The organism is Stackebrandtia soli (assembly GCF_965137155.1).
Lineage (GTDB): Bacteria > Actinomycetota > Actinomycetes > Mycobacteriales > Micromonosporaceae > Stackebrandtia > Stackebrandtia soli.
This window is the reverse complement of record NZ_CBCRZX010000017.1, coordinates 1-53,452: the sequence shown is the minus strand read 5'-3', so window position 1 is coordinate 53,452 and position 53,452 is coordinate 1. Positions and strand designations below refer to the sequence as shown.

The 53,452-nt window shown below is 67.8% G+C and carries 54 protein-coding genes, 3 tRNA genes and 2 pseudogenes; 32 read left to right on the top strand and 27 right to left on the bottom strand.

The features are described 5' to 3' along the window. Positions 1–34: 34 nt before the first annotated feature. The 6 genes from rsmG to rpmH all read right to left on the bottom strand — a co-directional run bounded on the left by rsmG (position 35) and on the right by rpmH (position 2,979). Complete coding sequence (gene rsmG, locus ACM9NP_RS12165) at positions 35–658, bottom strand: 16S rRNA (guanine(527)-N(7))-methyltransferase RsmG (RefSeq protein ID WP_415646791.1); 624 nt, start codon at positions 656–658, stop codon at positions 35–37. 74 nt (positions 659–732) lie between these two features. Then, positions 733–1,248 carry a Jag family protein gene (locus ACM9NP_RS12160; protein ID WP_415646763.1) on the bottom strand — a complete coding sequence of 172 codons (516 nt, stop codon included), beginning with the start codon at positions 1,246–1,248 and terminating at the stop codon, positions 733–735. Further along, positions 1,232–2,191: a membrane protein insertase YidC gene (gene yidC / locus ACM9NP_RS12155; protein WP_415646762.1), complete on the bottom strand. Its 960-nt coding sequence runs from the start codon at positions 2,189–2,191 to the stop codon at positions 1,232–1,234. Before yidC ends, ACM9NP_RS12160 begins: the two co-directional genes overlap by 17 nt. Positions 2,192–2,213: 22 nt before the next feature. Continuing rightward, positions 2,214–2,462 (bottom strand): membrane protein insertion efficiency factor YidD, encoded by a 249-nt coding sequence (yidD, locus tag ACM9NP_RS12150; protein ID WP_415646761.1) that lies wholly within the window; start codon positions 2,460–2,462, stop codon positions 2,214–2,216. Continuing rightward, a complete protein-coding gene (rnpA, locus tag ACM9NP_RS12145; RefSeq protein WP_415646760.1) occupies positions 2,459–2,812 on the bottom strand; it encodes a ribonuclease P protein component in 354 nt (117 codons plus the stop codon). The genes yidD and rnpA overlap by 4 nt, the downstream gene beginning before the upstream one ends. Positions 2,813–2,841: 29 nt before the next feature. Continuing rightward, positions 2,842–2,979, bottom strand: coding sequence for a 50S ribosomal protein L34 (gene rpmH / locus ACM9NP_RS12140; RefSeq protein WP_415646759.1), 138 nt, complete (start codon positions 2,977–2,979; stop codon positions 2,842–2,844). Between the two features lie 372 nt (positions 2,980–3,351). Here rpmH and dnaA point away from each other — a divergent pair, with 372 nt between their 5' ends. The 11 genes and pseudogenes from dnaA (at position 3,352) to ACM9NP_RS12085 (ending at position 16,281) form a co-directional block, all read left to right on the top strand. Then, complete coding sequence (gene dnaA, locus ACM9NP_RS12135; protein ID WP_415646758.1) at positions 3,352–5,031, top strand: chromosomal replication initiator protein DnaA; 1,680 nt, start codon at positions 3,352–3,354, stop codon at positions 5,029–5,031. Between the two features lie 592 nt (positions 5,032–5,623). Beyond that, entirely contained in the window at positions 5,624–6,769 is a 1,146-nt protein-coding gene (gene dnaN / locus ACM9NP_RS12130) for a DNA polymerase III subunit beta (RefSeq protein ID WP_415646757.1), read from the top strand. Positions 6,770–6,796: 27 nt separating this feature from the next. Further along, positions 6,797–7,747, top strand: coding sequence for a phosphogluconate dehydrogenase (NAD(+)-dependent, decarboxylating) (gene gnd, locus ACM9NP_RS12125; RefSeq protein WP_415646756.1), 951 nt, complete (start codon positions 6,797–6,799; stop codon positions 7,745–7,747). Between the two features lie 141 nt (positions 7,748–7,888). Beyond that, on the top strand, positions 7,889–9,025 hold the full coding sequence (gene recF, locus ACM9NP_RS12120) for a DNA replication/repair protein RecF (protein WP_415646755.1): 1,137 nt from the start codon (positions 7,889–7,891) through the stop codon (positions 9,023–9,025). Next, positions 9,015–9,443, top strand: a complete 429-nt coding sequence (locus ACM9NP_RS12115; protein ID WP_415646754.1) for a DciA family protein — start codon at positions 9,015–9,017, stop codon at positions 9,441–9,443. The genes recF and ACM9NP_RS12115 overlap by 11 nt, the downstream gene beginning before the upstream one ends. Positions 9,444–9,647: 204 nt before the next feature. After that, on the top strand, positions 9,648–11,609 hold the full coding sequence (gene gyrB / locus ACM9NP_RS12110) for a DNA topoisomerase (ATP-hydrolyzing) subunit B (protein ID WP_415646753.1): 1,962 nt from the start codon (positions 9,648–9,650) through the stop codon (positions 11,607–11,609). 132 nt (positions 11,610–11,741) lie between these two features. Then, the gene (gyrA, locus tag ACM9NP_RS12105; RefSeq protein WP_415646790.1) at positions 11,742–14,156 is read left to right on the top strand and encodes a DNA gyrase subunit A; all 2,415 of its coding nucleotides are present in this window, start codon (positions 11,742–11,744) and stop codon (positions 14,154–14,156) included. A gap of 25 nt (positions 14,157–14,181) precedes the next feature. Beyond that, positions 14,182–14,754: pseudogene (locus ACM9NP_RS12100) on the top strand (DUF3566 domain-containing protein); the annotation flags it as partial. Between the two features lie 180 nt (positions 14,755–14,934). After that, positions 14,935–15,537: a TetR/AcrR family transcriptional regulator gene (locus ACM9NP_RS12095; protein WP_415646752.1), complete on the top strand. Its 603-nt coding sequence runs from the start codon at positions 14,935–14,937 to the stop codon at positions 15,535–15,537. A gap of 92 nt (positions 15,538–15,629) precedes the next feature. Next, positions 15,630–15,703: transfer RNA gene (locus tag ACM9NP_RS12090), tRNA-Ile, on the top strand. 209 nt (positions 15,704–15,912) lie between these two features. Further along, positions 15,913–16,281, top strand: coding sequence for a DUF4259 domain-containing protein (locus ACM9NP_RS12085; protein WP_415646751.1), 369 nt, complete (start codon positions 15,913–15,915; stop codon positions 16,279–16,281). Between the two features lie 7 nt (positions 16,282–16,288). Here the strand turns inward: ACM9NP_RS12085 and ACM9NP_RS12080 are convergent, their stop codons facing one another. After that, positions 16,289–16,693: an SgcJ/EcaC family oxidoreductase gene (locus ACM9NP_RS12080; protein WP_415646750.1), complete on the bottom strand. Its 405-nt coding sequence runs from the start codon at positions 16,691–16,693 to the stop codon at positions 16,289–16,291. Positions 16,694–16,834: 141 nt separating this feature from the next. Here ACM9NP_RS12080 and ACM9NP_RS12075 point away from each other — a divergent pair, with 141 nt between their 5' ends. Beyond that, a complete protein-coding gene (locus ACM9NP_RS12075; RefSeq protein ID WP_415646749.1) occupies positions 16,835–17,416 on the top strand; it encodes a GNAT family N-acetyltransferase in 582 nt (193 codons plus the stop codon). A gap of 2 nt (positions 17,417–17,418) precedes the next feature. On the opposite strand, the gene ACM9NP_RS12070 is transcribed toward ACM9NP_RS12075, so the two are convergent. Continuing rightward, on the bottom strand, positions 17,419–18,084 hold the full coding sequence (locus tag ACM9NP_RS12070) for an NUDIX hydrolase (protein ID WP_415646748.1): 666 nt from the start codon (positions 18,082–18,084) through the stop codon (positions 17,419–17,421). A 145-nt stretch (positions 18,085–18,229) separates the two neighbouring features. On the opposite strand from ACM9NP_RS12070, the gene ACM9NP_RS12065 reads away from it, so the two are divergent. Then, on the top strand, positions 18,230–18,610 hold the full coding sequence (locus ACM9NP_RS12065) for a hypothetical protein (RefSeq protein WP_415646747.1): 381 nt from the start codon (positions 18,230–18,232) through the stop codon (positions 18,608–18,610). Between the two features lie 82 nt (positions 18,611–18,692). On the opposite strand, the gene ACM9NP_RS12060 is transcribed toward ACM9NP_RS12065, so the two are convergent. The 6 genes from ACM9NP_RS12060 to serS form a co-directional block, all read right to left on the bottom strand. After that, complete coding sequence (locus ACM9NP_RS12060; RefSeq protein ID WP_415646746.1) at positions 18,693–20,183, bottom strand: methylmalonyl-CoA mutase family protein; 1,491 nt, start codon at positions 20,181–20,183, stop codon at positions 18,693–18,695. Beyond that, positions 20,180–21,646, bottom strand: a complete 1,467-nt coding sequence (locus tag ACM9NP_RS12055; RefSeq protein ID WP_415646745.1) for a class I adenylate-forming enzyme family protein — start codon at positions 21,644–21,646, stop codon at positions 20,180–20,182. Before ACM9NP_RS12055 ends, ACM9NP_RS12060 begins: the two co-directional genes overlap by 4 nt. Then, positions 21,643–23,013, bottom strand: a complete 1,371-nt coding sequence (locus ACM9NP_RS12050; RefSeq protein WP_415646744.1) for a CoA-binding protein — start codon at positions 23,011–23,013, stop codon at positions 21,643–21,645. The genes ACM9NP_RS12055 and ACM9NP_RS12050 overlap by 4 nt, the downstream gene beginning before the upstream one ends. A gap of 332 nt (positions 23,014–23,345) precedes the next feature. Next, positions 23,346–24,161 carry an HAD family hydrolase gene (locus tag ACM9NP_RS12045; protein ID WP_415646743.1) on the bottom strand — a complete coding sequence of 272 codons (816 nt, stop codon included), beginning with the start codon at positions 24,159–24,161 and terminating at the stop codon, positions 23,346–23,348. Next, positions 24,149–24,967 carry an HAD family hydrolase gene (locus ACM9NP_RS12040; protein WP_415646742.1) on the bottom strand — a complete coding sequence of 273 codons (819 nt, stop codon included), beginning with the start codon at positions 24,965–24,967 and terminating at the stop codon, positions 24,149–24,151. The genes ACM9NP_RS12045 and ACM9NP_RS12040 overlap by 13 nt, the downstream gene beginning before the upstream one ends. A 125-nt stretch (positions 24,968–25,092) precedes the next feature. After that, on the bottom strand, positions 25,093–26,352 hold the full coding sequence (serS, locus tag ACM9NP_RS12035) for a serine--tRNA ligase (protein ID WP_415646741.1): 1,260 nt from the start codon (positions 26,350–26,352) through the stop codon (positions 25,093–25,095). A gap of 60 nt (positions 26,353–26,412) precedes the next feature. Here serS and ACM9NP_RS12030 point away from each other — a divergent pair, with 60 nt between their 5' ends. After that, the gene (locus ACM9NP_RS12030) at positions 26,413–26,760 is read left to right on the top strand and encodes a metallopeptidase family protein (protein WP_415646789.1); all 348 of its coding nucleotides are present in this window, start codon (positions 26,413–26,415) and stop codon (positions 26,758–26,760) included. 56 nt (positions 26,761–26,816) lie between these two features. Beyond that, a complete protein-coding gene (locus tag ACM9NP_RS12025; RefSeq protein WP_415646740.1) occupies positions 26,817–27,611 on the top strand; it encodes an isocitrate lyase/PEP mutase family protein in 795 nt (264 codons plus the stop codon). A gap of 57 nt (positions 27,612–27,668) precedes the next feature. Here the strand turns inward: ACM9NP_RS12025 and ACM9NP_RS12020 are convergent, their stop codons facing one another. The 4 genes from ACM9NP_RS12020 to ACM9NP_RS12005 all read right to left on the bottom strand — a co-directional run bounded on the left by ACM9NP_RS12020 (position 27,669) and on the right by ACM9NP_RS12005 (position 30,506). Continuing rightward, positions 27,669–27,962, bottom strand: a complete 294-nt coding sequence (locus tag ACM9NP_RS12020) for a hypothetical protein (protein ID WP_415646739.1) — start codon at positions 27,960–27,962, stop codon at positions 27,669–27,671. 75 nt (positions 27,963–28,037) lie between these two features. Next, positions 28,038–28,568, bottom strand: a complete 531-nt coding sequence (locus ACM9NP_RS12015) for a dihydrofolate reductase family protein (protein WP_415646738.1) — start codon at positions 28,566–28,568, stop codon at positions 28,038–28,040. Between the two features lies 1 nt (position 28,569). Continuing rightward, the gene (locus ACM9NP_RS12010) at positions 28,570–29,547 is read right to left on the bottom strand and encodes a helix-turn-helix domain-containing protein (RefSeq protein WP_415646737.1); all 978 of its coding nucleotides are present in this window, start codon (positions 29,545–29,547) and stop codon (positions 28,570–28,572) included. Between the two features lie 419 nt (positions 29,548–29,966). Continuing rightward, the gene (locus ACM9NP_RS12005; protein ID WP_415646736.1) at positions 29,967–30,506 is read right to left on the bottom strand and encodes a YciI family protein; all 540 of its coding nucleotides are present in this window, start codon (positions 30,504–30,506) and stop codon (positions 29,967–29,969) included. On the opposite strand from ACM9NP_RS12005, the gene ACM9NP_RS12000 reads away from it, so the two are divergent. Next, entirely contained in the window at positions 30,505–30,672 is a 168-nt protein-coding gene (locus tag ACM9NP_RS12000; RefSeq protein ID WP_415646735.1) for a hypothetical protein, read from the top strand. The genes ACM9NP_RS12005 and ACM9NP_RS12000 overlap by 2 nt on opposite strands. A gap of 322 nt (positions 30,673–30,994) precedes the next feature. On the opposite strand, the gene ACM9NP_RS11995 is transcribed toward ACM9NP_RS12000, so the two are convergent. Further along, positions 30,995–31,067, bottom strand: a tRNA-Arg gene (locus ACM9NP_RS11995). 178 nt (positions 31,068–31,245) lie between these two features. Here ACM9NP_RS11995 and ACM9NP_RS11990 point away from each other — a divergent pair. Continuing rightward, complete coding sequence (locus ACM9NP_RS11990) at positions 31,246–31,713, top strand: hypothetical protein (protein ID WP_415646734.1); 468 nt, start codon at positions 31,246–31,248, stop codon at positions 31,711–31,713. Here the strand turns inward: ACM9NP_RS11990 and ACM9NP_RS11985 are convergent. Then, positions 31,700–32,377, bottom strand: a complete 678-nt coding sequence (locus ACM9NP_RS11985; protein ID WP_415646733.1) for a hypothetical protein — start codon at positions 32,375–32,377, stop codon at positions 31,700–31,702. The two genes, ACM9NP_RS11990 and ACM9NP_RS11985, sit on opposite strands and share 14 nt — an antisense overlap. 40 nt (positions 32,378–32,417) lie before the next feature. Between ACM9NP_RS11985 and ACM9NP_RS11980 the strand changes: the two genes are divergently transcribed. Beyond that, complete coding sequence (locus ACM9NP_RS11980; protein WP_415646732.1) at positions 32,418–33,263, top strand: integrase; 846 nt, start codon at positions 32,418–32,420, stop codon at positions 33,261–33,263. A gap of 12 nt (positions 33,264–33,275) precedes the next feature. Here ACM9NP_RS11980 and ACM9NP_RS11975 read toward each other — a convergent pair whose 3' ends face one another. Continuing rightward, complete coding sequence (locus ACM9NP_RS11975; RefSeq protein WP_415646731.1) at positions 33,276–34,427, bottom strand: hypothetical protein; 1,152 nt, start codon at positions 34,425–34,427, stop codon at positions 33,276–33,278. Between the two features lie 177 nt (positions 34,428–34,604). Beyond that, complete coding sequence (locus ACM9NP_RS11970) at positions 34,605–35,891, bottom strand: adenylosuccinate synthase (protein ID WP_415646730.1); 1,287 nt, start codon at positions 35,889–35,891, stop codon at positions 34,605–34,607. Between the two features lie 320 nt (positions 35,892–36,211). On the opposite strand from ACM9NP_RS11970, the gene dnaK reads away from it, so the two are divergent. The 5 genes and pseudogenes from dnaK (at position 36,212) to ACM9NP_RS11945 (ending at position 41,019) form a co-directional block, all read left to right on the top strand. Further along, positions 36,212–38,059, top strand: coding sequence for a molecular chaperone DnaK (dnaK, locus tag ACM9NP_RS11965; protein WP_415646729.1), 1,848 nt, complete (start codon positions 36,212–36,214; stop codon positions 38,057–38,059). After that, positions 38,056–38,646 (top strand): annotated as a pseudogene (grpE, locus tag ACM9NP_RS11960) (nucleotide exchange factor GrpE); the annotation flags it as partial. The gene dnaK and the pseudogene grpE, both read left to right, overlap by 4 nt. A gap of 243 nt (positions 38,647–38,889) precedes the next feature. Then, on the top strand, positions 38,890–40,080 hold the full coding sequence (dnaJ, locus tag ACM9NP_RS11955) for a molecular chaperone DnaJ (RefSeq protein ID WP_415646728.1): 1,191 nt from the start codon (positions 38,890–38,892) through the stop codon (positions 40,078–40,080). Between the two features lie 116 nt (positions 40,081–40,196). Next, complete coding sequence (locus tag ACM9NP_RS11950) at positions 40,197–40,607, top strand: heat shock protein transcriptional repressor HspR (protein ID WP_415646788.1); 411 nt, start codon at positions 40,197–40,199, stop codon at positions 40,605–40,607. Positions 40,608–40,647: 40 nt separating this feature from the next. After that, positions 40,648–41,019, top strand: a complete 372-nt coding sequence (locus tag ACM9NP_RS11945; protein ID WP_415646727.1) for a VOC family protein — start codon at positions 40,648–40,650, stop codon at positions 41,017–41,019. Between the two features lie 114 nt (positions 41,020–41,133). Here the strand turns inward: ACM9NP_RS11945 and ACM9NP_RS11940 are convergent, their stop codons facing one another. The 3 genes from ACM9NP_RS11940 to ACM9NP_RS11930 form a co-directional block, all read right to left on the bottom strand. Then, complete coding sequence (locus ACM9NP_RS11940; RefSeq protein ID WP_415646726.1) at positions 41,134–41,499, bottom strand: PH domain-containing protein; 366 nt, start codon at positions 41,497–41,499, stop codon at positions 41,134–41,136. A 76-nt stretch (positions 41,500–41,575) separates the two neighbouring features. Beyond that, positions 41,576–42,241: a response regulator gene (locus ACM9NP_RS11935; RefSeq protein ID WP_415646725.1), complete on the bottom strand. Its 666-nt coding sequence runs from the start codon at positions 42,239–42,241 to the stop codon at positions 41,576–41,578. Continuing rightward, complete coding sequence (locus tag ACM9NP_RS11930) at positions 42,238–43,401, bottom strand: sensor histidine kinase (RefSeq protein ID WP_415646724.1); 1,164 nt, start codon at positions 43,399–43,401, stop codon at positions 42,238–42,240. Before ACM9NP_RS11930 ends, ACM9NP_RS11935 begins: the two co-directional genes overlap by 4 nt. 166 nt (positions 43,402–43,567) lie before the next feature. Between ACM9NP_RS11930 and ACM9NP_RS11925 the strand changes: the two genes are divergently transcribed. Both ACM9NP_RS11925 and ACM9NP_RS11920 read left to right on the top strand, forming a co-directional pair. Continuing rightward, the gene (locus tag ACM9NP_RS11925) at positions 43,568–44,488 is read left to right on the top strand and encodes an ATP-binding cassette domain-containing protein (RefSeq protein WP_415646723.1); all 921 of its coding nucleotides are present in this window, start codon (positions 43,568–43,570) and stop codon (positions 44,486–44,488) included. Then, positions 44,469–45,233: an ABC transporter permease gene (locus ACM9NP_RS11920; protein ID WP_415646722.1), complete on the top strand. Its 765-nt coding sequence runs from the start codon at positions 44,469–44,471 to the stop codon at positions 45,231–45,233. The genes ACM9NP_RS11925 and ACM9NP_RS11920 overlap by 20 nt, the downstream gene beginning before the upstream one ends. Before the next feature lie 87 nt (positions 45,234–45,320). Here the strand turns inward: ACM9NP_RS11920 and ACM9NP_RS11915 are convergent, their stop codons facing one another. Further along, positions 45,321–45,632: a cupin domain-containing protein gene (locus ACM9NP_RS11915; protein ID WP_415646721.1), complete on the bottom strand. Its 312-nt coding sequence runs from the start codon at positions 45,630–45,632 to the stop codon at positions 45,321–45,323. Positions 45,633–45,703: 71 nt separating this feature from the next. On the opposite strand from ACM9NP_RS11915, the gene ACM9NP_RS11910 reads away from it, so the two are divergent. Both ACM9NP_RS11910 and ACM9NP_RS11905 read left to right on the top strand, forming a co-directional pair. Beyond that, entirely contained in the window at positions 45,704–46,657 is a 954-nt protein-coding gene (locus ACM9NP_RS11910) for a GlxA family transcriptional regulator (protein WP_415646720.1), read from the top strand. 107 nt (positions 46,658–46,764) lie between these two features. Further along, entirely contained in the window at positions 46,765–47,229 is a 465-nt protein-coding gene (locus ACM9NP_RS11905) for a macro domain-containing protein (RefSeq protein WP_415646719.1), read from the top strand. Between the two features lie 45 nt (positions 47,230–47,274). Here ACM9NP_RS11905 and ACM9NP_RS11900 read toward each other — a convergent pair. Then, a tRNA-Ser gene (locus tag ACM9NP_RS11900) sits at positions 47,275–47,362 on the bottom strand. Positions 47,363–47,493: 131 nt separating this feature from the next. Between ACM9NP_RS11900 and purB the strand changes: the two genes are divergently transcribed. From purB to ACM9NP_RS11875, 5 genes are all read left to right on the top strand, one after another. Then, a complete protein-coding gene (gene purB / locus ACM9NP_RS11895; protein WP_415646718.1) occupies positions 47,494–48,909 on the top strand; it encodes an adenylosuccinate lyase in 1,416 nt (471 codons plus the stop codon). A 710-nt stretch (positions 48,910–49,619) separates the two neighbouring features. Further along, the gene (purS, locus tag ACM9NP_RS11890; RefSeq protein ID WP_415646717.1) at positions 49,620–49,892 is read left to right on the top strand and encodes a phosphoribosylformylglycinamidine synthase subunit PurS; all 273 of its coding nucleotides are present in this window, start codon (positions 49,620–49,622) and stop codon (positions 49,890–49,892) included. Further along, positions 49,889–50,572 carry a phosphoribosylformylglycinamidine synthase subunit PurQ gene (purQ, locus tag ACM9NP_RS11885; protein WP_415646716.1) on the top strand — a complete coding sequence of 228 codons (684 nt, stop codon included), beginning with the start codon at positions 49,889–49,891 and terminating at the stop codon, positions 50,570–50,572. The genes purS and purQ overlap by 4 nt, the downstream gene beginning before the upstream one ends. Continuing rightward, positions 50,569–52,857 (top strand): phosphoribosylformylglycinamidine synthase subunit PurL, encoded by a 2,289-nt coding sequence (gene purL, locus ACM9NP_RS11880; protein ID WP_415646715.1) that lies wholly within the window; start codon positions 50,569–50,571, stop codon positions 52,855–52,857. Before purQ ends, purL begins: the two co-directional genes overlap by 4 nt. Positions 52,858–53,031: 174 nt before the next feature. Then, positions 53,032–53,451 (top strand): hypothetical protein, encoded by a 420-nt coding sequence (locus ACM9NP_RS11875; protein WP_415646714.1) that lies wholly within the window; start codon positions 53,032–53,034, stop codon positions 53,449–53,451. Position 53,452: the final 1 nt, after the last annotated feature.

The window sequence follows — 53,452 nt, the reverse complement described above, 5'->3', positions numbered from 1 at the left end:
CCCGCGATCGCGGGCGGCCGTTGGGGTTTGGCGATCAGAGACGAGTGATCGCGATGACCGTCGTCGGTGTTTCGAGGAGGTCCGTTCCGCAGCGGAGGACCCGTGGGTTGGTGCCCCGCAGCCGCCGCAGTTGCTTGGCGGTGGCGGCGACTTCGTCCGCCGCCGACGATCCCTTGATCGCCAGCATGAGTCCGCCCGGTCGGGTCAACGGGAGGCTCCATTGCGCGAGTCGGCCGAGCGGCGCGACGGCGCGAGACGTCACGACGTCCGCCTTGCCTTTCGGGCTGACGTCCTCGGCGCGTGCCCGGACGACGTCGACGTTCGTGAGCCCGAGTGCTTCGACGGCCTCGGTGAGGAAGGTCGTGCGACGTTCCATCGGCTCGACGAGACTCACGTAGATGTCGGGGCGGGCGATCGCGAGTGGGAGGCCGGGAAGGCCGGCACCGGATCCGATGTCGAGGACGTCGGAGTCACGCGGGATGAGTTCCGCGATGACGGCGCAGTTGAGGAGATGCCGTTGCCATAGGCGCGGCACCTCGCGTGGACCGATCAGGCCCCGTTCGACACCGGCACCGGCGAGCAGTTCGGCGTAGGTGTAGGCACGGTCGAGTTCATCGCCGAACACGGCGGTCGCCGTTTCACGTGAAACATCGAGGATCGGCGGGTCTGTGGGACGCGAAACGGCGGGGCCGGCGTCGCCGGTCCCCGCCGTCTGGTCGTGGGGGTTGTTCGTCACGGGCTTGGGGACACCACGATCCGGCGGTTGGGCTCAGTGCCTTCGGATTCGCTCTCGACGCCGTCGGTCGCGTTGATGACGTCGTGCACGCACTTGCGCTCGAAGGCGCTCATGCTCTCCAGTCGGATGGCCTTGCCCGTCGACAGCACCTTCTCGGCGGTCTTCGCCGCAGCGGCGGCGAGTTCCTTGCGACGGCCGGCTCGGTAACCACCGACGTCGAGCATCAACCGAGAGTGCTCGCCTGTCTTGCGATAGATCGCGAGCCGGGCGAGTTCCTGTAGAGCCTCCAAGGTCGCACCGGACTGACCGATGAGCTTGCCGAGCCCTTTTCCGACGATCGCGACGACGGGGCGGTCACCGGCGACGAGTTCGTCGATGTCGCCGTCGCTGTCGATGACGTCGAGAAGGCCCTCCAAGTAGTCGGCGGCTATCTCGCTCTCGATGAACAGTTCGTCGGAGTCGACTGTGGCCTCATCATTGCGTGCGGCCTCGGCTTCACTTACTGGCGCCACGGTTGGCACCCCCCTTCTTCTTGTTTACTGGTTTAGCACCAACCTTGGGAGCCAGTGCCTTCGCCCGCTCCTGCTTTTCGCGGAGCTGCTCGGCGTACTTCTTGCTGCCGGGCTTGGGCTGTTTCGCCGGGGTGGGGTTGGCGGCGTTGACCGGGGGCGGGTACTTGCGAAGGACCCACAGCTGTTGAAGCAGAGAGATGGTGTTGTTGACGACCCAGTAGAGGATGACGCCGATGGGGAAGATGCCACCGGTGACGAGAAGCATCACGGGGATGCCGTAGAGCATCAGCTTCTGGATCATCCGCTGCTGCGGGTCGGCGTTCCATCCGGTCTTGAGGATCATCTGACGGGTCGTCAGGAAGGTCGTCGCGGTCATGACGAGGATGAGGACACCGGAGACGAGCTTCACGACGAGGGAGCTGGCGCCGACTTCGTCGAGCTGCGCGGCGGGGCTCATGAACGTCGACCAGATCGGGGCGAAGAAAACGTGAGCGTCAACGGCGCTGTCGAACTGTGGGATCGTCCAGCCGTACAGCTGCTTGATGTGCTCCATGGTCGTCTCGGGCTTGAGACGACGGAGCACGTGCAGCAGACCGAGGAAGACCGGCGCCTGGATCAGCATCGGAAGACAACCCATGAGCGGGTTCGCCTTCTCCTCCCGATACAGCTCGACCATCTTGCGCTGCAAGACTTCCCGGTCACCCTTGTAGCGCTGCTGGAGCTCCTTGACCTTCGGGCTGAGCGCCTGCATCGCGCGCTGTGACTTGATCTGCTTGACGAACAGCGGGAACAAGATCACCCGGATCGTGATCACCAGGAACACGATGGCCAGCACCCACGACCAGGCGGTCCCCAACACCTCGTGCTCCGGCACCACGAACGACCACAGTTCGTGCCAGCGCAGCAATAGCCACGAGATCGGGATGTAGATGAAATCTAGCAACGGCCTGCTCCGGTCGTCTCAGTCATATCTGCTCTCCATGATGGTCAGGCGCAGCCGGGACCGGATCGTATCCACCGGGGTGAAACGGTTGGCACCGTCCCAATCTGCGCACGGTCAACCACACACCCCGCCAGGCACCGTGCACCCGCAGCGCTTCGACGGCGTACGCGGAACACGTTGGATAGAACCGGCAGCGATTCGGCAGCGCCGGGCTGATCCATCGACGGTACGCGACAACGGGCCACGTCAGCAGCCGGGCCACGGGGGTCATGGTCGTCGTCCCCGCTCGGCCAGCGCCCGGAGGGCGCCCTCCACGTCACGCTCCAAGCGGTGATAATCCACTTCGGAGGCGAAGGGCAACGCACGAACGACGATGTCGGTGCCGGGGGTGAAAGTCGCCATTCGATCGGCGACGATGTGGCGAAGGCGGCGCTTGACGAGATTACGCGTCACCGCGCCGCCGACGGCTTTACTGACGATGAATCCCGCCCGGGATTCGCCCCCGTCAGTGTTCGGGGTCATGACATGAACGACCACCGCCCCGCGTCTGATCTTGCTCCCGTATTTCAGCGCGGCGGCGAAGTCACTGCTTCGCCGTAGTCGGGCGGTGGTCGGCAACACTTATTGGTCTTCTGCCGTCGTGGGAACGACTATGCCGTCAGGCGGGAACGACCCCGGCGACGGCGGGCAGCGACGATGGCGCGGCCGGCCCGGGTGCGCATGCGCAGCCGGAAACCGTGGGTCTTGGCACGGCGGCGGTTGTTCGGCTGGAAGGTGCGCTTGCTCACGACTGGTTCTCCACGTTCTGATCTGGTGTCTCGGCGTCGACGATGCCGGCCACAAGGTTAGCAGCAGGCATATGGACAACCCCGCGATCATACCGGTTGAGTGACGGCTCGCCGCCGGGACCGGACCGGAAGTTCTCCACAGGCGGGTCGACGAACGGCTGTGGAAAACGAGCCGAGTTATCCACAGGCCCTGTGGATAACTCTGGGGAACACCTTCGGTCTCGAGGCATGAAGCACCTCCGCCACGAAAGAACATTCGTGTATTTTCCCAGCTCAGAAGCTATGTGTGGACTCTCTCCGCAAGCCGTCGGCACCGCACTCCACAGGCTCGCACAGCCTGTGGATAACCTGTGGAAAACCTTCGGCGACTGAATGGGGCGAGCGGTGAGCCAGGACGAACTCCACACGGCATGGGCGGCCATGACCGCGGAGCTTCGTGACGCGACCCTGTCCGGTCAGCAACGCGCGTGGCTGAGCATCAGCCAGCCCTTGGGATTGTTCGAAGACACTGTAATCATCGCGGCACCGAACCGTTTCGCCAGGGAGGCGTTCGAATCCCGGCTGCGTCCGATGCTGACGGACGCCCTCTCTCGCGGCCTGGGACGTTCCATCCAGATCGCCGTCACGGTCCGCACCCTCGACCCTCCCGCGGACCCGCCGCCGCCGCCTCCGCCGTCGTACGCGCCCGCGCCCCGCTCCGCGCCGAAGGACGTCCCGGAGGCGCGACGCCAGCCGGAGCCCCCGAGCGGCGAGCTTCCGCCGATGCCCGCGCCGAGGCAGAGCCCGCGCGATCCCGCCTCCACCCCGTCGCAGCAACAGACGACCCCGCCTCGGGACGCGAGCCCGCCGCCGCTGTTCGACACGTCGGTCCTCACCTCGGCCGCTCGGCAGACACCGCCGCCGCGAACGACGCCCCTGGTACCGCCGCCGCCCAGCGCCGACCCCTCACCGGATCGCCGTGGTGGCGCGCCCACGTCGGCGGAGGCCAGGACACCCCAACCGAACGCGCAGCCCGCGACCGCGTCCCGGTTGAACCCGAAGTACAGCTTCGACACCTTCGTCATCGGTTCGTCGAACCGGTTCGCGCACGCCGCGTCGTTCGCCGTCGCCGAGTCGCCGGCCAAGGCGTACAACCCGCTGTTCATCTACGGCGGCTCGGGCCTCGGCAAGACCCACCTCCTGCACGCGATCGGGCATTACGCGCAGAGCCTCGGCAACGCGAAGAGCGTGCGTTACGTCTCCACCGAGGAATTCACGAACGACTTCATCAACTCGCTGCGCGACGACAAGCGCCAGGCCTTCCAGCGTCGATATCGCGACGTCGACATCCTCCTCATCGACGACATCCAGTTCCTGGAACGGGCCGAGCGAACGCAGGAGGAGTTCTTCCACACGTTCAACACGCTGCACAACGCGAACAAGCAGCTCGTGATCACGTCCGATCGTTCCCCCAAGCAACTGGCGACGTTGGAGGACCGACTGCGGACCCGGTTCGAGTGGGGCCTTCTCGCGGACATTCAGCCCCCCGACCTGGAGACGCGAATCGCGATCCTTCAGAAGAAGGCCGCGCAGGAACGCCTCGACGCACCACCGGACGCTCTGGAGTTCATCGCGTCTCGGATCAATCATTCGATTCGAGAGCTGGAGGGCGCTCTCATTCGAGTGACCGCCTACGCGAGTCTGACGAGCAAACCGGTCGACGTCGCGTTGGCGCACGAGGTGCTGCGCGATTTCATCCCCGAAGGGGAGAGCCCCGACATCACGACCGACGGCATTCTCGCCGCGACGGCCGACTATTTCGGGGTGAGTGACACGGATCTGCGTGGGCATTCCAGGTCCCGGGTCCTCGCCAACGCCCGGCAGATCGCCATGTACCTGTGCCGCGAGCTCACCGACCTGTCGCTGCCTCGGATCGGCCAGGCGTTCGGGGGGCGGGACCACACGACCGTCATGTACGCGGACCGGAAGATTCGCAAGCAGATGGCGGAGAAACGGTCTCTGTACAACCAGATCGCCGAGCTGACGAACCGTTTGAAACAGCAAGGGCACTGAAGGCGGCTCATCGCGGCCGTATCGCAGTTATCCACAGGGCGAATTCGCGTGATCTACGTCACTTTCCCTTCCGGTGGCGCACTTTCGCGCGCCGTCGGGACGGCGTTTCCCGCCACCCGCGTCCACAGTCACTCCACAGCACCTGTGGATAACTCTGTGTATAACCTGTGGATAACCCGAAAAAACCTGTGGATAACACTGTGGAAAACCTGTGGATAATTCTCCACATCCGTCCACAAGGGCTGTGGATAACCTGTGTATAACCTGTGGACAAACCTGTGGACAACTGTGGATAACTCGCCGCTTATTCACAGCCTGTGGATAACTCCGACTTTTTCCACAGCTCTCTCCACAGGTTATCCACATCCCCTCACATCCAATGACCTGCAAAAACTCCACTTATCCACAGTTTCCACAGGACTCAACACGACTACGGTATTTCTCTCTAAGAAAAAGAACTAATAGTCGCGCTGTGGAAAACTCGCTCGTTCGAGCGCTTCGACGACGTCGGAAGCACCCGACGGCGCTCCGACCCTCGTCAACGGCCATGGCAGCATGGTGAGTCGATCGAGGGGCACCGAAGGAGAACCACATGAAGTTTCGAGTCGATCGCGACGCGCTCGCGGACGCCGTCGCCTGGACCGCCAAGAGTCTCCCGGCACGTCCGTCGGTGCCGGTCCTGGCCGGAGCACTGCTGAACGTCACCGACGGCCAGTTGACGATCTCCGGGTTCGACTACGAGGTGTCCAGCCAGGTGACGGTGGACGTCGCGGCCAGCTCCTCCGGCAGCGCCCTCGTCTCCGGCAAGCTCCTCGCCGAGATCGTGAAGGCCCTGCCCGCCAAGCCCGTCGACCTCGCGGCCGAGGGCAACCACATCGAACTGACCTGCGGCAGCGCCCGGTTCACGTTGCCGACGATGCCGGTGGAGGACTACCCGGCGTTGCCCGACATGCCAGCGCCCGCCGGCACCATCGACGCGGCCACCTTCGCGGCCGCCGTCGCGCAGACCGCCGTCGCCGCCGGTCGTGACGACACCCTCCCCACGATGACCGGCATCCAGCTCGAGTTCTCGGGCACCGGTCTGTCCCTGCTGGCGACGGACCGCTACCGACTCGCGATTCGCGACCTCGACTGGCGACCCGACGACTCCGACCTCGAAGTGACGACGCTGATCCCGGCGAAGGCCCTCTCCGACACCGCGAAGGCGCTCGGCGCGCGTGGCGGCGACGTGACGATCGCGCTCCCCGACGTCAGCAACGGGGGCGTCGGCATGGTCGGATTCGCCGCCGCCGGTCGCCGCACCACCAGCCGTGTCCTCGACGGGCAACTCCCGCCGCTGCGGTCCTTCCTCGAGGTCAACTACGCGACGCAACTGCGCGTCCCGACGGCGGAGCTCGTCTCCGTCGCCAAGCGCGTCTCGCTGGTCGCCGAACGCAACTCGCAACTGCGCCTGCGATTCGACGACGACGGTCTCGTCGTCGAGGCCGGCGGCGCCGAGGACGCGAAGGCGTCCGAGGGAATGGACTGCGAGTACCTCGGCGAGGCGATGAAGGTCGCGTTCAACTCGCAGTACCTCTTGGACGGACTGTCCGCGATCTCCGCGCCCGTCGCGGTGTTCTCGTTCGGGCAGCCCGGCAAGGGTGTCGTGCTCACCGGTGACCGTGACGTCGACGATGACTCCGGTGCCGACCTCGGCGGCTTCAAGTACATGCTCCAGCCGCTGCGCTTCGAAAGCTAAACCCCTACCTCCATAAGGGAGTTCATGATGCAGCTCGGCATCATCGGTCTCGGCAAGATGGGCGGCAACATGCGCACCCGTCTGCGTCGAGCCGGTCACGACGTCGTCGGTTTCGACACCGACCCCACTCTCACCGACGCCACCGACCTGGCCGACCTGGCCGCCAAACTCGACGCGCCGCGCGCCGTCTGGGTGATGGTCCCCGCCGGCGACGCGACCCGGCAGACCGTCGCGGCGCTCGCCGACGTCCTCTCCGACGGCGACATCGTCATCGACGGCGGCAACTCGCGGTTCAGCGACGACGCCCCGAACGCGGCACTGCTCGCCGAGCGCGGCATCGGCTACATCGACGCCGGTGTCTCGGGCGGAGTGTGGGGGCTGGAGAACGGCTACGCGCTCATGGTCGGGGGCGAGAAGAAGCACGTCGACACCATGATGCCGATCTTCGACGCGCTCAAACCGCCCGGCGAGTACGGCTTCGTGCACGCCGGTGGCGTGGGCGCCGGACACTACGCCAAGATGGTCCACAATGGCATCGAGTACGGGTTGATGCAGGCCTACGCCGAGGGCTATGAGCTGTTGAAGGCGAGCGAACACGTCGAGAACGTTCCGGCCGTCTTCAAGTCCTGGCGCGAGGGCACGGTCGTTCGTTCCTGGCTGCTGGACCTTCTCGATCGGGCGCTCGAAGAGGACCCGAACTTCGACGCGCTGACCGGATACGCGACCGACTCCGGCGAGGGCCGATGGACCGTCGAGGAGTCGATCCGTCTCGCGGTCCCGCTCCACGCCATCAGCGCTTCGCTATACGCCCGCTTCGAATCCCGCCAGGACGACTCCCCGGCGATGAAGGCCATCGCGGCCCTGCGGAACCAGTTCGGCGGTCACGCCGTGAAAGAACTCGGTGGCGGTCACGCCGTCAAGGAGCATGGTGGCGGTCAAGGCACCGACAGCGGGACGAGCGGCGACAGCCCGTCCTAACACCACAGTGGGCGTCTCGCGGGAGACGCCCGGTTCGCGCCGCCCGTGGGCGTTCTCGTTCACGGGCGGTACTTTGTCCAGACCGCGGTCGGCGTGATTCGTCGACCCGTCGGTTCCGACTCCGCCGGAGGGGAGGCCGCCGTGCACGTCAGACGTCTTGAACTGACCGACTTCCGTTCCTATCCGCACGTGGACGTGGCGTTCGATCCGGGTGTCAGCGTCCTCGTCGGCCCGAACGGACACGGCAAGACCAACCTCATCGAGTCTCTTGTGTACATGGCGACCGGGGCGAGCCACCGCGTGTCGACCGACGCGCCACTGATCCGTCAGGGCGCCGCGCAGGCGATCGTCCGGGCGGCGATCGTCCACGACGAGCGGGAGCTGGTCGCCGATTTGACGATCACCTCGGGCAAGGCGAATCGCGCTCGCCTGAACCGGTCCCCGCTGCCCAGGGCCAGGGATCTGACCGGGGTGCTCAAGGCCGTCGTCTTCGCTCCGGAGGATCTGGCGTTGATTCGCGGTGAGCCCGAGCAGCGTCGGCGGCTGTTGGACGACCTGCTCGTGACGCGTTATCCACGGTTCGCCGGGGTGCGCGCCGACTATGACCGGGTCGTCAAGCAACGCAACGCCCTGCTGCGAACGGCGTACCTCGCGCGCAAGACCGGGGGACGCGGCAACACCGATCTGCACACGCTGGACGTGTGGGACAGCCATCTCGCCGAACACGGCGCGGACCTGCTCGCCGGTCGACTCACCCTCATCGAGGACTACGGGCCGTACGTCGTGAAGGCGTACGACGCGGTGAGCGCCGGTCGGGGTCGTCCCCGGATCGCCTATCAGTCGGCACTGGCCGAGACGGAGCCGTTGACTCCCCAGCGGGAGTTGTTGGCCGCCCGGTTGTCGGCCGGCCTGGCCGCGGCACGGTCCCGGGAGATCGAACGCGGGACGACGCTCGTCGGTCCACACCGCGACGACGTGACGCTCATGCTCGGGGATCTTCCGGCGCGCGGTTACGCCAGTCACGGGGAGTCCTGGTCGTACGCGTTGGCGTTGCGACTGGGCGCGGCCGAGTTGCTGCGGGCCGAGGCGGTCGCCCCGGTCCTGATCCTCGACGACGTGTTCGCGGAGCTCGACGCGGGACGTCGGGAGCTGCTGGCGGAGCTCGTCGTGGGCGCCCCGCAGGTCCTCGTGACCTGTGCCGTCGCGGAGGACATCCCGTCGGCGTTGACGGGGGCGCGGTACGACATCTTCGACGGGCGGGTCAGCCGTGTCATATGAGTACAAGCCGCGGCGGCGGAAGCGTCGCGGCGGCGGTCAGTGGTCGGGTCCGGGGCCGGACGCCCGCGACCCGCAGACCTTGAAGAGCCTGCTGGCGAAGATGGTCTCCGACCGGGGCTGGAACACCCAGGCGGCGGGGGCGAGCCTGTTCGCGCGGTGGAACGAGATCATCGGCCCCGAGATCGCCGACCACTGTCGTCCGATGGGGTGCCGCGACGGGGAGCTGTCGATCGAGGCCGAGTCGGCGGCGTGGGCGACCCAACTGCGGTTGTTCAAGCCCCAGATCCTGGCGAAGATCACCGCCGGAGTCGGGCCGGGCATCGTCAGTCGCGTCAAGATCACCGGCCCCGTCCAGACGAGTCATGTGACGGGACCGCGTCGTGTCCGGTATACCCCGAAACGCGACAGCCACGGATAGCAACGCAAAGCACCCACCCGAATAGGGGGGTACGTCACCCCGACTTTGGGCGTCAGATGACAACATGCGGCGCTGCTGGCCGCAATTGTGTCGCACGCACCCAGTAGGATTGAAACGTTGATGCCACGGTGGGCGCGGTGATGGCACCACCCCCTGCGCCTGTCGGTATCGCGGCCGAACATCCACGACAACAAGGAGCACTAGGTGGCAGCGGCTAAAGAGCAGCAGGAGTACAACGCCGAGTCCTTGACCGTCCTCGAGGGTCTCGAGGCGGTTCGCAAGCGTCCCGGCATGTACATCGGCTCGACGGGGGAGCGCGGTCTGCACCACCTGGTGTGGGAGGTCGTCGACAACGCCGTCGACGAGGCGCTCGCCGGATTCTGCGACACGATCGACGTGACGATCCTGCCGGACAACGGCATCCGCGTCATCGACAACGGCCGTGGTTTCCCGGTCGACATTCACCCCAAACTCGGCAAGCCCGGTGTCGAGGTCGCGTTGACCGTCCTGCACGCGGGCGGCAAGTTCGACAGCAAGTCCTACGCCGTGTCCGGCGGTCTGCACGGTGTCGGCGTGTCCGTCGTCAACGCGCTGTCGACGCGGGTCGAGGTCGAGATCCACAAGCACGGTTCCGTGTGGCGCCAGGCGTACAAGAACGCCTCCCCCGGCCCCCTCGAAAAGGGCGAGACCACCGACCGGACCGGGTCGACGGTGAGCTTCTGGCCCGACGACACGATCTTCGAGACCACGGTCTACAACTTCGAGACGATCTACCGGCGCCTTCAGGAGTACGCGTTCCTGAACAAGAACCTGAAGATCGTGTTCCGCGACGAGCGTCCCCGGCCGGAGTCGGAGGAGGACACGAAACCGCGCGAGGTCGTCTTCCAGTACGCCGAGGGCATCGCCGACTTCGTCCGGCACCTCAACGCGACGAAGAACTCCCTCCACAAGTCCGTCGTCCAGTTCGAGGCGGAGGGCGAGGGCCTGTCCGTCGAGGTCGCGATGCAGTGGAACGAGTCCTACGGCGAGAGCGTCTACACCTTCGCCAACGCGATCAACACGCACGAGGGCGGTACGCACGAGGAGGGCTTCCGCGCCGCGCTGACGACCTGCGTCAACAAGTACGGCGTCGACAAGAAGCTCCTCAAGGGAGCCGACCGCCTGTCCGGTGACGACATCCGCGAGGGTCTCGCCGCGATCGTTTCGGTCAAGATCGTCGACCCGCAGTTCGAGGGGCAGACGAAGACGAAGCTCGGCAACACCGAGGTGAAGAGCTTCGTGCAGCGCGTCTGCAACGAGTGGCTGGCCGACTGGTTCGACCGCAACCCGGCCGAGGCGAAGACGATCATCCAGAAGGCCTCGCAGGCGGCGCAGGCCCGTAAGGCCGCCGCGCAGGCGCGCAAGCTCGCCCGGCGCAAGAGCCTGTTGGAGACCTCCTCCATGCCGGGCAAGCTGTCGGACTGCCAGTCGACCGACCCGCGCGAGTCGGAGATCTTCGTCGTCGAGGGTGACTCCGCGGGCGGCTCCGCCAAGCAGGGCCGCGACCCGCGCATCCAGGCGATTCTCCCGATCCGAGGCAAGATCCTCAACGTCGAGAAGGCCCGCATCGACAAGATCCTCAAGAACAACGAGGTCCAGGCGATGATCACGGCCCTCGGCACCGGCATCCACGACGACTTCGACATCGAGAAGCTGCGCTACCACAAGGTCATCCTCATGTCGGACGCCGATGTGGACGGTCAGCACATCAACACCCTGCTGCTGACGCTGCTGTTCCGTTTCATGCGTCCGCTCGTCGAACTCGGCCACGTCTACCTGTCGCAGCCCCCGCTGTACAAGATCAAGTGGAACCGCAAGGGCGACCAGTTCGAGTACGCCTTCTCCGACCGCGAACGCGACGGCCTGATCGAACTCGGGATGTCGCAGGGCAAGCCCGACCCGCGCAAGCACGACGGAATCCAGCGCTACAAGGGTCTCGGCGAGATGAACTACACCGAGTTGTGGGACACCACGATGAACCCGGCGACGCGCGCCCTCCTGCGCGTCACGCTCGACGACGCGGCGACCGCCGACGAGCTGTTCAGCGTCCTCATGGGCGAGGACGTCGAGTCGCGCCGGAACTTCATCCAGCGCAACGCCAAGGACGTGCGCTTCCTTGACATCTGAGCAACCCCGTAAACGAAGTGCTATCCCGGCCAACGGGAGAGAGGTAATTCGGTGACCGAACCAACCACGCCGGAAGTCGACGTCCCCGAGGTGGGAGCCGGCCGTATCGAACCCGTCGGTGTCGACGTCGCGATGCAGCGCTCCTTCCTCGACTACGCGATGAGCGTGATCGTCAGCCGGGCGCTGCCCGACGTCCGCGACGGCCTCAAGCCCGTACACCGCAAGGTCCTGTACGGCATGTACGACGGCGGGTACCGTCCCGACCGCGGTTATGTCAAGTGCTCCCGCGTCGTCGGCGATGTCATGGGGCAGTACCACCCGCACGGTGACGCGTCGATCTACGACACTCTTGTGCGGATGGCGCAGCCCTGGTCGCTGCGGTATCCCCTGATCGACGGCCAGGGCAACTTCGGTTCGCCCGGAAACGACCCGGCGGCCGCGATGCGGTACACCGAGTCGCGTCTCGATCCGCTGGCGATGGAGATGCTGCGCGACATCGACGAGGATTCCGTCGACTTCGGCCCGAACTACGACGGCAAGACCACCGAACCGAAGGTCCTGCCGGCGCGCATTCCGAACCTGCTCATCAACGGTGCCGAGGGCATCGCGGTCGGCATGGCGACGAAGATCCCGCCGCACAACCTCCGCGAGATCGCCGAAGCCGTCACCTGGTGCCTCGACAACCCCGAGGTGCCCGAGGCGGAGACGCTGGAGGCGCTGCTCGGGATCGTCAAGGGCCCCGACTTCCCCACCGGCGCGCTCGTCGTCGGCATGGCCGGCATCGAGAGCGCGTACCGGACGGGCCGCGGTTCGATCCGGATGCGCGCCGTCATCGAGGTCGAGGAGGACCGCAAGGGCCGCCCCTGCCTCGTCATCACCGAGCTGCCTTACCAGGTCAACCCGGACAATCTCGCTGAGCGCATCGCCGAACTCGTCAAGGACGGCAAGCTCAACGGCATCTCCGACATCCGGGACGACTCCTCGGGTCGTACCGGCATGCGCATCGTTCTCGTGCTCAAGCGCGACGCGGTCCCGAAGGTCGTGCTCAACAACGTCTACAAGCACACCCAGCTTCAGGAGACCTTCGGCGCGAACATGCTCGCGCTGGTCGACGGGGTGCCTCGCACCCTCAACCTGGCGCAGTTCGTGCGGTACTACGTCGAGCACCAGATCGAGGTCATCGTTCGGCGGACGAAGTTCCGTCTGCGCAAGGCCGAGGAACGCGCCCACATCCTGCGCGGTCTGTCGAAGGCGCTCGACCAGCTCGACGAGGTGATCGCCCTGATCAGGCGCGCGCCGTCGGCGGAGGAGTCGAAGTCGGGTCTGATGCGTCTGCTCGACGTCGACGAGATCCAGGCGACCGCGATCCTCGACATGCAGCTGCGTCGTCTCGCCGCGTTGGAGCGGCAGAAGATTATCGACGAACTGTCCGAGATCGAGACGAAGATCGCCGACCTGGAGGACATCCTCGCCAAGCCGGAGCGTCAGCGGACCATCATCAAGGACGAGCTCGCCACGGCCGTCGCCAAGTGGGGCGACGAGCGTCGGACGAAGATCATCCCCGATGAGGGCGAGGTCTCGATGGAGGACCTGATCGCCCGCGAGGACATCGTCGTGACGATCACTCGCGGCGGTTACGCGAAGCGGACGAAGATCGATTCGTTCCGGTCACAGCGTCGCGGCGGCAAGGGCGTCGCGGGTGCTTCGCTCAAACAGGACGACATCGTCAGTCACTTCTTCGTCTGTTCCACACACGACTGGATGTTGTTCTTCACGAACAAGGGCCGCGTGTACCGGGCGAAGGCGTACGAGCTGCCGGAGGCGGGTCGTACCGCGCGCGGTCAGCACGTCGCGAACCTGCTCGCGTTCCAGCCGGACGAGCACATCGCTCAGGTGATGCAGATCAGCGGCTACGACGTCGCGCCGTACCTGGTGTTGGCGACGCGTCGCGGCCTGGTCAAGAAGACGAAGCTCTCCGACTTCGATTCGCCTCGTACCGGTGGTGTCATCGGCATCAACCTGCGAGACGGGGACGAGCTCGTCGGCGCGGCCCTCATCAGCGGCGAGGACGATCTGCTGCTGGTGTCGCGTGGCGCGCAGGCGGTTCGCTTCCAGGCGACCGACGACGCGTTGCGCCCGATGGGTAGGGCGACGTCGGGAGTCATCGGTATGCGCTTCGGCGAAGAGGACGAACTGCTTACCATGGAAGTGGTTCGCGACGGCATGGACATCTTGGTGGCCACGAGTGGCGGCTACGCCAAGCGAACCCCGGTTGAGGAGTACCCGCAGCAAGGACGAGGCGGCAAGGGCGTCTTGACGGCTAAGATCACCGAGCGGCGGGGCAATTTGATCGGCGCGTTGTCGGTGACACCCGAGGATGAGTTGTTCGCTATCACGTCCGGGGGTGGTGTCATCCGTACTCCGGTGAAACCGGTGCGACGGACGACCGACCGCAACACTATGGGTGTCAAGTTGATGGACCTACCCGAAGGCGTATCGCTCATCGCCATCGCACGAAGCGCTGACGAACCGGACGAACAGGAATAGACGCATGACCGAGGCACAGGCAGATAGCTCACCGGCCGCAGGAAGTGCCACAGTGGACTCAGCTGGCGGGTCGGTCGGCCAGCCGGGATCGGGTTACACCCGACCCCCGGGCATGACCCCACCCCCGACGACGCCGGATCCCACGGTGGGCGTCGCCTCGCCGGGGCCCGCTCGTGTCGCCGAGGCGGTCAAGGCCGCCCGCGCGGCCGTGTCGGCTGCTGCCGGACGGGGCCCGCGCCGTGCCCGGCTCCACCTTCGCCGGATCGACCCCTGGTCGGTCATGAAGTTCTCCTTCGCGGTGTCGGTGGTGCTGTTCATCGTCATGATCGTGGCGACGACGGTCCTCTACATCGCGCTCGACGCGATGGGCGTGTTCGACAGCGTCAATGGAATGCTCGACGGCCTGATTGGGGCCGGCGGTTCCAGCAGTCAGATGTCGTTCCAGTTCAGCGCATCCGGCGTGATCATGGTGTCGGCCCTCCTCGGGCTGGTCAACATGGTCCTGTTCACTGCACTGTCGACACTCGGCGCGTTCATCTACAACGTGTGCGCCGATCTGGTCGGCGGCATCGAGCTGACGCTCGCCGAAAAGGAGTAACGAACGTCCACGGTGGCGGCGGAGTCTCTCCGCCGCCACCGTCATGTTCATCCATAAACGATGGAGCTCCGGCCGTTATGCTCTGCGCACCGTCCGTTGTGTCCTGTCTCGGTTTTCACGTGCCGCGACATCCGCACCAAATGCCCACGCGACCGTCGAGAGCGCTGTTACGGTGGCCGGGTGAGCGTGGAGACCCGGCGACAACGAGAACGACAGGAACGACGCCGACTGATCGTCGACACCGCTCGGCGCATCGCCCAAACCGAAGGCTGGGAAGCGGTCACCACCCGCCGTCTCGCCAACGACATCGAGTACAGCCAGCCGGTGCTGTACAGCCACTTCACGAGCAAGACCGCGATCATGGCGGCCGTCGCCGCCGACGGGGTCACCGAACTCGTCCACGCGATCGACGAAGCCGCGCACGCCATCGAACCCGCCGACCGCATCGACGCCGTCGCCCGCGCGTACCTGCGGTACGCCGCGACGCATCGCGCCGTGTACGAGGCGATCTTCACTCCCGGCATCGACTCCGGCGACGCGCACACCGCCCGCATCCGCGACGCCCTCGACGCCGCCGCCACCGAACGGGACGGCGCCGCGCTCGCGCTCTGGCCTCTTCTGCACGGCATCGCGTCCCTCGCGGGCGACCGGCACATCGACTACACGGACACTGATCACGCTCGCGCCGTCGCCAGCCTTCTGTCCGGTGAACGGGCCAGGACGGCTCGACTCATCGTCGGCGGGAAACTCACTCGCGCTAAGGCGAAGACCCCCGCACAATAGAACCGGCCCCCCAACCGGGGTCGTGCGAAGCGGGTCCGGTAGGCTTCCGTCTCGTTGCGGTAGTCCAAAGCTACGGCGGCACAACACTGTTCGGGGCTATAGCTCAGTCGGTTAGAGCGCATCGCTGATAACGATGAGGTCGCTGGTTCGATTCCAGCTAGCCCCACAGGTGACAGAAAAAGGACGACTCCGTTGAACGGGGTCGTCCTTTTCGTTTGGTCGATCCCCGAGGCCCTTCCCGGCGGCGGTGACCACGAACGTCGTCGCGATTCGGAGGCCCACGCCCGCGTCCCGTGTCGATCGCCGCGTCGAGCCGCGTGGTCGACGTTCGTATGCTGTGCACGGACATGAGGGCCACGAATGGAGGATCGAGACGTGGGAACCTGGGGAGCCGGGAACTTCGACAGTGACACGGCGGCCGACCGGCTGTCGGAGTTGACCGGGCGGCTCATCGACGAGATCGAGCAGGCGATGAACGGCGACCCGGTCGGGCTCGAGCCCGACGAGTACGACGGCGTCGTCGTTCCCTGCAACCTCGAACTCCTGGCGCTGCTCTCCGAGCGGGGCTACGTCGGCGTCACGCTGCCGCCCGCGGTGAAGCTGGCGGAGTGGAAGAAGACGTTCCTGGACGTCTGGGAGCGCAGCATCGACGGACTCGAGCCGAAGCCCGAGTACAAGGTGGAGCGTCGGGCGGTCCTCAACGCGACCTTCGACCGACTCATCGCGCTCGCCGAGGAGTCGTGACGCCGGTTCAGTCCGCCAGCACCGGTGTGTTCTGACAGGCCGCGAGCAACCATCGGTCGTCCTCTTTGGTCATGACGTACAGCGGGGAGTTCGGTTCGCCCACGGGCTCGCCGTCGAGTGTCCGATATTGCGCGACCACCTTGACCGCCGCGACGTCGGGACGCAGGAACAGAATGTTCTCCACTGTGTACGTCACGGTCGACTCGCGCATCGCCCCGGGCAGGACGGACCTGGTGAACGTGGCGATCGCGTCCCTTCCGTACAGGCGCTTTCCGTGCGCGGTGGTCCAGATCGCGTCCCGTCGAAACAGCGCGATGAACGCTTCCGGCAGTTCGTTGCGCTGCGAGTGCTCCAGGTCCGCGACGACCGCGGTGACGGCCGCGATCTCCGTGTCGTGATTCGAGTCGGTCATGCGATCCATCGTCGTACTTCGACTCGAGTTCAAGTCAAGATCGAGTGAGGCCGATCACCGGTGTCGATCCGGCGCGCGTGGGGCACGACGCGCCCCGGTCGGGGCTACAGTTGGGCGGTCGTTCGGGAGAGGGAGAAGTGGATGTCGACCGACGGATCGGCCGAGCTTCGGACCGACCGACTCCTGATGCGTCCGTGGACCGCGGCGGACCTGGCCCCGTTCTCGGAGATGAACGCCGACCCACGTGTCATGGAGTTCTTTCCCACGCCGCTCGACCGCATCAGCAGCGACGCCATGGCCGCGCGCATCATGGCGCGAATGGAACAGCGCGGCTGGGGCCTGTGGGCCTTGGAGGTCACCGCGACGGGAGCGTTCATCGGGTTCACCGGGCTCGCCGACGTGTCCTTCGAAGCGCACTTCACGCCCGCGACCGAACTCGCCTGGCGGCTCGCCCGACACGCCTGGGGCCACGGTTACGTCAGCGAGGCGGCGATCGCCGCGCGGGACTACGCGTTCGACACGCTCGACCGCGACGAGGTCGTCGCGTTCACGGCCGTCGACAACATCCGTTCCCGCGCCGTCATGGAGCGGATCGGCATGAGCCGCGACGAGGACGACGACTTCGACCACCCGCTCCTGCCGATAGGCCACCGCCTTCGGCGGCACGTCCTCTATCGGGCGCACCGCCCCACCGAATCACGCGAGCAGTCCACGAACGACTGACGTCACCGCCGCAGCAGCGCCGGATGAAGCGCCGTCGCCGGTCCCCTGTGGTACAGCCGGGCCGGGCGTCCACGATCGCCGTCGGTGAACCGGTCCGTCGGCTCGACGAAACCCGTTGTCCCCGTGACCTTCCGATGAAAGTTGCGCGGGTCGAGCCGCGCCCCCCACACCACCTCGTAGACGCGCCGCAACTGTGCGATCGTGAACTCCTCCGGGCAGAACTCCGCCGCCAGCGACGAGTACTCGAGCTTCGCTCGGGCGCGCTCCACCCCGTCGCCCAGAATCCCGCGATGGTCGAACGCGACCGGCACCCCGCCGTCGAGCGGCTCAGCCACGGGATACCACGCGCTCGCGGCGTCGGTCGGCTCCGACAGCCCCGGTAGCAACGCCAGGTACGCGACCGAGATGACTCCTTGGCGTGCCCCGGCGGCCGCGTCGCCGTACGTGGCGAGCTGTTCGAGGTGCCCTTCGTCCGTGGTGGTGCCGGTGCGATCCGCCAGTTCGCGGGCCGCGACCCGAGGAAGATCGCCGTCGTCGACGTAGCCGCCCGGAAGCATTAGATCCACACTGGATCCATCCCTGTCGAGCAGGACCGAAAGCGTGTCGCGCCGAACCGTCAGTACGACGAGATGGACCGTCACGGCGAAAAGGCTCACGGCAGTCGGCATGACTCATTATCGAACACGGGACGTCGTCGCCCGATCGCCGCCGCACGCTCGACGAAATGTCGGCGCGAGAGCCGCCCACGCGCGGCGAAACGGTGTCATGCTTGGTTTGTGGCGGCCATGCCGCCTGGTATCCCGGAGGTGCGCGATGTCCCGGTTCTCCCGCCTGCAATCCCGGTTCCTCGGCGCGGCGGTCGCCTGGTGCGTCAGACGCACCGGCGGTCACTGCGAAGTGGTGGACGATCTGCGGGTGTGCCGCACCGGCCGCGTCAAGCTGTACGCCAGGGGCGGCACCCAATGGGGAGACGTCTTCGTCACCGGAGACCGGCCCGTCGGCGCCGGTTTACTGGCCCACGAACGGTTCCACCGGGACGAGCAGTGGCGACGATTCGGGCTCGCGTTCGCCGCCATGTACGCCTGGGCGCAGGTCCGAGACGTTTGGATCGGCGACCTGCCGCTCAATCGGTACGAGCTGGCCGCGGAGGAGGCCTCCGACTACGGCGGCGGCTATCCCCGCTTCGATCGCTGACCGGACGCCGTCGCGAGTCGACATGGGACGCTCGTCGCGACCTGGTCCGGGTCGGATCAGGCGTTCGACCCGACAAAAGTCCTCAGTGGTCGGCACTCGCCGTCCACGTCCCGTGAACCCGCCGGAGTCGCGCGACGATCTCGCCGACCGTCGCGTACGCCGACACCGCCTCCACGCACGCCGGCATGATGTTGTCGCCCCGTTCGGCCGCCGCCGACACGGCGTCCAAGGCCGTGGACACGGCGTGGCCGTCGCGTTCCCGGCGGATCCTCCGCAGCGCTTCGATCTGCGAACCCTCCGCCTTCTCGTCCACACTGAACACCTCGAGCGGACCCGACGGACTCGCCCACGTGTTCACGCCGACGAGGATCTCCTCGCCCAGCTCGACCGCGCGTGCCTTGCGATACGCCTCGTCTCCGATACGGTGCCGCTGCAGACCCGCCTCGATCGCCGCCAGCGCGCCACCCGCGCCCGCGACGCTCGCCATGACGTCACCGATCTCGCGCTCGTACGCGTCGGTGCGCGCCTCGACGACATGCGACCCCCCGAGCGGATCGACATTGTCCATGATGGATGTCTCGTGGGCGACGATCTGCTGGGTGCGCAACGCCAACAGCGCCGCGTCCGCGGTCGGCACCCCGAGCGCCTCGTCATAGGCGCACACGTGCAACGTCTGCACACCGGCGCACGCGGCGGCGAAGGTCTCCAACGCCGTCCGGGCGAGGTTGTTCATCGGTTGCTGCGCCGTCAGGCTCGACCCGGCGGTGAACGCGAAGATCCGAAGCTTCGCGCTGTCCGGGTTCGTCGCCCCGTAACGAGACGTGACGAGACGGGCCCAGCAGCGCCGCGCCGCCCGCAGCTTCGCGACCTCGCCGAGCACGTCCATGCCGACCGACAGGAACGTGTACAGCGACGGCGCGACCTCGTCGATGCCGACACCGCGCTCCGTCAAGGCGTCCAGGTAGGCGATCGCGTTGGCGAAGGTGTACCCGACCTCGGCCGCGGGATCCGCGCCCGCCTCCGCCATGTGGTACCCCGACATCGCGAGACTCACCCAGCCCGGGGCCACCCGCGCGAGATGCTCCATCGTGTCGACGGTGAGCCGCAGCCCCGCCGCCGCCGGGAAGATCTGCGTGCCGCGCGCGATGTACTCCTTCAACACGTCGTTCTGAATGAAGATCTTGAACGTCTCCGGTGGAACCCCGCGCTTCCTCGCCAACGCCAGCCACATCGCGGCCCACACGAAACCGATCGAGTTGGCGGTCGTCCGCACCTGCCGCAGATCCTCGAGCGCGATCCCGTCGGTGAGGATCTCCACGTCGGCGAGGGAGTCGATGGCGACGCCGACCCGCCCGACCTCGCCGACCGCCAACGGGTCGTCGGAGTCGAGCCCGAGCTGCGTCGGCAGGTCCAGGGCGACGGAGAAGCCGTGCTGCCCGGCGTCGATGAGCTCCTTGAACCGCGCGTTCGACTGGGCGGCCGTGCCGAACCCGGCGTACTGGCCCATGATCCACGGCTGCGCCGCCTCGGTGATACCGCGCGTGTAGGGGAAGTGTCCGGGCCGTTCCGTCATGACCGCCGTAGCTCCGTCTTGTCGATTTTGCCGTTGGAGTTCACCGGCATCCGTGTGAGGTGGTGGACGTGCTTCGGTTTCTTGAACGACGCGAGCTCCCGACGGCACGCCGTCAGGACCGCCTCCGCCGTGGCCGTGCCGGTGTACGCGGCGGTGACGGCCTGCCCCCAATCCTCGTGCGGGACCCCGTACACGGCCACGTGCTCCACGCCCTCGACCGCGGCGATCACGTCCTCGATCTCGCGCGGATAGATGTTGTAGCCGCCCGAGATGATCATGTCGCCGAGCCGATCGACGAGCCACAGATACCCGTCGGCGTCGAACCGCCCGATGTCACCGGTGTGGAGTTCGCCGTTCGACAACGCCTTCACCCCCGTCGACCGTCCCCAATAGCCGGACGTGACATGCCGGCCCGCCGTGACGACCTCCCCCACCTCGCCGACCGGCACCTCACGACCGTCCGCGTCGACGATCCGCACGGCCACACCCGGAACGGGACGTCCGGCGCTCGTGAGGAGTTCCGGTTGCTCCGTGACGGCGCGCGCGTGGTCGTCCGCGTCGAGCACGGTCACCGGAGGTATCGCCTCGACGAGGCCGTAGTACTGCGTGAGCGCCGGAGTGAGCCGGGCGTGGGCCGCGCGGATCTGCTCGGGAGGCAGCGGAGCCCCGGCGTAACCGAGCATCGTGAGTTCCCGACCGAGCCGGACGTCCGCCGCGAGCAACCGCGCGATCATCGTCGGAACGAGCGCCGTGTGCGTGACACCGTGCCTGGACACCGCTTCCGCGAACGTCTCCGCGTCGAAACGGTCGAGGATCACCTGACGCGCCCCCGCCGCGACGAACGGAAGCGTGAACAGCCCCGACGTGTGCGTCATCGGCGCCGCGTGCAGGTACGCGTCCCCCGCCGACGGGATCGCCGGCAGCACCGCGCGAAGCATCCCGTCGAGACTCGCGAGGCGGTGCGAATGATGCCGACGCACGCCCTTCGGCGCGCCCGTCGTGCCGGACGTGTAGTTGAGCGACACGAGCTCCGCGATCCGGGCACCCACCCTTGGGGCCGCCGCGAGCCGACGGTCGTGGTCACCGTCGAGCACGAACACGTGGTCCATGCCGTCGGCGAGGGCCGCCGCCCGATCGAGATACCGCTCATCGACGATCAGTCCGCGAGCCCCACAGTTGTCCGCGATGCGATGCCAGTCCTTCTCGGTCAGACGCGGGTTCAGACACACCCGGACCAGCCCCGATCGCGCGCACGCCACATCGGACTCGACGAAGCGCGTCCCGTTGGGCTGCAGATCGAGCACCCGATCCCCGACCGCGAGACCCGACGTCGCCAACAGACCCGAGAACGCGACCGCCCGCCGAAGCAGCTCCGCGAAGGTCGTGTCCCCCACGTCATCGGTGAACGCGACCCGATCGGGGTGGCGCTCCGCCGACCGCTCGAAGACGCTCACGATGTTCATGACGATTTCCTCTCCCGATGCCCGGTCACCAGCGCGTGCACCGCCGCCGACGGTTCCATATGGACGGTCACGCCGACGTCGGCCAGGAGCGCGGCGAAACCGGGCGCGTGCGCCGTCGCCCCGCTGCGCGACACGGCGATCGCCTTACCGGCCTTCGCCACGGCGCCGATCGCCGCGGCCGCGACACTCGCCTGCGGCTCCGCGAGCACGCACAGGCACACCAGGATCGCGTCGACCGTCGGATCCTTCGCGAGGATCGCCAACGACTCGGTGAACAACGTCGGGTCCGTCATCACCGTCGCCGTCACGTCCAACGGATTGTCCACGGTGGCGTAATCGGGCAGCTCCGAACGCAGCTCGGCGCGCGTGAGGTCGGTCAACGGCGCCAACCGCGCCGGTGCCACGTCGATCGCGTCGGCCGCGAGGATTCCGGAACCGCCGGACGTCGTGATGACGGCGACGCGAGGCGGAGCGGCCTCGCCCAGCGCGGCACCCGCGAGCAGGCCGGGCAGATCATCCGTGATCGTCAACGTGTCCTGCACGGCGTCGCGATGTTCGGACGTCAAATCCGCCCAAGCGAACCGGGTGGCCGTCACCGAATGCGCGATCCCGTTCCGACTCCGGGCGGCACGCAGCACCGTGACCGGCGTCGACGACGCCGCGATCCGATCCAGCGACGCCCGGTCCGGCGGTGATTCGAGGAACGCGATCACGTTGCGACAGTCGTCCCGTTCCGCCAGGTCGGCGATCACCTCGCCCGCCGTCACATCGGCTTCGTTGCCGGTCGTCGCGACCCACCGGACCGGCAGACCGGCCTCGGCCGCCAGACCCGCGATCCCGTAGCCGAGCCCACCGGAGTGGCTGACGACGGCTAGCCCGCCCGGATCGGCGAACAGCCCGGTCGCGTCCAACGCCGGGGAGAAGGTCGCCGCCAGACCGGTCGCGAAATCCGCGACACCGATCGTGTTCGGCCCCCACAACCGCGCCCCCGCCGCGCGGGCGTCGGCCGCCATCGCGGCCTCGATCGACGCCCCGCGCTCGCCCGTCTCGGCGAAGCCGGACGCGCCGACGATCACATGCGACACTCCCGCGTCGAGGCAGTCGACGACGGCGCCGCGCACCGACTCGCTGGGAACGAGGACCATCGCGAGATCGACGGTGGAGCCGACGTCGGCCACGGTCGCGGTGGCGGGCTGTCCCGCGACGGTGTCCGCGGTCGGGTGGACGGGATGGACGGTGCCCGTGAAGCCGTGCCGCAGCAGGGCTCGGACGACGCGCCCACCCGTGGAGGATGGCCGGTCGCTGGCGCCGATGACGGCGACGGATCGGGAGTCCCATATCGATTGCGGCGCTTGGCGTGTCGACACGCGGTCAGCCTGTCACGAATGATTGACGCCCGTCAAGGCGACGGCATACGGCGAGCCGTGGAATCATCGCGCCTCGGCCGGGACGAAGTCGGTCGGTTGTTCGGGTCCATCATGGTTCTACACCGACTGAATCCGCGTGAATCGATCGGATGCCTTGCGGTGCAGGCATTCTGCCGCGATCTACGCCATTAGGAATCCCTTGTGGGCAATCCAGGGGGCCTCCGACCTCCTCCCCAGGTCGGAGCCTACCCATCACATGCTGAAGCCACGCTAAAGCGGCCTGAAACCGTCTTCAGGCGCCACCGTGAACGGCACCGGTTCCCGCACACGTCTCACTCGAACAGTCGTTCCAGATACTCGGCGACCCCGTCGTCGTCGTTGCCGGACGTCACCTCGTCGGCCGCCGCCGTCACCTGCGGGTGCGCCGCCGCCATAGCGACCCGGCGACCCGCGACGGCGAACATCGGCAGGTCGTTCAGGGCGTCACCGAAGACGAGCGTGTCCGACAACGAGACCCCCGCCCGTTGCGCCACATACGACAGCCCGGCGCCCTTGTCGACACCCGGCGGACACACCTCGACGAAACCGATCCCGGCCTCCGTCATCGCGCACCAATCGAGCGGGACCAGGCCGCGCGCCACCGGCAGCAACTCCACCGCCGGGATCGCGTCGCTCCGCAAGAACGCCTTCACCGCGTCCCCCGCGAACGCGACATGCCGCTCCGCCGCGATGATCGGCACCGGAAACGGCCAATCCGCGATCACGTCGCCCATCAGCGGAGCCTCATGGCTCGAGTCGTTCTCGACCAACACCGTCAACGGCCCGACCCCGCGCTCCACATGCGCCACGACCTCGGCGGCCCGCGCGCCCGGCATCAACGTCGACCGCCATGGTGTCATCGGACCACGACCGTTGGCGCCGTAGATGAAGCCGCCCTGCGCCAAGACGAGCCAGTGCGCACTGGGGACGTCACGGCGACACAACTCCAACAGGCGCGGGCCGCGCCCGGTGATACCGACGATCGTCACGCCCGCCGCGGACAGCCGACTCAACACGTCATGCGAACGCTGAGAGACCGTGCCGTCGGACCGGACCAACGTCCCATCCAGATCCGTCGCGACGAGGCGAGGCAAGTTCACGGAAACCATCTCTTCAACACTACGGCCACACCGTCGTCATACACCGACGGCGCGACCTCGTCGGCGGCTTCCTGCACCTCCCCGACCGCCTGACCCATCGCCACCGAATGACCGGCCCAAGCGAACATGGGCAGATCGTTGGCGGCGTCCCCGAACACGATCGTGTCGGCCGGATCGACCCCGTAGTGGGCCGCGATCGCGGCGACACCCGTCGCCTTCGTGACACCGGCAGCGCCGATGTCGATCCAACCGTTGAAACCGACCTCGACGCAGAACTTCGACTCGTCGATCCGGGCGCTGTCCGCGAGACGGGTCGCCGCAGGGCACCGTAGGCGCGTCCCATAGCTGGACGTCGCCTCGACTCGGGCGGCCAGACGGACCGTCGGCGTCGCCGCGAGAGTGTCGACGTCCACGACGTCCGCCCACGTCGACTCGAAGTCCCGCGAGAAGTTCGCCGTGTGCCGCCAACCCCGCTGCCGCAACTCGACCGCGAACGCCGTCGAGGCGTCCGCGCGAGCCAAGGCCTCGACGGCCTCCGCCGGGTCGATGAGGACCTCGTCGATCACCTGATCGCGGGCCAGATCGTAGGTGACGGCGCCGTGCGTCGCGGAGACCAACCCGTCCGTCAATCCAAGGTCGGTGACCGTGCGCAGCGCACCCCAGACGGCGCGCCCCGTCGCGATCGCGACGGGCACACCCGCCGCACGCACCGACGCCAACGCCTTGATGATGGCCGGGCTCGGCGCTACATGGGCGGTGTCATAGCCGACGACGGTGCCATCGAGGTCTACAACCACCAATTTCGGGCAATCCATTGCCCGACAGTACCCGTCCGAAGGTGAACGTGAGGGACACCAGTAGTCGAATCACGATGACGAACACATGAGGTCACGTCGCCGACACGCGGTGCGTGAGCTCGGGTTCGACTCCCGTGACTGCGTCAGCGGACCGGCTCCAGGACGTCCCTCCCGAGGAACGGCCGCAGCGCCTCGGGAACCAGCACCGAACCGTCCGCCAACTGGTTGTTCTCCAGGATCGGGACGAGCCACCGCGTCGTCGCGAGCGTTCCGTTCAACGTCGCCGCGACCTGCGGACGCCCGTTCTCGTCGCGATACCGCACACCGAGCCTCCGCGCCTGGTACGTCGTACAGTTCGACGTCGACGTCAACTCCAGGTAGCGGTTCTGGCTCGGCAGCCATGCCTCACAGTCGAACTTGCGCGCGGCCGACGAACCGAGATCCCCACCCGCGGTGTCGATGACGCGATACGGGACGCCCATCAACCCGAGCATCTCCTCCTCCATCGCGAGGATCCGCTGGTGCTCCTGCCTGGCGTCCTCCGGGCGGCAGAACGAGAACATCTCGATCTTGTCGAACTGGTGCACCCGAATGATCCCGCGCGTGTCCTTGCCGTAGCTGCCCGCCTCACGCCGGAAACACGACGACCACGCCGCGTACCGCATCGGCTGCTCGTCCAGGTCGAGGATCTCCTTCGAGTGGAACGACGCCATCGGCACCTCCGACGTCCCCACCAGATAGAGGTCGTCACGCTCCAGGTAGTACACCTCGTCGGCGTGCTCGCCGAGGAAACCGGTGCCCTCCATCGCCTCCGGTCGCACCAGCACCGGCGGAATCATCGGCGTGAGTCCATACTCGACAGCCTTGTTCATGGCCAGCTGGAGCATCGCCAACTGCATGAGCGCGCCGACGCCCGTCAGGTAGTAGAAGCGCGCGCCCGAGGTCTTCGCGCCGCGCTCGGTGTCGATCATGCCGAGCGACTCCGCGAGCTCGACGTGGTCACGGCCGCCCTCCGGCGTCGACGTCTCCCCGACGGTGCGCAGCACGACGTAGTCGTCCTCACCGCCCTGTGGAACACCGTCCTCGACGATGTTCTGGATCGCCATGTGCGTCTTGCGCAGGCGCTCCGCCGCGCGAGTCACCCCCGCCTCGGCGGTCTTCACCTGAGCGGCGAGTTCCTTCGTGCGCGCGAGCAGCTCCGCCTTCTCCTCGCCGGACGCGCGAGAGACGAGTTTGCCCTGTTGCTTCTGTTCGGCGCGGAGCGCCTCGAACCTCTGCAGGGACTCACGATGTTCGGCGTCGGCGGTGAGCAGGGCGTCAACCGCCTCGGGCGACGCGCCACGGGTCTTCTGGCTGTCGCGGACGAGGTCGGGATTGTCTCGGACGATACGCAGGTCGATCACGAGCAATGAGGTTACCGGTAGCCCGAACGCGAGTACACGGCATATTCTGCCGTGATGGCTGTGGACATGACCCGGGAACGTTTCGAGGAACTCGTCGCCGACGCGCTCGATCTGGTCCCCGGCGGCCTTATGTCCATGTTGGACAATGTTGTGATCATGGTCGAGGACGAACCGACCGGCGACGACGCGAACCTGCTCGGCCTGTACGAGGGTTACGCGCTCACCGAACGCGGCTGGGACTACGGCGGAGTCCTCCCCGACACGATCACCATCTTCCGCGGACCGACCCTGCGCATGTGCGCGTCCGAGGACGAGGTCGTCGAGGAGGTGTCGATAACCGTCGTCCACGAGATCGCCCACCACTTCGGCATCGACGACGCCCGACTCCACGAACTCGGCTGGGCTTGACCGCGACGTCGGATTCCTGCCGGTCGACTCCCTCGCCGATCTGGTGAACTTGGGCCATGACGATCTTCGAAGCCTTCCGTGACCTGCACCGACCCGGCCGGCCCCTGCTCCTCGCCAACGCGTGGGACGTCGCCTCCGCGCGCGTCATCGCCGCCGATGGAGCGCCCGCGATCGCCACGACGAGCGCGGGCGTCGCCTGGAGCCTTGGCGCGCCGGACGGCGACGAGCTGGATCGAGAGGAAGCGCTCGCGGTGATCCGCCGAGTCGTGCGCGCCGTCGACGTCCCGGTGACCGCCGACATCGAGCGCGGCTTCGGGGCGAGTCTCGACGAGCTCGCCGAGACGGGGCGGCTGGTGCGGGCTTCCGGCGCGGTCGGCGTCAACATGGAGGACTCGGTCGACGGTGAACCGGCGCTGCGGCCGATTCCCGAGGCGGCCGAACGGATCGCCGCGTTCCGAGCCGGCGCTGGACCGGACGTGTTCGTGAACGCCCGCGTCGACGCCTATCTTCGGGACGTGTCGGATCCGTTCGCGGAAACGATCGACCGGGCGGCGGCGTACCTCGCGGCGGGGGCGAACGGCGTCTTCGTTCCGGGTCTCGCCGATGTGGACGTGGTCGCGCGGATCACCGCCCGCGTCGACGCGCCGATCAACGTGCTCGTCGGCGCGGGATCGCCGCCGGTGCGGGCGTTCGCGGAGGCGGGTGTCGCGCGCGTCAGTCTCGGTTCGTCCGTGGCGTCGGCCGCGTACGGCTTGGCCCGTCGGGCGGCGAGTGAGCTGCGTGAGGCGGGGACGTACACGAGCGTCGCCGACGCCATCGGATACGGCGAACTCAACGAATTGTCCCGATAGGACTATTCGTGGTGGTCGGCGCCGACGTCGACCACCACGATCCGATATCGACGGTGCTCAGGAGTCGGTGACGATCTCGACGCGAGCGTCCCGACCGCGAGCGCGCGTCGCTATCAGCTCGGCGGTGGGGCGAGGGCTGTTCGAGGCGATCACGATCGGCAGGCTGTCGCGCAGCGCGAGCAACTCCGCCCGGTCGAGCGGGGCGAGCGCGCCGAGCCCGTCCAGCGGTTCTCCGCACCACCACGGTTCGCGATCGGCGAGCGTCGCGGCGAGGTCGGACCAGATGCCGAGCGACGGCGGTGGCGGCGGCCAGGTGTGGAGCGTCGGCAGTTCGTCTCGTCGGGGCCACAAGTCGCCGATCGTCCGCCGTCCGACCGCCACCCCACCGGTTCGCGTGAGCGGCGGTCGGGTGGCGGTCCGTGGCGTCTACGGCTTGACGACGTCGTAACGGGCGCAGGCGAAGTCGCCGTTGCGGGCGACCTCCGTGACTCGCAGTTCCAGTTCTCGGGGTAGCAGCGGGGCGCCCGCGCCGAGTGTCACCGGCGCGATCGACACGATCAGTTCGTCGAGCAGGCCGTGGTCGGCGAACTGCCCGGCCAGGTCACCGCCACCGACGACCCAGACGTTCTTCCCGTTCGCCACCGCAGCCATTTCACCGTGGACCGTCTTGATCGCGTCCTGAGTGAACCGGACGTCGCCCTTGTCCTGCCGAGGGAAGTCGCGGTGCGTGAACACCCAGCACGGGACGTCGTACGAGAACCCTTCGGGATCGTGGTCGAGAATCCACTGGTAGGTGCTGGCGCCCATCACCATCGCGCCGACGTCGGCGATGAAAGCGTTGTACCCCATCGGTCCATCATGGTCGGTGTCTCGAGTCAGGAGCCACTCGAGCGAATGGTCGGGTGTGGCGATGAAACCGTCGAGGCTCGTCGCCGTGTAGTAGATGGTCCTGGTCATGTCATCCTCCTCGTTGAAGCCATTCGATCGGGTCACCGTGGCCAGCGGTCGTGGCGCCACCGGGAGCGACGGCCCGGAGCCAATGCCGCGCGAGCTGCCGCCTGTGCGCGGCGTATGTCAGGACGTGCGCGACGATGCTGCCGACGACGAAGCTCTCCGGCGGTTCGCACAACGCGTCGATGACGGTGTCCCCCCAGGCTCCGCGCCGGTCGATCTCGCGCACCGTCCCCAGCCACCGGGACGCCACGACGTCGAGTCGCCGCAGCAACTCCGCAGGCTCGTCCCCGCCCTGTTGCGGCATGTCCTCGCCCTCGATGGACGCCAGCCACACCTCCTTCGACCACACCAGCCGGTCCAGCACCGCCGCGATCGACTCCTCCGGCCCGTCCCACGACAGGACCGTCAGACCGGGCTCGCGGACCCGCCGGTACTCGTCCTCGTCGAGCGTCCCGGCGAGCACCAGCAGCTCCCTGGTGTCGTCCAGATCATGGCGCAGCATCAACGCCGTCGGATCCATATCCGACCGTCCTCTCGGTGAGTCCTCGACCCACAGGGCCGCCGGTGGGTGAAAGTGGACGCCGTTCGAGGCCCGGAGCCAATGCCCCGTCCGGTCCAGTGCGCGTCGGGCCGCGCTCGGCGGATGTCCGAAGGCCCGCGAGAAGGCACGACTGAAGCCCTCCACCGAGCCGTATCCCGCCGCGAACGCCGTGTCCGTGACCGAAGCGCCTCCGCCGAGCTGCCACGCGGCCCGTTCGAGGAGTACCCGTCGGCGCAACGCCACCGGGGACTCCCCGACGTCACGCGAGACCTGGCGGGTGAAGTGGAACGGCGACGCGAAGGCGTCCGCCGCCATGTCCTCGAGGGTCTCGTTGTCCTCGTCGAGGATCGCGTCGAGCAGTTCCCGCAAACGGTCGCGTCCGGTGGTCACGCTCCCAGTCTGTCCGCCGTGAGACCGGATCGCTTGACAGTTCTTGCGCATCGTCGTGTCCGTCCCTCCGCGACGACGCGACTTGGCCACGGCGGGGGCCGTGCCCGCGACAACGGACCACCTCATGGGGCCGGGCGGCCCGTTGTCGACGACCGCCCATCGCGCCGTTGCGGGGCGTCGTTCCCGACTCGTAGCCGAAGGCGTCCGGTCCGCGTCGACGCCGTCACGCCCACTTGACGGTGGGCTTGACGCGCTGCTGTGCGAAGCTGCTCCAGTGGCGCGAACTCACTCTTCGCGACAGCTCACGCCCGTCGGTCTTTCTGCCATGTTGTTGCTGGCCACGGCGTTCTCGGAGCGGTCGATCGGCTGCGCCCGCCGATCGTCGCAATGGAAGCCGCTCAATAGGGAGCGATGACCGCATCAAGGGCGATGATCGATCACCGCTGCGACCCCGACCACCACTGGCGGGGTCAGCGGCGGCCGCCGAACTCCCAGTCGTGGACCTCGATGTGGGCGTACCGCCCCGCGAGCAGGACCGCTCGCGCCGTATCCGGGTCGGGGGCCTGGACCAGGGCGGCGGTGCCCAGCCACGTGTTGCCGTCGTCGGACAGCAGCGGCCCATAGGCGATCAGTGGATTTTCGTCGGCAGGGACGGCGTTCTCGCCGCCTTCCACCCCCAGACCGAGGACCAGGTGGTACCCGTCGTCGCTTCGGTCGCGCGGAAACGCCCACATGTCGCGGCCCAGCAGGTTGCGCCACCGGCGGATCAGCACGTCCCGGTACGCGCCGGCCTGGTGACCAGGTTCGTCGAAGGCGAACGCCCGGGCGGCGGCCGGATCAGGAAGGTCCACAATATGCACGCTCCCGGTGAGGGTTTCGCCGACGAACGTGGGGCCACGGGCGATCAGCTCATCGGCGTATCCATCCATGTACGACCAGTGCTCCTCCGTCAGCTCTCGGCGCAGCGGGGTGGAACCGGAGCGGTCGCGGTGGTAGCAGAAGAACTCCATGCGCGACAGTCTCGACCACCGCGCGATCGCGCCACCGGCGACCCGACAAATGTCCGTTGTGGAGTATCGCGCCCGGGATCTGTCGGGTGCCGAAGTCGAGATCCGCGACCGCCTGGATCGTGCCTACCTCACTGGCGTCGGCGACATGCCCGTGAGCCGTCGATGATCTGCTTCACATCCAGGTGGTCGTCGACGAGCTTCTCGACGGTCTGGCTCACCACGCCGAACCTGCGCTGCGGCGGTGCGCCGCTCCATGTTCGTGGTGCTCACGATTCCGGCGAGGGCGGCGGCGCGGTCACTGTCGCCGGCTCTCCCGTCTCACCTGACCGGAACCCCGCGCCCATCGGCCGACCCGATCCGCCCGGTCGGCCGTGCGACGAGCCGCGTCGTTCACGGTCATGTGCCGTCAATGTGCAACGCGTGAACCGAGGCCGCCTGCCTTCAGGCATGAAAAAAGCCCCTGAACTGGGGCTTGATTCGATGTGAAGCGCGCTCGAAGGGATTCGAACCCCTAACCTTCTGATCCGTAGTCAGATGCTCTATCCGTTGAGCTACGAGCGCCTGCCGGTTGAACCGACTCGGCAATGTTACCGACTCGATTTGGCGGCGCGCAACCGGGTATCGGTCGGCCGTCGAATGCGCCGTTCGGCGCGTGCTTCCTGACTGCTGTGGGGAAGCGCCCGAGGTCGGCCGATCCGTAGTCTCGTGTCGATATTGGTTGCGGTGCTTCGAGGTGACGATGACTGTTGTGTCCAGGCGGCCCGCCGCGTTGACGGTCGCCGCGGTCCTGTTGGGCGTCGAGTGCCTGATCTTCGCGGGGCTCATCGCGGCGTTCGTGTACCGGACGGTGACGCCCGTTCCCGGTTACGAGGCGTACTACGGGTCCACGCGGGAGTTGCGCGACGCCGCGCTGGCGGAGGCGATCGTCATCGGGTGCCTGCTCGTCGTCGCGGGGCTCCTGATCGCGGTGAGTCTGCCCGCGTTGCTGCGCGGCGCGGGGTGGGCGCGGATCAGTCTGATCGCGGTCGCGGCCGGTCTCGTCGCCTATCCGACGTTCCTGGTGGCGCGCGCGATCGTCGACCCGGTGTACGTCGACTGGGTAAAGGTGACGCTGACGTTCGTGGGCATCGCCGGTGCCGTCGGCGCGATCGTCCTGTTGACGTTGCCGTCGACGAGCGCCTTCGTTCGTTCCGTCAGCAGTCGCTGAGAATCCGTTCCGCGAACGCGACGTACGCGGCGGACGCGTCCTGCCCGGCGAGGTTGTCCCAGATGACGCGTTCGAGCCGCGGCACCTCCTGTTCGAGCCCGAAGTGGTCGGCGTACTCGGTGCGGCGTTGCGCCCCGGCGTAGTAGTGCCCGTTGGCGGCGTACCAGGCGACGTAGCCGTTGTAGAGCGCCTGGATGAGGATCACGGCGCGTTGCCACGGGTCGTCGGTGGCGGTGAACCGGTCGGGGACGGAGTCCCTGTCCTGCATGAGCGTCTTCGCGGAGATCTCGCACAGAGCCTGCGGGAAATCGGAGACGACGCCGCGAACGCGGGTGCCGGCGCCTTCGTCGTCGGACAGCAGGACGCCGTACGCGAACTGGGCGACGGTCGTCAGCGGTTCGGCGTCGGCCGGGTCCCAACCCTGTCCGGTGGTGACGACGTGGACGCGGCGGTCGAACTCGGCGATGGTGATGTGGCTCGCGGCCGTCGGCGCGTCCTCGGGCACGGTCTCGTGGTCCCACACGCACACGAGTTCCACTTCGGCGTCGTCGCCGAACCCGGCGAGGAGCGGGCCGTGGGCGTAGGCGAACGCCAGGCGACCACGGTCTTCGGCTTCCGGTACCACTTCGGCGGCCAGGTCCAGGACTGGATTCGGTAGAGACATACCCATAAGTGTCGTCATCGGCGGGCGAAACGTCTACCTAATGCCACATGTCAGACTCGATCCTGTGAAACTCACCGGTGTCAGCACCCCGAATCGTCCCTTTCGCCAGAACGAGGACTGGCTTGGTTCTCGCGCGGAGATGGTGGTGTTGTTGGATGGTTGTGGCGTTCCCGACTCGGTGTCGGGTGAGCTGGAGACGGGTTGTTCGCACGGTCTTCCGTGGTTCTTGAAGTCGCTCGGCACGGCGTTGCTGCGCAATGGGGAGGACACCCGCGCGTCGTTGTCGGACGTGTTGGCGACGTCGATCTCGCAGACGTGCGCGGCGCATCAGACGCGATGTGATCTGACGCATCCGTTGACTCCGGCTTCGACGGTCGTGATGCTCCGTGGCGACGCCAGCACCGTTGACTATCTCGTCCTGTCGGATTCGACACTGCTCGTCGACGACGGCGGCGACGAGCCGATGGTGATCAGTGACGACCGGGTGCGGTCGCTCGCGTTGCCGGGGTTCGGCGATCTGCGTCCGGACAGTCGGCAGTATCGGGAGGTCGCGTCGGCGCGTCTGCACGAGCGGGCGAGGATGCGCAATCATCCCGAGGGCTATCCGGTGGCGTCGACGGATCCGCAGGCGGCGTATCAGGCGGTCACGGGGCAGATCAGACGCGACAGGGTCCGCCGGGCGTTGCTGGCCAGTGACGGGGCGACGCGGCTGGTGGACATGTTCGATCAGTTGACGTGGACGCAGTTGCTCGATCTGGCGTTCACCGCCGGCCCCGAGGGCGTCATCGATCGGACGAGGGAGGTCGAGGACGCCGACACCGCGTGCCTGGCGTGGCCGCGCGGTCGTGCGTACGACGACGCGACGGTCGCGTTGTGCCGGTGGTGACCGGCTGGTCGTTCAGCTCGTCTGGGTGAGGATGTCGTTGACGATCTGGTCGACGAGGTCCTCACCGCCGTACGGGGTGGTGGCGCTGACCGTCAGTTGCACGGTCGGGGCGAACCGCTGGGCGTTCTGCTTCGGGGCGAAGAAGCGACTGAGGCTGAGCTGGTAGCCGTCGTCGAAGGTCTGGCGGTACAGGGTGTCGTCGTCGAAGTCGGCGGCGCCGTCCCCGCCGTTCCACGCGGCGACCATGTCGTCGCGTCGGTCGGTGTCGCAGTCGCCGGCGCAGTCCTCGAGACGAAGCAGCACCTCGGTGCCGGCGCGGTCGCCGTCCTCGATCGTGCAGCTGAGCGCGAGCTCGTTGGCCCGTTCGCACTTCATCTCCGCCGGGACGTGGAACGCGAACGGCCAACCGGCCTGCGCGATGACCTCGGCGTCTTCTTTGTTCATCGTCGATGTCGTGTTCGGAAGGAACACCTCGTTGAGGCTCGTGTCGATGGTGGGGGTCGTCCCCGGCGCGGGTTCCGAGGAACCATCGTCGGTGGGCGTCTCGTTCGTCGTGGGCATCGGCTGATCCTCGGACGCGGGCGCGTTCCCGGTCGGAAGGATTCCGAAGTAGACGGTCAATCCGCCGCCGACGATGACGACGAGGGTCAGCGCGATCACGAGGGGCACGAGCCAGCCGGGTCGTCTCGGGGCCGGTCGGGTCAGGTACGGCATCGCCGGTGAAGCGGGGATCGCGGGCGATCCGGCGGGCGGCGTCGTCCCCGGCATGGGGATGCCGCGGGGATCGGTGTGGATGACGGGGATCTGCCCAGTGTGGGCGCCTCCGGCCAGTTGCAGGGGCCCACTCGACGGACCCATCGCCAGCATCCGCTCCATGAGACGCTCCACGCCACGGAAACCGGTGCGACGCAACGTGACCACATATGGCTGTTCGGAGACGAGATCGGCTGACAGGATCGGGGCGTCGGCGGGGCCGCGGGTGGCGTGCGCCCACGCGACCGTGTCCGACAGCAACGCGCGGCGCGCGGGATCCTTCGAGGAGACCGCGCCGAGCGTCAGGATCTCGACGGGGCGACCTTCCTCGTCGCTGCCCTCGTAGATCTCGTAGGCGCCGTCGACGCGCGCGGTGGACACGTCGGTGAACGGCCCCAATGTGCGCCCCATCGACAGTCTCCTGTTGTTGATCCGTATAGGTCTATGAAAGAGGTCCGGGCAGGCGTCGACGCGCGCGGCCCACACCGCCCACACAGTATGACCCGGCCGCACCACAGGCGCCAGTAGCGCCCTTTGGTGAAGCCGGGTCGTTCGCGATCCCCTCGTCACCCGACGTGGGGCGAGGGATCAGATCATCTCGTGGCGGACGATGTTCTGGTCCCGACCGGGGCCGACACCGACGACGCTGATGCGCGCTCCGCACAGTTCTTCCAGGCGTTCGATGTACGCCTGCGCGTTCTTCGGCAGTTCCGAGAACTCGCGGCAGTCGGAGATGTCCTCCCACCAGCCGTCGTGGTACTCGTAACGCGGGACGGCGTGGTGCAGACCCGTCTGCGACATCGGCATCTCGTCGACGTACTCGCCGTCGATCTCGTAGCCGACGCAGATCGGGACGCGATCCAGACCGGACAGGACGTCGGCCTTGGTGAGGAACAGGTCCGTGATGCCGTTGACGCGCACCGCGTACCGGCCGATCACGGCGTCGAACCAGCCACAGCGGCGTTCCCGGCCCGTCGTCACGCCGTACTCGCCGCCGGTCTTGAGCAGGTGCTGGCCGTACTCGTCGAACAGCTCCGTCGGGAACGGGCCCGAGCCGACGCGGGTCGTGTAGGCCTTGATGATGCCGATCACGGTGTCGATGCGGGTCGGGGGGATTCCGGAGCCGACGCACGCTCCGCCGGTCGTCGGGTTCGACGACGTCACGAACGGGTAGGTGCCGTGGTCGACGTCGAGCATCGTCGCCTGCGCGCCCTCGAGGAGGACGTTCGCGCCGCGCGTCAACGCGCGGTCGAGTTCGAGCCGGGTGTCGGCGATGAACGGGGCGAGCCGTTCGGCGTAACCGAGGTATTCGTCAACGACCGTTTCGACGTCGATCGCCTTGCGGTTGTACACCTTGACGAGGACCTGGTTCTTCTCCCGCAGCACCATCTCCAGCTTCTGGCGGAGGATGCCCGGGTCGAGCAGGTCCTGCACGCGAATGCCGACGCGGCCGACCTTGTCGCCGTAGGCGGGCCCGATGCCGCGACCGGTCGTCCCGATCCGCGCTGAGCCGAGGTACCGCTCGACGACGCGGTCGAGCGCCCGGTGATGCGGCATGACCAGGTGCGCGTCGGACGAGATGAGCAGGCGCGACACGTCGACGCCGCGCGATGACAGGCCGTCGATCTCGTGCAGCAGGAACTTCGGGTCGACGACGACGCCGTTTCCGATGATGGGTACGCAGCCCGGGGTCAGAATGCCGACCGGGGTCAGATGGATCGCGAACTTCTCGCCGTCGGGGGTGACCACCGTGTGCCCCGCGTTGTTGCCGCCTTGGTATCGGACGACGTAATCCATTCGGCCGCCGAGAAGATCGGCGACCTTTCCTTTGCCCTCGTCGCCCCATTGGGCGCCAACCACAACGATAGCCGGCATCAGTCGCCTCACACTTCTCGTATCGGCCAACATCGGCGGCGCGGCGGAGGAGCCGTCAGTGCGTGCGACGGGCGCTGAGCACCGTGATCCGACAGCCCGCACCTACACCACCCGATTACCAGCTAAGAGTACGGCTCGCCATGATCATTCGCTGTCGGGGGCGGCGCGCGCTGCGCACGACGATTCGCGAAAGCTTGAGCGAGCCAGACTCAAGTCACACTTGACAATCGCCTCATGCGCGACGCAATATTGAGTCCGGGCGGCTCAACAGCCGTCCCTCTTAAGTTTTCCGGCATCCACTCTTCTTGGGGGAACCACTTATGGCACGTGCGGTTGGCATTGACCTGGGAACGACGAACTCCTGCGTCAGCGTCTTGGAGGGCGGCGAGCCCACGGTAATCACGAACGCGGAGGGTTCCCGAACCACTCCGTCGATCGTCGCCTTCGCGAAGAACGGCGAGGTGCTCGTCGGTGAGGTCGCCAAGCGCCAGGCCGTCACCAACCCGAATCGCACGATCCGCTCCGTCAAGCGGCACATGGGATCGGACTGGTCGGTCGACATCGACGGCAAGCACTACACGCCGCAGGAGATCAGCGCCCGCACCCTGATGAAGCTGAAGCGCGACGCCGAGGCCTACCTGGGCGAGACGATCAGCGACGCCGTCATCACCGTCCCCGCGTACTTCAACGACGCCGAGCGGACCGCCACGAAGGAGGCCGGCGAGATCGCCGGCTTCAACGTGCTGCGCATCATCAACGAGCCCACGGCCGCCGCGCTCGCCTACGGCCTCGACAAGGGCGAGAAGGAACAGACGATCCTCGTCTTCGACCTCGGCGGCGGCACCTTCGACGTGTCCCTGCTGGAGATCGCCGAGGGCGTCATCCAGGTGAAGGCCACCAACGGCGACAACCACCTCGGCGGCGACGACTGGGACGACCGTCTCATCGACCACATGGTGAAGACCTTCAACGGTCAGCACGGCGTCGACCTCGCCAAGGACAACATGGCGCTGCAGCGCCTCAAGGAAGCCGCCGAGAAGGCCAAGATCGAACTGTCCGCGGCCACGCAGACGTCGATCAACCTCCCGTACATCACGGCCGGCCCCGACGGCCCGCTGCACCTCGACATGAACATCACCCGCGCCGAGTTCGAGAAGCTCACCTCGGACCTGCGCGAACGCTGCAAGAAGCCGTTCGAGCAGGCCTTGCGCGACGCGAACATCAACGTCTCCGCGATCGACCACATCATCATGGTCGGCGGCTCCACCCGGATGCCCGCCATCTCGGCGATGGTGTCGGAGATCCTCGGCCGCGACCCGCACAAGGGCGTCAACCCGGACGAGGTCGTCGCCGTCGGTGCCGCCCTCCAGGCCGGTGTCCTCAAGGGAGAGGTGAAGGACGTCCTGCTCCTGGACGTCACGCCGCTGTCGCTCGGCATCGAGACCAAGGGCGGCATCTTCACCAAACTGATCGAGCGCAACACCACCATCCCCACCAAGCGCTCCGAGATCTTCACCACGGCCGACGACAACCAGCCCTCGGTGCTCATCCAGGTCTTCCAGGGTGAGCGGGAGATCGCCGCCTACAACAAGAAGCTCGGCACCTTCGAGCTGACCGGCCTGCCGCCCGCGCCCCGCAGCGTTCCGCAGATCGAGGTCACCTTCGACATCGACGCCAACGGCATCGTCAACGTGTCCGCGAAGGACATGGCGACGAACAAGGCGCAGTCGATGACGATCACCGGCGGCTCCTCGCTGCCGAAGGACGACATCGAGCGGATGATGCGCGACGCGCAGGACCACGCCGACGACGACCGCAAGCGCAAGGAAGAGGCCGAGACGCGCAACCTCGGCGAGACGTGGGTCTACCAGACGGAGAAGATGCTCGCCGAGTCCGGCGACAAGATCCCCGCCGACAAGAAGACCGGCGTCGAGGAGGCCCTGTCCGAGCTGAAGACCACGCTCGCGGGCACCGACTTGGACAAGATCAAGACGGCGACGGACGAGCTGATCAAGGTCTCGCAGGAGGCCGGCGCGGCGATGTACGCGCAGCAGCAGGCCGCCGGTGGCGACGCCGGAGCCGACGCGGGCGCCGGCGAGCAGCCGGGCGCCTCCCGTGACGACGACGTCGTGGACGCGGAGATCGTCGACGAGGACGACAAGAAGTGACCGACGAGAAGAAACCCGACGACACCCCTGAGACCACCGAGGAACAGCGGGAAGAGTCGGCCGAGCCGATCCACGAGCAGGTGATCGCCGGTGCCGCCGGCGAGCTCGCCGAGGCGCTCGACGAGCGCACGCGCGACCTGCAACGGATCACGGCCGAGTACCACAACTACCGCAAGCGGGTGGAGCGCGACAAGGCCGCCGCAGCCGAGGCGGTCACGGCGACCGTCATCGGCGGGCTGCTGCCGGTCCTCGACGACATCGACCGCGCGCGCGACCACGGCGACCTCGTCGGCGGGTTCGCGTCCGTCGCCGACCAGCTGCTCGGAACCCTGAGCAAGTTGGGCCTGGAAGTGTTCGGCGCCAAGGGCGACCCGTTCGACCCGGCGATCCACGAGGCCGTCGCGCACATGCACTCGTCCGAGGTGACGGAGACGTCGTGCATCGACGTGATGCGGCGCGGTTACCGGATCGGCGATCGGCTGATCCGCCCCGCGATGGTGGCCGTCGCCGAACCGACGGAGGAGTCGGCGGTGACATCGGCGGACGACACCGAGGTTTTGGCCGAGCCGACGGCGGAGGAGCCCGACACCGAGAAGCCGTCCGAAGAGGACGTCGTCGCGGAGCCCACCGGATCGGAACAGCCGGCCGAGACGTCGATCGACGCCGAGGCCGAGGTGGACGTCGTCTGGGACGCGGAAGCGGACCAAGACGAGCCGTCGGAAGACAAGGCCACCAAGGAGAAAACCGAAACCGCCGCGCCATCGGATGGCGACGCGGCGGATAATGGCGACAGCGCACCGTCGAAGTAAGCCGAAAGGGGGGCGTCCATAGTGGTATCCCGTGACTGGATGGAGAAGGACTTCTACAAGGTCCTCGGTATCACCAAGGACGCCCCCGAAGCGGACATCAAGAAGGCGTACCGAAAACTCGCCCGCGATCTCCACCCCGACCACAACCCGAACAACCCCGAGTCGGAGGAACGCTTCAAGGAAGCGTCCGAAGCGTACTCGGTCCTCTCGGACCCGAAGCAGCGCAAGGAATACGACGAGATGCGCTCCCTGCTGGGAGCCGGCGCGTTCCGTCGCGGCGCCCGCATGGGCGGCCAATCGCCCTTCGATTTCGACGACCTCATGCGCCAGGCCCGCACCGGCGGTGGCGGCTTCTCCGCCGGCCAAGCCGGAAACGGCGGCGGCCTCGGCGACCTGTTCGGCTCGTTCTTCGGCGGGTCCAAACAGCGCGGCCCCTCGAAGGGCCGCGACGTCGAGACGAGCGTCACCCTCGACTTCACCGACTCCGTGTTCGGCGTGACGCTGCCACTGAAACTGCGCTCACCCGGCGCGTGCGACGTCTGCGGAGGTTCGGGCGCCAAGGCCGGAACGTCCCCGAAGACGTGCCCCGCGTGCCACGGCGCGGGAATCCGCTCCGTTGACCAGGGCGCGTTCAGCTTCTCGGAACCCTGCCGCGAATGCAACGGCGTCGGCACGATCGTGACCGACCCGTGCGCGGAGTGCCACGGCACCGGCGGTGTCACCAAGACCCGCGTCCTGACCGTCCGGATTCCCTCCGGCGTCCGCGACGGCCAACGGATCCGGCTCGCCGGTCGCGGCGAGGTCGGGGAACGCGGGGGAGCCCCCGGCGACCTGTACGTCCTCGTCCACGTCCGCCCACACGAACTGTTCACCAGGGACGACGACAACCTGCTCCTGACGCTGCCGGTCTCCTTCACCGAGGCGGCCCTCGGGGCCGACATCCGGGTGCCGACCCTGAACGGACCCGTCACGGTACGAGTGCCCGCGGGAACACCGAGCGGCCGCATGCTTCGCGTGCGCGGGCGCGGCGTCCCGTACCGCAGCGCGATCGGCGAAGGCTCCGGCGATCTGCTCGTCACGATCACCATCAGCGTGCCGACGAGCCTGTCCGACGACGCCGAGCAGGCGTTGCGGGATTACGCGAAGGTCGAACCCGCGCCACCTCGCGACAGGATCGACGAAGCGATCGGACCGATCGCCGATCAGGGTTGACGAACGGAGCCGCCGAACGGCAGGCTTGAAGACAGGCGCGAAGCGCGCGAGACCGAAGGATTGAGGTGGACACGGTGACGGGGAATCGACGTTCCAGAGCGGCGCAGCAGCCGCCGATGCGTGACGCCGCGGTCGACGCCAAGATGCTCGTCATCTCGGTCGCGGCTCAGATGGCGGGCATGCACCCGCAGACGCTTCGCCAGTACGACCGGCTCGGCCTCGTCGAACCCGCGCGGACCCCGGGCGGTGGACGCAGATACAGCCTGCGAGACGTCGCCAGACTCCGGGAGATCCAACGGCTCAGCCAGGAGGACGGCGTCAATCTCGCGGGCATCAAACGCATCATGGAGCTCGAGAATCAGGTCTCCTCGCTGCGCGTGCACGTCCACGAGCTGATGGAGCACGTGTCGTCGCTCGAGACCGAACGCGACGAGCTCGAGGCGGCCGTCGGGCCGTTCAACCTGGCCAGACGCACCCGCGTCAGCACGGAGACCGCGCTCGTCATCTGGCAGCCGCCGAACCGCTGAACCGGCGTGCCTGTCGTAGGCGCGACCTATCTTCATCGCCATGAGCGAAGACATCAGACTGGCGATGTTCACCGTCGACTGCGCCGAACCGGGGGAACTCGGGCGTTTCTACTCGCAGCTGTTCGGTTGGACGGTCGCCTACGAGGACGACGACGCCGTCATGCTCACCCGGGACGACGGGCCCGCCCTCGGGTTCGGCCGCGTCGACGACTACACCCCGCCCCCGTGGCCCGACCCGGAGGGCCGCAAGCAGTTCCACCTCGACCTGGCCGTCGGTGACTTCGACGAGGCACAGGCTCGCTGCGTCGAACTCGGCGCGACCATCCCCGACTTCCAGCCGGGCGGTGACCGCTGGCGGGTCCTTCTCGACCCGGCCGGTCACCCGTTCTGTCTGACGCACTGGGGCGCCTGACCTGAACCGAGCGCCGCCTCCGATTCACTTCGGGGGCGGCGCTCGGTCGTCGTTCGCGACCACGTGGGCCGGACGAGCGTCGAGCGCTCTCGCCGGACGGGTTCGCGAACGGTGCTACAGGGTGATGTGGTGCATGATCAGTTGGTGCGTGTGGTGGGTCTTCTTGTCGCCACGGAACTCGACCTCGTAGATGGACGTTCCCACGTGGATCGCCAGGGACCCGGAAGAGAAGTACTGGCCCGCGAATGAGCGGTTGCTCGTCACGCTGACGCTGGAGATCCGGGCGTAGGGGATCGACGTCAAGGCGATCCGCTCGCCCACGAACGACTTGTCCATGATGATGACGCGCTTGTTCGTCATCCCGATGAACCCGGTGGCGACGCCGATGGCGTCGTACACGGCGAGGATGTGCTCGCCGTCGAGGAGGCTCTCCTCGATCTGCTTCAGCTGATCCTTCTTGTCGAACACGGGGTCCGCCACACCAAACTCCATTTCGTTTTGCATCAATATCTCGATGCAGGCTAACCCGTGCCGACAAAGTGCCATCGGCGTGCCGTCACCGTCGAGGCGGCGCGACGAGTCCTCCCTCGTAGGCCGCGATGACGAGTTGCGCGCGGTCGCGCGCGCCGAGCTTCGCGAGTATCCGTCCGATATGGGTCTTGACCGTGGTGGGGCTGAGGAACAGGTGCGTCGCGAGTTCGCCGTTGGACAGCCCGCGCGCGATGAGTGTCAGGACTTCGCGCTCCCGTTTCGTCAGCGACCCGAGCCGACCCCCGACCGGAGGCGCGGTCGGCGTTCGCGCGAACTCGGCGATCAGCCGACGCGTGACCGTCGGCGACAGCAGACCGTCTCCGGCGGCGATGACCTGGATCGCCGCGAGCAGTTCACGCGGCGGAGTGTCCTTGAGGAGGAAGCCGCTCGCGCCCGCCCGCAAGGATTCATACACATAGGAGTCCAGGTCGAAGGTGGTCACGATGAGCACCTTCGTGTCCACATCGGCCGAACAGATCCGCCGAGTCGCCTCGATACCGTCCATGTCGGGCATGCGAATGTCCATGAGGACGACGTCGGGTCGCAGCCGCGTCGCCAGTTCGACGGCCTCCGCGCCGTGCGCGGCCTCCCCGACCGCGCGCAGCCCCGGAGAGACGTCGACGAGCATGCGAAAGCTCCCACGCAACAGGGCCTGATCGTCGGCGATGAGGACCGTCGTCTCGTCGCTCAAGGTCGTTCTCCGATCGGAATACGGGCGGTGACGGCGAAACCGGTGCCTCGCCGACCCGCGACGAAGTCCCCACCGTAGACGGCGACCCGTTCGCGCAGACCGATCAACCCGTGCCCACCCCCGTCCGGGGCCGGACGGGGCGCACCCCCGCCGCCATCGACCACGGCGACCACCAGGCAGTCGTCGACCACCCCGAGGTCGACGGCGCAGGACTCGGCACCGGAGTGCCGGATGACGTTCGTGACCGCCTCCTGCACGATCCGAAAAGCCGCCAACTCCACCCCGTCGGGCAACGGCGGGAGCCGACCCACGTCGACGGTGACGGTGACTCCCGCCAACTCCGCCGCCGACACGACAGAATCCAGTTCGGACAATTTCGGGGCCGGCCCGAGCGGCGCGTCCTCACCGCCCGTCGAAGTCTCCGCGCGCAGAACCCCGAGCATGTGACGCAGCTCGACGAGCGCCTCCCGACTCGTCCGCTCGATGGTCTCCAACGCCTCCGCCGCCACCGGGTCCGTCGTGACCAGCGCCGACACGCCGGCCTTGACCGTCACGACACTCATGCTGTGCGCCACCACGTCGTGCAACTCCCGCGCGATTCGCAGCCTCTCGTCGACGAGCCGTCGCCGATCCTCGCTCTCCCTCCGTCGCCGCAACGCCGACTGCCGCAGCCGAGCCGCCTGCCCGATCACCCACGACGAGCCGTTGACGAGGGCGATCAACCCCAGCAGCCCGCCGACACGGATCGCGCCCTCCGAGCCGTACACCGGCAGCAACGACAAGCCCGCCCCGAACAGCACCCCCGCCAACGACCACGCGGACACCCGCACCGACCGGAACGCCGCGACGTAGAACAGGGCGATCCCCGTCGCCAGGTACGGCTCCTTCGTCGCCCCCGCCAAGGTCATGCCCGTCATGCCCGTGAACACGAGCGCCAACGCCGCGACCGGCCACACGCGCGCCACCGCCAGCGGCAGCCCGATGAGCAACGGCAGCAGAACCCGCGCGACACCCGTGATCTGCCACAGTGGAGTTCCCTCGGGTTCGGTCGTCACGACCAACGGACCCATGATCAGCACGATCGTCACCGCGCCGGTGATGTCGAACAGGTACTGGGGCGCGCTCGTGCGGCGACCGAGCAGGGAATCCAAGAGGGGCATGCCCCGACCGTATTCCGCGCGTCGACGACGCGACACCTACCGTCGTACGTCCTCCCACGGTATGACGCCCCCACGGCGCCGTCGTCGGCGTCGAACCCCGGTGGGACCCGAAGGTGCCCACCACGCTCCGATGCGCGGGCGGGCGTTTCCGGCGACCGTTGAACACATGATCGACGTACACGAACTCACCAAGAGATACGGCCCCGTCACCGCCGTGTCCGATCTCAGTTTCACGATTCGCGGCGGCGCGGTCACCGGTTTCCTCGGGCCCAACGGCGCCGGCAAATCGACCACGATGCGGATGATCCTCGGCCTCGACGCGCCGACGAGCGGTTCCGCGCTCGTCAACGGGCGGCCCTACCGGAACACACCCCGTCCGTTGACCGAGATCGGCGCCCTGCTCGACGCGTCCGCCGTCCACGGTGGATACAACGCCGTCACGCACCTGACGGCACTCGCCCGCAGCAACCGCATCGGACGTCGCCGCGTCGCCGAGGTCCTCGACACGGTCGGCCTCACCGACGTCGCCCACCGCCGCGTCAAGGGGTACTCGCTCGGCATGCGTCAACGGCTCGGCGTCGCGGCCGCGCTCCTCGGCGACCCCGGCGTCCTGCTGTTCGACGAGCCCGTCAACGGCCTCGACCCTGAGGGCATCCGCTGGATCCGCGGACTGATGCGCCGCCTCGCCGCGGAGGGCCGAACCGTCCTGGTCTCCAGCCACCTCATGACGGAGATGGCGCTCACCGCCGACCGGATCCTCGTCCTCGGCCGAGGACGACTGCTCCTCGAATCGTCCATAGCGGAGATGACGGCGCGACACCGCACCGACGTCCTCGTCCGCACCGACGACCCCACCCGCGCCACGACGGTGTTCGCCGACGCGGGAGGCCAGGTCACCACCGAGGACGACGCGCTCATCGTCGTCGGGCTGCCGCACACCGAACTCGGGCGGATCGCCGCCGGAAACGGCGTCGTCCTCACCGAACTCACCCCGCGATCGGCGTCCCTCGAGGACGCGTACCTGCGGCTCACCGCCGACCACACCGACTACACCGAAGGGAACGCCGATGTCGATTCTCGCCGCTGAATGGCTGAAGTTCCGCAGCGTCCGGTCCACGCACTACCTGCTCGCGGCGACGGCCGCCCTGTTCATCGTCTGCACCGTCATCGCCTCCGCGATGGTCGCCGACTGGCGCGGCTCGTCTGCGGCGGACCAGGCGACGTTCGCCGCCGCCGACGTCACCATCCCGCTCATACCGTTCGCGCAGTACCTGATAGCCGTGATCGCGGCGATGGTGATGACGAGCGAGTACGCGACGGGCTCGATTCACACCACGCTGATGGCAGTTCCGAACCGTCGCCGCCTGTACGGCAGCAAACTCGCCGTCGTTGTAGGCGCGACCCTCGTCCTCGCGGCGGTCCTGTCCGTCGCCGCGATCCTCGTCACCGACCTCGTGACGGCCGACCTGCCCGCGCCCATCCGTCCATGGGAGACGGTGAGTTCCGCGTTCGCGCTGACGGTGGCCAACATCGCCGTCATGGTCGTCATCGCCGTCACCGCCTTCGGCTTCGCGGCGCTCACCCGCTCCCTCGCCGGGACCCAGGTCATCATGACCTTGCTCCTGCTGATCCTCCCGATCCTCGCGATGTTCCTACCCGCGCCGGTCGGCCTCTGGGCGCACGACCTGGCCCTGCCCAGCCTCCCCGCGCAGCTGGCGGGCGTGGCGGTCGACTCCCGGTTGACTCCCGAGACCGCCGCCGTCGCGGCCGTCGGGTGGGCCGTTGTCTCCGCCGGAGCCGGCCTGACGGCCTTCATCCGCCGCGACGCGTGATCGCGGACGGCGCCCGCCCCCCCATCAACGGGGGCGGGCGCCGTCGCGTGTTCCGAGTCGTCGGCGTTCGACGCGGACGAGGCGGGATCACGGCTCGAAGATGGTGATCCCGAGCATTCGGCCGCCGGTCTCGCTTCCCGGTTGGTGCGCCGAGCCTTTCGCGAGCACCACATAGCTGCCCGCCGGGTAGCGGGTGTCCCCTTCGACGATCTCGCCGTCGATCACGAAGTACCGCTCCTCCGACTCGTGCACGTCCACGTCCGGCCACCGTGTTCCCGGCCCGAAATCGATCAGCCACGCCCGGGCCCTGTCCGTCGCCGTCAGCCGCCGCCGAAAGATGCCCGGCGCGACCTCGACGGGTTCGACGTCGTCGATGTTGATTCCCTGGATCGTCGTCATGCGCCGATGCTAGGAAACCCACCCGCCCCAGTGACAGTGGCAGATCTGACACCAATGGGTACTATCCGGCCATGGCCGAGCATCGAGTCGTCGCCCTCGTCATGCCGCCCCAGGCGCTCTTCGAGCTGGCGTCCGTCGCGGAGGTGTTCGGCACCGCGCGGGCTGGGCTGCGGCGCCACTACGCGTTCGAGGTCTGCACCGAACGCCCCGGCGCCGTCGGTACCGTCGGCGGGCTGACCCTCCACATTCAACACGGGATGGACGCGCTCGATCGCGCCGACACCGTCGTGATCCCCGGGTACCACGAGCACGACCGTGCGGCCCCCGACGTCGTACTCGACGCCCTCCGCCGAGCCCACGCGCGCGGAGCCCGGCTCGTGTCCATCTGCTCGGGCGTCTTCCTGCTGGCGCAGACGGGATTGCTCGACGGCCGGCGAGCGACCGCGCACTGGCGCATGGCGGACGACCTGCGCCGCGAACATCCTCGGATAGAAGTCGCCGAGGACGAGCTGTACGTCGACCTCGGCGACATCGCGTCCAGCGCGGGCACCGCCGCCGGCATCGACCTCGGTCTGCACCTGGTCCGTGGCGACGCCGGCGCCGCGTACGCCAACGAGATCGCCCGACACATGGTCCTCCCGCCGCACCGTCACGGCGGCCAACTGCAGTACGCTACGACACCGGTTCCCCCGGACAGCCCCGAACTCGGACCGCTCCTCGACTGGATCGAGGGACGCCTCGGGAAGCCGATCGGCGTGACGGACATGGCACGGCACGCGGGCGTGTCGGAGAGGACGCTCGCCCGTCGATTCACCGAGAACCTCGGCGTCGGCCCCGGCCAGTGGCTCCTGCGACGACGGATCGACGCGGCCAGGGTGCTCCTCGAACACACCCCGCTGCCGGTCGACGTCGTCGCGCGTCGTGTCGGCCTGTCCTCGGCGACGAACCTGCGGCGGCGATTCCGCGACGCCCTCGGCACCACACCCGGCGCCTACCGACGCGCGTTCCGGGAACCGACCGATTGACATCACGCCTCCCGGCAGCCGATTCGCCGCGGTTCGCGACCGATGGACATCGAGAAGATGCCCCGCCGAGGCGCTCGCATGTCACACCACGGTGGTACCCCTGAGGAATGGGAGAGCCAACGATCACCCCGACCCGTGGAGATCTGCTCGCGGCCGACGTGGACGCACTGGTCAACGCCGTCAACACGGCGGGCGTCATGGGAAAGGGGATCGCCCTACAGTTCAAGCGCCGGTACCCGGAGATGTTCACGGCCTACAGGGCCGCCGCGAGCAAGGGCGACATCGTGCTGGGACGGATGCACGTCTGGCCGACCCGTCGAACGAGCGGCCCCCGATACGTCGTCAACTTCCCGACGAAAGGCCACTGGCGAGCGACATCGACACTGCCGGACATCGAGGCCGGACTCGTCGCCCTAGTCGAGGCCGTTGAAGAACTCGACATTCGCTCGATAGCCGTTCCGGCCCTGGGTTGCGGCAACGGCGGCCTGGAATGGGACGAGGTCGAGCCGGTCATCCGGGCCGCGTTCGACAACGGCCCAGCCGTCGACGTCCTGCTCTTCCCACCTGGATGAGACGTGAAACAGGGACGCACCGACCGGTGCGTCCCTGTCCCGTTGTGGCGGAGGATAGGGGATTCGAACCCCTGAGGGCGTTAACCCAACCCGCTTTCCAAGCGAGCGCCATAGGCCACTAGGCGAATCCTCCGCGAAGGACGATACCCGAACGGTCGTATGACGCCCCGAGGCGGGGCGGCCGAACGCACGCCACCACTGTCGACGTCACAGTGGGGCCGTGTGTCGTCCGACGTCGCGACGGGTGTGCGCGAGAATGGTCACGTGATTCCCAACGTGCTGGCCTCCCGTTACGCGTCCGACGAACTCGTGTCCCTGTGGGATCCCGCCGCGAAGGTGCGCGCCGAGCGCCGCCTGTGGGTCGCGGTGCTGCGCGCCCAGTCCGACCTGGGCGTGTCCGTCCCGGACGGTGTCATCGACGCCTACGAACGCGTCATCGACGACGTGGACCTCACGTCGATCGCGGAACGCGAGCGGGTCACCCGCCACGACGTGAAGGCGCGCATCGAGGAGTTCAGCGCACTCGCCGGACACGAACACATCCACAAGGGAATGACGAGTCGCGACCTGACGGAGAACGTCGAACAGCTCCAGATCCGCGACTCGCTCGCCGTGATCCGCGACCGGATGGTCGCGACGCTCGCCCGGCTCGCGAAGCACGCGGCCGAATACCGGGCGCTCGCGATGGTCGGCCGTTCGCACAACGTTCCCGCGCAGGCGACGACGTTGGGGAAGCGGTTCGCGTCGGCGGCGCAGGAGCTGCTCGTGGCGTACGACCGGGTCGAGGAGCTGCTGGGGCGGTATCCGTTGCGGGGCGTCAAGGGCCCGGTCGGCACCGCCGCCGACCAGCTTGACCTGTTCGACGGGGACGCGGAGCGGCTCGCGGAGTTGGAGCGGCGGGTCGCCGGTCACCTCGGCTTCGCGAGTGTGTTGGACAGCGTCGGTCAGGTGTACCCCCGATCGCTCGACTACGACGTCGTGTCGGCGTTGGTTCAGGCGGCGGCCGGTCCGTCGTCGTTGTCGCTGTCGATCCGGTTGATGGCGGGCGCGGAGCTCGTGACGGAGGGATTCGCGAAGGGGCAGGTCGGCTCGTCGGCGATGCCGCACAAGATGAACACGCGGTCGACGGAACGGATCAACGGGTTCGCGGTCGTGTTGCGCGGGTACGCGTCGATGGTCGGCGAGCTCGCGGGCGGCCAGTGGAACGAGGGCGACGTGTCGTGTTCGGTGGTGCGCCGGGTCGCGCTGCCGGACGCGTTCTTCACGGCGGACGGCCTGTTCGTGACGATGGCGACGGTGCTGGACGAGTTCGGCGCGTTCCCGGCGGTGATCGGGCGGGAGCTGGAGCGGTACCTGCCGTTCCTCGCGACGACGAAGATCCTGCTCGCGGCCGTGAAGGCGGGTGTCGGCCGGGAGGTCGCGCACGAGGTCATCAAGGAGCACGCGGTCGCGGTCGCGTTGGACATGCGGGAGGGCGCCGTCGACAACGATCTGCTGGATCGTCTGGCGAAGGACGCCCGGCTCGGCTTGGATCGGCGTCGCCTCGACGAGTTGATCGACGCGCCGTTGACGTTCACGGGGGCGGCGGACGCGCAGATCACGGCGGTGACGAATCGTGTCGCCGAGATCGTGGCCAGGTATCCGGACGCGGCGGCGTACAAGCCGGGCGCGATCTTGTAGCGGGGTTCGTCGATTCGTTCTCGAGTGGAGCGGAGCCGGTGCTGCCGGAGACGCCCCCCTCGGGGGCCTCCAACCTCCGCCCCATTGGAATCGAGCCTAGCCGCAGCTCAGGCGTGGCTGTCAAACGCCGCCGCGCCAGACTGTGGACGACCAACCGATTGTGGAAAACCCACAGTGGTCGGTCAAACGGGCTCCGATTCCGGGTCCGGCGACCCAACGGTCATGTCGTCCACCGCAGCGCGCCCCGCGAGCGCGGCGAGAGAGCGCGAGTACGACATCCGGCGCGGGGACCATGCCGTTATCCCTGCCTCCGAGGTGACCTCGAATGGTGTGGCGACGGCTAACGGATCGATCATCCCAAGTGGCACAGAGGATCCCGACTTCGCGACCGTCGGCGGTGGAGTGGCGCGAAGCATTGGCGCCGTGACGTTCTCGCATACCGTGATCTGCGCCTGACGTTGTGTCCGGATCGGGCCTCGTCGAAATCGCCGCATCCGTGTTCACCCACCGGGGTGTTGCGCGTGGATGGATTCGGGTGGTACCGGTACGGTCGAGGAGCCCGTGGGCTTCGGCGGGAGCGTCGTGACCTGCGGTCGTGCTGCCGGGGGCGTGCCTGAGACGCTGGTCATGTCGCCGGGGGCGGATGGCCGAAGCGGAAACTCGCACATATTCTGGTGGCGGGTTTTCCATCTATCGACAGGAGCGGGTCCGTGACGCGCGTCGTCGTCGACGTCATGCTCAAACCAGAGATTCTCGACCCGCAGGGGGAGGCGGTCGTTCGCGCGCTGCCTCGTCTCGGCGCGTCGACCGTCACCGGTGTCCGAATCGGCAAGAGAATCGAACTCGATTTCGCCGACGGCACCGACGAACAAACCATGCGAGATCAGGCGAACACCATCGCGGACGCCCTGCTGGCCAATCCGGTCATCGAGGACTTCACGATCCGGGTGGAGTCCGACGCGGAGCCGGAGCCGGCGCAATGAGCGCGCGGGTCGGGGTGGTGACGTTCCCAGGTTCGCTCGACGACGTCGACGCCGCCCGCGCCATTCGCCTCGCCGGTGCGACACCCGTATCGCTGTGGCACGACGACAGCGCCCTGCGCGGAGTCAACGCGGTCGTGCTCCCCGGGGGCTTCTCCTACGGCGACTATCTGCGGTGCGGGGCGATCGCCCGGTTCTCAGCCGTCATGGAGACCGTCGCCGACGCGGCGTCCGCAGGTCTGCCGGTGCTGGGGATCTGCAACGGCTTCCAGATCCTGTGCGAGTCGCACCTGCTGCCGGGTGCGCTGACTCGTAACCGGCACATGCACTTCCGGAACCGTCCGCAGGCCATGCGGGTCGAGAACGTCGACACCGCGTGGACGGCGGACTTCACCGCCGAGCAGCGCGTCGTCGTTCCCGTCAAGAACGGCGAGGGCTGCTACGTCGCCGACGAGAAGACGCTCGACACGCTGGAGGCGGAGAACCGCGTCGTGTTCCGGTACGTCGACGGCAACCCGAACGGGTCGCAGCGCGACATCGCGGGAGTGACGAACGCGGCGGGCAACGTCGTCGGTCTCATGCCGCACCCCGAGCACGCCGTCGAGGCGCTGACCGGCCCGTCGACGGACGGACTCGGCGTATTCACCTCCGTTCTCGCACACTTGGGAGCAACCACCCGATGAGCACTGTGGACGCTACTGACGTGTTGGACACCGTCGGCCTGGCCACCGCGACCCCCGACGAGGCGCAGCCATACGCCGAACTGGGGCTCCGCGACGACGAGTACGCCAAGATCCGCGCGATCCTCGGTCGCCGACCCACCCGGTCGGAACTCGCGATGTACTCGATCATGTGGAGCGAACACTGCTCGTACAAGTCGAGCCGGGTTCACTTCAGGCACTTCGCGGAGAAGAGCCCGAAGACGGACCGACTGCTCGCCGGGATCGGCGAGAACGCGGGCGTCATCCGCGTGACGGACGAGATCGCCGTCAGTTTCAAGGTCGAATCGCACAACCACCCGAGCTTCGTCGAACCGCACCAGGGCGCCGCGACAGGCATCGGCGGGATCGTCCGCGACATCCTCGCGATGGGCGCCCGCCCGATCGCCGTCATGGATCCGCTGCGTTTCGGCTCCGCGACCCACCCCGACACGAAACGGGTCCTCCCCGGCGTCGTCGGCGGCATCTCCCAGTACGGCAACAGCCTCGGCCTGCCCAACATCGGCGGCGAGATCGTCTTCGACCCGTGCTACCAGGGCAACCCGCTCGTCAACGCGCTGTGCCTCGGCGTGCTCCCCGTGTCGCGGCTGCAGACCATGGCCGCGTCCGGTATCGGCAACGTCGTCGTCCTGCTCGGCGCGAAGACCGGCCGAGACGGCATCGGCGGCGTGTCCGTCCTCGCCTCCGCGACGTTCGAGGAGGGCACCGAGAGCGCCCGCCCGAGCGTCCAGGTCGGCGACCCGTTCACCGAGAAACTGCTCATCGAGTCGTGCCTCGAGATGTACGACGCGAGCCTCGTCACCGGCATCCAAGACCTCGGCGGCGCCGGACTGACGTGCGCCCTCTCCGAGACGGCCGCCGCCGCGAAACTCGGCATGCACGTCGACCTCGAGCGCGTGCCGCTCCGTGAGGCGTCGATGAGCCCGCACGAGGTCCTCGCGAGCGAATCCCAGGAGCGCATGCTCCTCATCGTCGAACCCTCCAAACTGGAGGACGTGTTCGCGGTGGCCGACAAGTGGGGCGTCCTCGCGACAGCGATCGGCGAGGTCACCGAAGCCGGTGACGACGGCGGCCGCCTCGTCGTCGACTGGCACGGCCACACCGTCGTCGACTGCCCGCCGGGCAGCCTCGCCGACGACGGCCCCGTGTACCAGCGGCCCATGCGGGAGCCCGCCGACCGGGACCTCGTCGCCGTCGACCGCGCGGAGACCCTGCCGCGGCCCGGCACCCCCGATGAACTACGGGAGACGCTGCTGGACATGCTCGCGTCGCCGAACCTGTGCGACAAGACGTGGGTCACCGAGCAGTACGACCACTACGTGCGCGGCAACACGGTTCTCGCGCAGCCCGAGGACGCGGGCGTCATCCGCATCGACGAGTCCAGCGGCGTCGGGGTCGCGATCTCGACGGACGGCAACGGCCGGTACGCGAAGCTAGACCCGTACGCGGGCGCGCAGCTCGCGCTCGCCGAGGCGTACCGCAACGTCGGCGTGACCGGCGCGAACCCGATCGCCGTCACCGACTGCCTGAACTTCGGTTCCCCCGAGGACCCCGAGGTCATGTGGCAGTTCGCCGAAGCGGTCCGGGGTCTCGCCGACGGGTGCGCCGAACTCGGCATCCCCGTTACCGGCGGCAATGTCAGTTTCTACAACCAGACCGGCCTCGTCGCGATCCACCCGACGCCGGTCGTCGGCGTCCTCGGTGTCCTCGACGACGTGAACCGCCGCCTGTCGAGTGGTTTCCGCACCGACGGCGACATCGTCATGCTGCTCGGCGACACCCGCGAGGAACTCTCCGGTTCCGAATGGGCGTGGCGCCGCCACGAGCACCTCGGCGGGGTCCCGCCGGTGGTGGACCTCGCGGCCGAGCAGGCGCTCGCCTCGGTGTTGCGCCGTGCCGCCGACGTCGAGCACGTGTCGGCCGCGCACGACCTGTCCGACGGCGGCCTCGCGCAGGCGTTGGCGGAGTCGGTGCTGCGGCACGAGGTCGGCGTCCGGGTTCGTCTCCCGGAGAACATCGACCCGTTCGTGGCGTTGTTCAGCGAGTCGACGGCGCGCGCGATCGTCGCGGTGCGGCGCGGGCACGAGGCCGCGTTCCGGGCGTTGTGCGACGAGAACGGTGTCCCGTGGACGCCGCTCGGCGTAGTCGACTCGAGCGCGAACGGTCTCGACGTGGACGGCCTGTTCGCGGCGTCCGTGGATGAACTCCGCGAGGCGCACACGAGGACACTGCCGGAGCTGTTCGGCTAGAGCGTCCCGGTTTCGAGCCGGGTTCCGATCATCGGGCGGACGTCGACGACGTCCGCCCGTCTCCGTGTGTCGATCCGGTCGGCTGTGCGTTGTCGTCCCCACCCGCTACCGTGACTGTCGACAACCCGTTCCCGATGCGGACACCCCCGTCGTCAGTCGAAAAGGCCATTCACCATGCAGCGCAACGGTTTCGAAGGTTTCGCGAACCCGGTTGAACCGACCGTGGATGAATTGACGGCATGGGCGTACGACCCGGTCGCGGGGCCGCCACAGATCAGTCGGCAGTGGGACCTGCTGCTCGCCGACGATCGCCTCGTCCCGACGATCCTCGGTTTCGCCGCCGATCCGGTGTGCCCGAAGCGGACGTTCGCCCTGCACTGCCTGTATCTGTACGCCGCCGACGCGGTGCGGACCAGGTTCCGGGCCCACCCCCGCAAACTCGTCAAACGGCTCCTCGACGCGGCATGGGACACGGGCGACCCGTGGGTGCGCCTGTGGGTCAGCAACACGAAGGCGCTGTCGGCCGACCCGGACCTGTTCGACTACGCCGAATGGTGCCAAGGCGGCCTGGCCCGCCGCCCCCGCCGTCTCTGAC

Bases quoted from the DNA above. Each gene is read 5' to 3' on its own strand.
- yidD (WP_415646761.1), bottom strand. From the start codon at position 2,462: ATGACCCCCGTGGCCCGGCTGCTGACGTGGCCCGTTGTCGCGTACCGT.
- dnaA (WP_415646758.1), top strand. From the start codon at position 3,352: ATGGGGCGAGCGGTGAGCCAGGACGAACTCCACACGGCATGGGCGGCC.
- dnaN (WP_415646757.1), top strand. From the start codon at position 5,624: ATGAAGTTTCGAGTCGATCGCGACGCGCTCGCGGACGCCGTCGCCTGG.
- gnd (WP_415646756.1), top strand. From the start codon at position 6,797: ATGCAGCTCGGCATCATCGGTCTCGGCAAGATGGGCGGCAACATGCGC.
- gyrA (WP_415646790.1), top strand. From the start codon at position 11,742: ATGCAGCGCTCCTTCCTCGACTACGCGATGAGCGTGATCGTCAGCCGG.
- ACM9NP_RS12080 (WP_415646750.1), bottom strand. From the start codon at position 16,693: ATGACCGACTCGAATCACGACACGGAGATCGCGGCCGTCACCGCGGTC.
- ACM9NP_RS12075 (WP_415646749.1), top strand. From the start codon at position 16,835: ATGTCGACCGACGGATCGGCCGAGCTTCGGACCGACCGACTCCTGATG.
- ACM9NP_RS12070 (WP_415646748.1), bottom strand. From the start codon at position 18,084: ATGCCGACTGCCGTGAGCCTTTTCGCCGTGACGGTCCATCTCGTCGTA.
- ACM9NP_RS12065 (WP_415646747.1), top strand. From the start codon at position 18,230: ATGTCCCGGTTCTCCCGCCTGCAATCCCGGTTCCTCGGCGCGGCGGTC.
- ACM9NP_RS12060 (WP_415646746.1), bottom strand. From the start codon at position 20,183: ATGACGGAACGGCCCGGACACTTCCCCTACACGCGCGGTATCACCGAG.
- ACM9NP_RS12055 (WP_415646745.1), bottom strand. From the start codon at position 21,646: ATGAACATCGTGAGCGTCTTCGAGCGGTCGGCGGAGCGCCACCCCGAT.
- ACM9NP_RS12045 (WP_415646743.1), bottom strand. From the start codon at position 24,161: ATGGTTTCCGTGAACTTGCCTCGCCTCGTCGCGACGGATCTGGATGGG.
- ACM9NP_RS12040 (WP_415646742.1), bottom strand. From the start codon at position 24,967: ATGGATTGCCCGAAATTGGTGGTTGTAGACCTCGATGGCACCGTCGTC.
- ACM9NP_RS12025 (WP_415646740.1), top strand. From the start codon at position 26,817: ATGACGATCTTCGAAGCCTTCCGTGACCTGCACCGACCCGGCCGGCCC.
- ACM9NP_RS12015 (WP_415646738.1), bottom strand. From the start codon at position 28,568: ATGACCAGGACCATCTACTACACGGCGACGAGCCTCGACGGTTTCATC.
- ACM9NP_RS12010 (WP_415646737.1), bottom strand. From the start codon at position 29,547: ATGCGCAAGAACTGTCAAGCGATCCGGTCTCACGGCGGACAGACTGGG.
- ACM9NP_RS12000 (WP_415646735.1), top strand. From the start codon at position 30,505: ATGCGCGACAGTCTCGACCACCGCGCGATCGCGCCACCGGCGACCCGA.
- ACM9NP_RS12005 (WP_415646736.1), bottom strand. From the start codon at position 30,506: ATGGAGTTCTTCTGCTACCACCGCGACCGCTCCGGTTCCACCCCGCTG.
- ACM9NP_RS11990 (WP_415646734.1), top strand. From the start codon at position 31,246: ATGACTGTTGTGTCCAGGCGGCCCGCCGCGTTGACGGTCGCCGCGGTC.
- ACM9NP_RS11985 (WP_415646733.1), bottom strand. From the start codon at position 32,377: ATGTCTCTACCGAATCCAGTCCTGGACCTGGCCGCCGAAGTGGTACCG.
- ACM9NP_RS11980 (WP_415646732.1), top strand. From the start codon at position 32,418: ATGCCACATGTCAGACTCGATCCTGTGAAACTCACCGGTGTCAGCACC.
- ACM9NP_RS11975 (WP_415646731.1), bottom strand. From the start codon at position 34,427: ATGGGGCGCACATTGGGGCCGTTCACCGACGTGTCCACCGCGCGCGTC.
- ACM9NP_RS11970 (WP_415646730.1), bottom strand. From the start codon at position 35,891: ATGCCGGCTATCGTTGTGGTTGGCGCCCAATGGGGCGACGAGGGCAAA.
- dnaK (WP_415646729.1), top strand. From the start codon at position 36,212: ATGGCACGTGCGGTTGGCATTGACCTGGGAACGACGAACTCCTGCGTC.
- ACM9NP_RS11950 (WP_415646788.1), top strand. From the start codon at position 40,197: ATGCGTGACGCCGCGGTCGACGCCAAGATGCTCGTCATCTCGGTCGCG.
- ACM9NP_RS11945 (WP_415646727.1), top strand. From the start codon at position 40,648: ATGAGCGAAGACATCAGACTGGCGATGTTCACCGTCGACTGCGCCGAA.
- ACM9NP_RS11930 (WP_415646724.1), bottom strand. From the start codon at position 43,401: ATGCCCCTCTTGGATTCCCTGCTCGGTCGCCGCACGAGCGCGCCCCAG.
- ACM9NP_RS11925 (WP_415646723.1), top strand. From the start codon at position 43,568: ATGATCGACGTACACGAACTCACCAAGAGATACGGCCCCGTCACCGCC.
- ACM9NP_RS11920 (WP_415646722.1), top strand. From the start codon at position 44,469: ATGTCGATTCTCGCCGCTGAATGGCTGAAGTTCCGCAGCGTCCGGTCC.
- ACM9NP_RS11915 (WP_415646721.1), bottom strand. From the start codon at position 45,632: ATGACGACGATCCAGGGAATCAACATCGACGACGTCGAACCCGTCGAG.
- ACM9NP_RS11910 (WP_415646720.1), top strand. From the start codon at position 45,704: ATGGCCGAGCATCGAGTCGTCGCCCTCGTCATGCCGCCCCAGGCGCTC.
- ACM9NP_RS11905 (WP_415646719.1), top strand. From the start codon at position 46,765: ATGGGAGAGCCAACGATCACCCCGACCCGTGGAGATCTGCTCGCGGCC.
- purQ (WP_415646716.1), top strand. From the start codon at position 49,889: ATGAGCGCGCGGGTCGGGGTGGTGACGTTCCCAGGTTCGCTCGACGAC.
- purL (WP_415646715.1), top strand. From the start codon at position 50,569: ATGAGCACTGTGGACGCTACTGACGTGTTGGACACCGTCGGCCTGGCC.
- ACM9NP_RS11875 (WP_415646714.1), top strand. From the start codon at position 53,032: ATGCAGCGCAACGGTTTCGAAGGTTTCGCGAACCCGGTTGAACCGACC.